Here is a 57671-nt window from a genome sequence, read left to right on the forward strand (position 1 = left end):
GCTGCTAATATAAGGTAACCATGGATAGATTGGCTTGTATCGAAGAGGTCTTTAATAGCCGATAGGGATACTGCCGACGAAAATGTAAGGATACATGATGCACTCATCGACAGAGCGCCGCTTGGTATGGCTTTCACGCTTAACGTTATTGGGAACGCTGCTGACTATTGTCGTTATCTTGGTCGGTGCCTGGACGCGTTTAGTGGACGCGGGGTTAGGTTGCCCAGATTGGCCCGGCTGCTATGGTCGCTTGCTCGTTCCTGATGGTGAGCATGCTGCTCTACGCCATCCTGATGCCCCCCTGGATGTTGCAAAAGCCTGGGTGGAAATGGTCCATCGTTATGTAGCTACTCTTCTCGGAATATTGGTTCTAAGCGTTTTAGTGCTTGGCTGGCCACTTCGCAATACTCGCCATTACCCTTGGTGCATTAGCGTGCTTCTAGTTGCCGCTATCATTATACAAGGGGGCTTTGGTGCATTTACCGTGACCCTCAAGCTTTGGCCTCAAGTGGTTACTTTACATTTGCTGGGCGGGCTAAGCGTATTGCTGCTCTTTTTCTGGCTGCATCTCAGGCTAACCAGTATTTCTGAGAAAAAGGTCATGGGAGCAAACTGCTTTAATGTTTTTTGGGGTTTAGCCGCCGTGCTATTGATTTTGCAGCTTGGTTTGGGGGGTTGGGTAACAAGTAACTATTCAGGTATGGCTTGCCAAGGGTTCCCCGCTTGTAATGGCCAGTGGTGGCCAACCATGGATCTTAGTGAAGGTTTCCATCTGACTCAAACGGTTGGCCCCAATTACCTGCATGGACAGCTGCATGCAGAAGCTCGGGTCGCGATTCACTATATGCATCGGCTAGGGGCGCTGTTGCTGGGTGTGTCACTCCTGATGCTTTGGTATCGATATCGCCACAACCCAAGTGTCGCTCGGGCGCTTGTATTTGTTATTGGGGTCTATGCGCTGCAGGTTGTACTTGGCATAGCCAACGTGTTGATGTGGTTGCCTTTGTGGTTGGCACTTGCGCATACTGCAGGGGCCGTTTTACTCGTGATTGGCATGGTGCGGGCTTGGTGGTGCGTGTGCTTGGGCGAGCGATAGAAGATAAGAGTTCAAATTTAAAATGATGTATAATTCCTGTTTAGTTTTTTGATGTACGACGGAGAGCATTATGAATTCGGTCAGCGCACTGATGGCGCTTACATTAGCGCTTGCTGTCATTGCGGCTTTATCCATGTACGCGCTTAAACTGCGCAAAGAGGTAAAACGCCGTGAAGCATTCCGCTTGGATGAAGATTTAAGGGCCCAGCACAATAGCCTTGAAAATTTGGATTATGTAACAAGTGCATTGGTCCAAGGGCAGGTAGACATTACCGAAGGTTCATGGCGCTGTAAGGTGCTGCTTGAAATTGTTGATGCCAATCTTGCAGAGCATCCTGATTTTCAAGCCTTTTCTGAGGTTTATAACCGGACGCAGCATCTTAGAACGCACTCTGCGCGTGCCAATTTAACGCCCCGTGAACGCATGAGCGAAGATAAGCAGCGTTTGGAAGTTGAGCGTGATATGAAGCCCGCGGTTCTGGCTGCTGCAGAAGCCGTTATAAAATGGCGTGCACAAGGCGGACCTGAGCTGTATAAAGGCGAAAATAAGAAGTAAGTTTGGTTTATTTTAGTGCGGCAATATGTTTTTTTGGTGCCGGATGTGGCAGTTTTGCTATGCTTGATATGTCGATGTTGGCAAGAAGTTGATATGTCGGCATTGTTGCCTTCAATGGTTAAAGCGTAATAATAGGCAGATTGTTCAATTCAGGCAGGGGAACGCCCGCGTGGTTAAAATTGAACAAGCGAAAAATGGATGCTCTCGCAAATAAGAAGCATTGGATAGATTTGGCTATACGGCTAAGTCAGCATTGGATCAAGAAGGAGTCTTGTATGAAAAAGTCAACGACTGGGTTGCTAATCGGTTCCGCCTTGGTAGTGGGCCTTTCAGGCTGTGCCACTTCCGCTAATCAATCTTCTGGCCAAGCTGGTGCTAGCAGCAGTGACCGTAGCTGGTATCAGCACCCTGCTGTTTGCGGTCTGGCGGGAAGTTTGATTGGCGGTAGCATCGGCTATGCCACTAGCAGCTCTTCTGATGAAGATAGCGGTACGGCAACGGGTGCTGTCGCTGGCGCTGCAATCGGTGGCCTGCTGTGTGCTGATCGTACGCCTGAGCCGGTAGCTCCGCAGTGCCCGACATACGGTGAAGTGCCTGCTGGTGTTGCCGTTGATGCGCAAGGTTGTCCGCTGGACTCCGATAATGACGGCGTGCCGGACTATCGTGACCAGTGTCCGGGCACCCCCGCTGGTGTAGAAGTAGACGCAGTAGGTTGCCCGCTAGACTCCGACGGTGACGGCGTGCCGGATTACCGTGACCAGTGCCCCAATACGCCAGCTGGCACCGAAGTAAACGCGCTGGGTTGCCCAGATAGCGTTGTTCTTCAAGACGTTAACTTCGAGTTTGATTCTGCTCAGTTGACCGATAATGCCCGTAACATCCTGAACGGTGTTGCTGAGCGTCTGGTTAATAACCCCGATGTGCGTGTAAGCATCGATGGTTATACCGATTCACGTGGTACAGCTGCTTATAACAAAGGCTTATCTCAGCGTCGTGCTGAATCTGTGACTGCTTATCTTGCTCAGCGTGGCGTAGAAGCTAACCGCATGCGTGCTGTTGGTTACGGTGAAGAGAATCCGATCGCTACGAACGAGACTGATGAAGGTCGCGCACTGAACCGCCGTGTTGAAATTGACGAGTGGAACTAATACGCAGACTGCTTGGGCGCTAAACGTGTAGTGCTTTTGCTGGATGTGCCGCACATTTACTGTGCGTATCGACGGGAGGCGTATGCCTCCCGTTTTTATTTTCTGCGGCGCTCAAGTCTGTTAGGCTACGCGCTTGTATAACGTTGTATCACTTATTAAACGCCACGATCATTGATAGCGAAATGTGATCCTTGGTATGGATCACCACTGCGCTCAAGGAATACTGAATGCCCATTGTGACACTACCTGACGGTAGCCAAAGAACATTTGAAGCACCACTTTCCATTATGCAGCTTGCAGAATCCATTGGCCCTGGTTTGGCTAAGGCCTGCGTTGCAGGGCGGATAGATGGCGTTTTAGTCGATGCTGCAGATGTTATCGAGCACGATGCAAACGTAGCGATTATTACTGCGCGTGACCCAGACGGCGTGGAGATCATTCGTCACTCCTGCGCGCATTTGATTGGTCATGCGGTAAAGCAGCTTTACCCGGACGCTAAAATGGCGATTGGACCGGTCATTGATAACGGCTTTTATTATGATGTCGACTTTGGTCGTTCAATTACGCCAGAAGATTTAGAGGCAATTGAAAAACGTATGCAAGCGCTAATAGAGCGCGAGTACGATGTTGTCCGTGAATATGTTGATCGCGATAAAGCAATGTCGACGTTTTCTCAGCGTGATGAAACGTATAAACAGGAAATTATTCACGATATTCCTGACGGTGCGGATATCCGGCTTTATCATCATGAAGAGTACACGGATATGTGCCGTGGCCCTCATGTGCCTAATACCCGCCATCTAAAAGCGTTTAAGTTGACGAAGCTTGCCGGCGCCTATTGGCGCGGGGATGCTTCAAATCCCATGCTGACGCGTATTTATGGCACTGCCTGGGGCGATAAAAAGCAGCTGAAAGCGTACTTGAAGCGGCTTGAAGAGGCTGAAAAACGCGATCACCGTAAGCTTGCACGCCGTCTTGATCTCTTCCATATGCAGGAAGAGGCGCCAGGAATGGTGTTTTGGCATCCGAACGGTTGGGCGTTATGGCAGCAGATCGAACAGTATATGAGAGGCGTCTATAAAGACGGCGGTTACCAGGAAATTCGCTGTCCGCAAATAATGGACGTATCGTTGTGGAAAAAATCAGGACATTGGGATAATTACGCGGACGGTATGTTCTTTACCGAATCCGAGAAGCGCGAGTATGCTCTCAAACCCATGAATTGCCCTGGCCATGTGCAGGTGTTTAATTCCGGGTTGCGCAGCTACCGTGAGCTTCCGGTTCGCTTTGGTGAGTTTGGCGGCTGCCATCGTAACGAGCCCTCAGGCGCTTTGCATGGCATTATGCGTGTTCGTGCGTTTACTCAAGATGATGGTCATGTGTTTTGCACCGAAGCCCAGGTTGAGCCCGAGGTCACCAGCTTTCATCGCCAGGCGCTTAAGGTCTATACCGATTTTGGGTTTGAAGATATTGCCATTAAAATTGCGCTTCGCCCTGAGAAAAGAATTGGTAGTGATGACGTTTGGGATGAGGCGGAAGATGCGTTGCGTCGCGCGTTAAAAGCGTGTGATGTCGAGTGGCAGGAGCTCCCTGGAGAAGGTGCGTTCTATGGCCCCAAGATTGAATACCATATGAAAGATTGCTTGGGGCGCGAGTGGCAGGTGGGCACCATGCAGGTTGATTTCATGATGCCCGAGCGTTTAGGTGCTCAATATGTGACCGAAGAGGGCGAACGTAAGCCGCCGGTCATGTTGCACCGTGCTATAGTAGGCTCGATGGAGCGCTTCATTGGTATCTTGATTGAACATTATGCGGGCGCTATGCCATTATGGTTGGCACCTCAGCAGGCGGTAGTGATGACAATTACCGATGCGCAGCGTGATTACGCTCTTGAATTAGAGCAACGTCTGCAAAAAAGTGGCTTACGAGCTAAAGCGGACTTGAGGAACGAGAAGATCGGCTTTAAAATCCGTGAGCATACGTTACAGAAAATTCCCTATCTCCTTGTGGTGGGAGATAAGGAAGTCGAAGCTGACTCAGTGGCCGTGCGAACTCGCAGCGGCGAAAACCTCGGCACAATGACAGTCGATACACTTATCGAGCGTCTTGGTGCGGAGCGAGCAGCCCTGGCGACATCGTCAATTGCCTAAGGAGACGGAACGATCAAGCGAAGCAATCAGCGCGGGCGTCCAGCAGACAAACGCCCACCAATGAACGAGCGAATTACCGAAGAAGAAGTGCGTTTAATCGATGCTGAAGGTGAGCAGTTGGGCGTTGTGCCTACCACCGAAGCGATTGAGCGTGCAGAAGCTGCCGGTTTAGACCTCGTGCAAATTTCGAATGCCGATCCCATTGTCTGTAAGATTATGGATTACGGTAAATTCGTTTTTGAGACGAAGAAGCAGAAAGCGGCTCAAAAGAAAAAGCAAAAGCAAATCCAGGTTAAGGAAGTTAAATTCCGTCCTGGCACCGACGAAGGCGATTATCAGGTAAAATTGAAAAACCTGATGCGCTTTTTGGAAGGTGGTGACAAGGGTAAGGTCACTTTGCGCTTCCGTGGTCGTGAAATGGCGCACCAGGACATCGGCCGCAAGCTGATGGAAAGGATCGCGGCAGACTTGGAAGAGATCGGAACGGTGGAGTCCTTCCCGAAAATGGAAGGCCGCCAGATGATCATGATTCTTGCCCCGAAAAAGAAGTGATCCAACGGCGAAACCAACGGGCCATTGCGTAGGCGATGGTCGGCCTTGGGTTTTCTAAAAAATATCGAGCGGAGTTTTCTCATGCCGAAAATCAAAAGCAACAGCGGCGCTGCGAAGCGCTTTAAAAAGACCGCTAATGGCTTCAAGCACAAGCAGTCTCACCGTAGCCACATCCTGACCAAAAAATCGACTAAGCGTAAGCGTCAGCTGCGTGGAATGAAGCAGGTTCACGCTGCTGATAAAGCGCTGATCCAGCGCATGCTGCCAAACCTATAAGTCGTTTTTTTTGCCTGAGTGCTTAAAGCCTCAGCTATAAAGTCAGGAGTGTGTTATGACTCGTGTTAAGCGTGGTGTAGTTGCCCGTCGTCGCCATAAAAAAGTATTGAAGCAGGCTAAAGGTTACTACGGTGCCCGTTCGCGTGTTTTCCGTGTAGCTAAACAGGCCGTTATCAAAGCAGGTCAGTATGCTTATCGTGACCGCCGCAACCGTAAGCGTCAGTTCCGTGCGCTGTGGATTCAGCGTATTAACGCTGCTGCACGCATCAACGGTATGTCTTACAGCCGCTTTGTTGGCGGTTTGAAGAAAGCCGGCATCGAAATTGACCGTAAAGTATTGGCTGATCTGGCTGTACACGAGAAAGCCGCATTTGCTGCTATCGTGGAAAAAGCCAAGGCTGCCCAATAGCGTCATAGCTGTGCAAATGCCAGCGTGAATTGACGAAGGTCATTTCAGTGTGACCCGCAGGGGAAGAGCAGCCGCTCTTCCCCTGTTTTTTTGTCACCTTCAATGTGCGACACCCTCATAAAAGGGAACCGCTTAATTCGGAGTGAAACGGATGGACCACCTTCCTACTCTGGTGTCTGAAGCACGTGATGCCATTCAGGCTTCGCAAGATGTTGCTTCGCTGGATGAGTTGCGAGTTCGCTATTTAGGCAAAAAAGGCGAAGTAACGGCTTTGCTGAAAGGGTTAGGCAAGCTAACAGCCGAAGAGCGCCCGGCTGCTGGCGAACGCATTAACCAGGCAAAGCAAACATTGGCCAATGAAATTGACGCTAAGCGCCAGCAGCTTGAAAATGCAGCATTGAATGCGCGGTTGGCCGCTGAGCGCATCGATGTTACGTTGCCGGGCCGTGGGCAGGCCAGTGGTGGCTTGCACCCGGTTACGCGTACGCTTGAGCGTATCGAAAGCTTATTTACGCGTATTGGTTATGACGTCGCGGTAGGACCAGAAATTGAAGATGACTATCACAATTTCGAAGCGCTCAATATTCCTGCGCATCACCCGGCACGCGGCATGGCGGATACGTTCTATTTTGATGCAACGCGGCTGTTAAGAACGCACACTTCACCCGTTCAAGTGCGCACAATGAAAGAGAGCGAACCGCCCATTCGGATTGTGTGCCCCGGACGCGTTTATCGTAGCGACTCCGACCTGACGCATACGCCTATGTTTCACCAAGTGGAAGGACTGCTGGTGGACGAAGGGGTTAGCTTTGCTGATCTAAAGGGCACGATTGAAGACTTTCTGCAGGCGTTTTTTGAGCGGGACGACCTTTCTGTTCGCTTCCGCCCTTCGTATTTTCCATTTACCGAGCCTTCTGCTGAAGTCGATATCCAATGCGTTATGTGCAGCGGTTCAGGCTGCCGTGTTTGCTCGCATAGTGGTTGGCTGGAAGTAATGGGTTGCGGCATGGTGCATCCTGAAGTTTTCCGCCACTCGGGAATTGATACTGAACGCTATACCGGCTTTGCCTTTGGCATGGGGGCTGAGCGCTTAGCGATGCTGCGTTACGGTGTAAACGACTTGCGCCTGTTCTTTGAAAACGACCTGCGCTTCTTGCGCCAATTCGCTTAAGACCGCTGCCGAACACAGGAACGATCATGAAATTTTCAGAACAGTGGCTGCGCGAATGGGTATCACCGCAGCTGGACACGCAGGCGATTGCTGATCAGATCACGATGGCCGGCTTGGAAGTCGATGCAGTTGAAGCCGTAGCCGCTGCGTTTAGCGGCGTTGTCGTTGCTGAGGTGCTTACCAAAGAAAAGCACCCGGATGCCGACAAATTAAACGTATGTACCGTTAATGATGGCTCGGGTGAGCCGGTGCAGGTAGTGTGCGGTGCAGCAAACGTTGATATCGGCCAGAAGATTCCTTTTGCTCAGGTAGGGGGCGTGCTGCCAGGCGATTTCAAAATCAAGAAGGCCAAGCTGCGCGGTGTAGAGTCACGCGGCATGATTTGTTCAGCATCGGAACTTGGGCTTGAGGAAGAAACCTCGCCCGGTATTCTGGTATTGGCTAATTCTGCGCCTGTTGGCGTCGATTTTCGCGAATATATGCACCTCAATGATATGACCATTGAGGTGGATCTTACGCCTAACCGCGGAGATTGCTTAAGTGTTAAGGGGCTTGCCCGTGAGGTGGGCGTGCTTAACCGGTTAGCCGTAACGCCGCCGGTCATCGAATCTATCCCGGCCGTAATAGATGACACCTTTGCTGTCAGCGTTGAAGCACCTGAGCAGTGTCCCCTATATGTGGGTCGCCTCATCAAGGGCATTAATGTAAAAGCGGAAACACCGCTTTGGATGGTAGAGCGCCTGCGTCGTAGCGGTATCCGTTCCATTGATCCGGTGGTGGACGTTACTAATTACGTCATGCTGGAGCTTGGCCAGCCGATGCATGCGTTTGATCGCGATAATTTGAACGGTCGCATCGTTGTGCGCATGGCGAAAGAGGGGGAGCGGCTAACCTTGCTGGATGGGCAAGACGTTGCCCTGCGCCCCGGAACATTAATGATTACCGATGAGGCGGGTCCGCTTGCCATGGCGGGAGTCATGGGCGGAGAGAATTCTGGGGTTAACGAAACTACCCGGACGATTTTCCTGGAGTCGGCATTTTTTACACCACTGGCGATTGCGGGTAAGGCGCGCTCTTACGGTTTGCACACCGATGCGTCACACCGGTTTGAGCGTGGCGTGGACCCTGAGCTTGCTACAGCGGCCATTGAGCGTGCGACACGCTTACTCTTGGATATTTGTGGCGGCCAGCCTGGCCCTGTCACTGAATGCGTCAGTGAAGAGCATGTGCCTGCTTCTCGCACTATTTTGCTGCGTGAAGCGCGTTTGGAAAGTGCGCTTTCCAAGAAATTGGCCAATGAAGATGTCACCGACATTCTGACGCGTTTGGGTCTTGAGGTGAGTCAGCAGGCTGAGGGCTGGTCGGCTGTTGCGCCTAGCTGGCGTTTCGATGTCGCGATTGAAGAAGACCTGATCGAAGAGATCGCCCGAATTCATGGCTACAATAATCTGCCTGTTCGCCGCCCGGCTGCACGGTTAGCGCTGCGCTCTGCAGATGAAGCAACACTCACCCAAGCGCAGTTGCGTCGCCAAATGGTCGCTCGTGGTTTCCAGGAGGCGATTACTTATAGCTTTGTGGCTCCCGAGCTTCAGGCCGCTATATTGCCTGATGCCGTCTCTCCGGTGCTTGCTAACCCCATTTCAGCGGATCTCTCAGTGATGCGGGCCAGTCTTTTCCCGGGGCTGGTGCGGGCCATGGAGCATAACTTAAACCGTCAGCAACCCCGCGTTCGCCTGTTCGAAACGGGGCTGGTATTTAATGGTGAGCTGGATCAACTGTCCCAGGTTCCCATGATGGGGGCGTTAGTCTGTGGTAGTCGGGAAACGGAAGGCTGGGCAGGTTCTAAAGAGCGTATCGACTTTTACGATCTCAAAGGGGATCTTGAAAGCCTTTTAGCCTTGGGTGGCAATCTTGATGCGTGGCGCTTTGAGCCAGCCGAGCATCCAGCGCTTCACCCCGGCCAGAGTGCTGAAATACAGTACAACGGCGAGCATGCTGGCTGGATTGGAACTTTGCACCCGCAAGTGCGCGCCAAGCTGGGCCTTAAAGTGGATGCGGTACTCTTTGAAGTACGCCTGGATACGTTAAGCCAAGGGCAGATCCCGGCCTTTGAAGCGTTATCACGTTATCCTGAAGTGCGACGCGATCTGGCGTTTATCGTAAAGCAAGCGGTGCCCGTTCAGGCTCTACTGGATTGCGCTAAAGAAAAAGCCGGTGATTACTTAAAAGACATTACGCTATTTGATGTCTATGCTGGTAAAGGCGTGGCGGACGACCATAAGAGTATTGCGTTAGGCTTGACCTGGCAGCATCCTTCACGCACGCTAAACGATGAAGAAATCAACCAGTTGGTAGATTCCATCGTGACACAAGTGCGTGTCCAGTTGGAGGCTGAGCTACGCGGCTGACAATAATATGCCACGACACGGCGCTTATCACGTTCTTGGCAATGCGTTTGCTACAAGGAGGGTCCTATGGGTGCGTTGACCAAAGCAGAGCTGGCAGAGCATTTACATACTGAGCTGGCACTGTCTAAACGAGAAGCAAAAACCATGGTCGAAGCTTTTTTCGAAGAGATTCGAGCCTGCTTACGAGAAAATGAACAGGTTAAGCTGTCTGGGTTTGGTAACTTTGATTTGCGTGATAAGCGTGAACGGCCGGGCCGTAACCCAAAAACCGGTGAAGAAATACCTATTTCTGCCCGCCGTGTTGTGACCTTTCGACCAGGTCAAAAATTAAAGCAGCAAGTCGAGCACTATGTGAAAACCAAGTAGTCCTTGATGTTAATGACCTACCCGTAGCGTCGTTTTCGCTATATAACGGAGTGCCTTTGGGCGCTCCTTTTTTTATGCGCCACGGTGCATACAGCCTTGTCTGTTCATTTGCGAAATGTGCCGTATAAATGAAGTATGTTAATATTCCTGCAAATTCAACGGCTATTTATCAACGCCGTGACACTTAATAGGGGATAGCAACAATGCCTCAACTGAACATATTGGTTGGCACGATGTATGGCGGTGCGTTAGATGTGGCTGAGCAGGTAAAGCCATTATTCGAGCAAGCGGGCTTTGCCGTTAATATTGTTGAGCAGCCGACGCTTGATGATCTAACGAGCAATGAAGATCTCTCATTATTCGTGCTCTCTACCACTGGCAGTGGTGACTTTCCCGGTAATTTTGTGCCCTTTGTGCGCAGCTTAAAAGATACAAGCCCAGCCCTTACGGCATTACGCTACGGCATGATTGCGTTAGGCGACAGCTCCTACGGTGATACATACTGTGGTGCGGGCAGAGCGCTTGATGCGTTACTTGAAGACCATGGGGCACGCCGTTTGGGTGACCGGTTGGAAATTGATGCCATGGAAACATTTATGGCAGATGATGCCGCAGTACCGTGGGTCGAGACGTGGATTGAAGAGCAGCAGCTAAAGGTAGCCTAAGCAATGCAGCCGATGCCTTTTTCAGCAGAGCGCATTAGTGTTGCGCTCGGTTTATGTGTGGTAATGCTGGCATCTTTGCCGCGTTTTATGGCAGGCGGGCACAGTACCCGTCAAACGCTTATTGTGATGGGTGTCGTACTGGTTGCCGGCGCGGCGGTAGCGCAATGGCGTTTATTATCCCGTGACGCGCGCAAGCAATTACCTCGTCTTTGCCTACGGTTGGTGCTCATGCTGTTAGCGGGTGCTTTAGTCATGGGGGCTTGGCACGCGCTTTTTACCACATGGATCAGCTGGGAGGTTTTTATCTCTCACGCCGCTACCTGTGGTCTTTTAATGCATGCGGTAAGTTTATGGTGGCGCCCTAAACGCCATAAATAACCCGTTTAGGTCCAAAACCCTTGGATAAAATCGATAGTATACTCACCCCAGCAGGTCCCATTGCTGCTCCGTTTCAACGCCTTCGGCGACCGCCTTTATACTTGGCTCACGAGGGCTTGCAATCGCCGCAACGATAGCGAGGCTGTTGTGCTCCTGCGGATGCAAGGTCCAAGGTCTCAATAAAACTGCGATCTATTTTAATGCGTGAAATAGGTAAGTCTTGATGAGTAGTCATGAGTATCGTTACGATAGCCAGTAAAGGTTGCTAAGTGGCAGGTAGCCTATCGTAATGAGCACGTAATTCTTTGTCCGAGGTCTAAAAGTAATAAATTAGTCACTTATTCCCTTGTAATTAACCGCAGCGCCCCCATCTTGCGAGCATGGCGCTTGCCACCGTGCGCTAGGGTTCTTAAAATTGCCCCTTGGAATTTATTTAAACACTGTTAATACAACGCCCAGCCGCTAGAGGACAATTCATGCAAGTTTCCGTCGAGACGACCTCCCAGATCGAACGCCGTATTTCTATCCAAGTACCGGCTGCCGAAATCGACGAGGCTGTCAGTGCTCGCCTGATAGACACCGCGAAAAACGTGCGGCTGAATGGTTTTCGCCAAGGCCGGGTACCAATGTCTGTTGTCCGTCAACGCTATAGCGACAGCGTTCGCAGTGAAGTAGTGGGCGAGGTAATGCGTGAGCGTTACGTACGTGCCATCACTGAAGAAGGCCTTAACCCGGCTGGCTACCCTCAGATTGAGCCGCAAATTAATGAAGCCGGTAAAGATCTTGAATTCGTAGCGATCATGGAAATTTATCCGCAGATCGAGTTGACCTCTATCGAAGGCACTGACGTTGAGCGCCCGGTGGTTAGCGTAAGCGATGCTGACGTTGATGAAATGATCGAGACGCTGCGTAAACAAAATGCCGATTGGCAAGATGCGGATACACCGGCAGCAGATGGCGATCAGGTAACGATTGATTTTAAAGGTTTCCTGGGCGATGAGCCGTTTGAAGGCGGTAGTGCTGAAGGTCACGCGCTGGTGATTGGCTCCAACAGCTTTATCCCAGGCTTTGAAGAGCAGTTAATCGGTGCCAAGGCTGGCGAAGAGAAAACCATCAAGGTTACTTTCCCGGAAGATTACCAGGCCGAGCATCTGGCAGGTAAGGAAGCCACCTTCAATGTAACGGTGCATAAAGTCAGCACGCAGAAGCTGCCTGAAATTGACGCTGCTTTCATTGAGCGCTTTGGCGTAGACGATGGCGACCAGGATAAATTCCGCGCTGAAATCAAAAAGAACATGACGCGTGAGGCGACCCAGGCCGTTGATAATCGTGTTAAGCAGCAGGTGCTGGACGCGCTTAAAGAAGCCAACGACATTCTGGTGCCAAGCTCGTTAGTTCAGCAAGAAACGGATGCAATGAAGCGTCAGGCTGCTCAACAGTTTGGCCTTGGCGAAGACTTTGATGTTAGCCAGTTGCCCAATGAGCTTTTTGAAGAGCAGGCCAAGGGCCGCGTTCAAGTAGGTCTTTTGCTGGCTGAAGTGATCAAGGTCAATGAGCTTGACGCTGACGATGCTGCGATTAAAGCAAAAGTTGAAGAGCTGGCCGAGCAGTACCAGGACCCTTCTGAGGTTGTTGAGTACTACATGAGCAACGACCAGCTGAAAACGCAGGTTAAGTCTGCCATTCTCGAAGAGAAAGCGGTCGATAAACTGCTTGAGCAAACGAACGTTAAAGACGTTGAAATGTCTTATCAGCAAGCATTAGCTGCCGCTCAGCAGCAGGCTGCACAAGACGAGGGTGCTGAAGAAGGCGAGAAAGCAGACGCCTAAGCAATCCCATCAGCGCGGCGCACTGTTCTCGGTGCGCCTTTCCCTTATCGGACGCAAGGAATCACCCAAATGAGTGGATTTGATATTCAAAACGCCGGCGGTTTAGTGCCCATGGTGGTTGAGCAGAGCGCCAAAGGGGAGAGAGCCTACGATATTTACTCGCGTCTGCTAAAAGAGCGTGTCATTTTCCTGGTAGGCCCTGTTGAAGACTACATGGCTAACCTTGTGGTCGCTCAGATGTTGTTCCTTGAGTCGGAAAACCCCGACAAGGATATCCATCTTTATATCAACTCGCCGGGTGGCTCGGTAACGGCAGGCATGTCGATTTATGACACCATGCAGTTTATTAAGCCCGATGTATCAACCGTATGTATTGGTCAAGCGGCCAGTATGGGCGCGCTGCTTTTAACAGCAGGCGCAGCCGGTAAGCGTTACTGCTTGCCTAATTCACGGGTCATGATTCATCAGCCGCTGGGGGGTTATCAGGGTCAGGCATCTGACATTGAAATCCATACCCGTGAGATTCTGGGAATCCGCGAAAAGTTGAATCAGATTCTTGCGCATCATACCGGTCAGGATCTGGAAGCGGTTGCCCGTGATACCGACCGTGACAATTTCATGAGCGCCAATAAAGCTCAAGAGTATGGCTTGATTGACGCAGTGCTGGATAAGCGGCCTACATCCTGATAGCGTGATGAGGTTTTGCTTTTCTAACGAGCTTTTATGGCGGTGCAAGCCGCCGCAGTGACAGAGGTACGCTAATGGCCGACGGCAAAGGCAAGGATGAAGGTGGTAAATTACTTTACTGCTCGTTCTGTGGAAAAAACCAGAACGAAGTACGTAAACTGATTGCTGGCCCGTCCGTATATATCTGCGATGAGTGTGTCGACTTGTGTAATGACATCATTCGCGAGGAAGTTCTCGAAGCCGATGCCGAGAGCGATGAGGAGCGTTTACCTACGCCTCGCGAAATACGTCATACCCTGGACGATTACGTCATTGGACAAGACCGCGCCAAAATGGTGCTGTCCGTAGCGGTTTATAACCACTACAAGCGTCTGAGACCGGACGTACGTGAAGGCGATGTTGAATTAGGTAAATCCAATATTCTGCTCATCGGCCCCACTGGTAGTGGTAAAACATTGCTAGCGGAGACCATGGCACGTTTATTAAACGTACCTTTCACCATTGCGGATGCAACAACGCTGACCGAAGCGGGTTATGTGGGTGAAGATGTTGAAAACATCATCCAGAAGCTGCTTCAAAAGTGTGACTACGATGTAGAGAAGGCCGAGCGCGGCATTGTATATATCGATGAAATTGACAAAATTTCTCGTAAGTCCGACAACCCGTCTATCACGCGTGATGTATCGGGTGAAGGTGTGCAGCAGGCGTTGCTCAAACTAATCGAAGGCACGACGGCTTCTGTGCCGCCTCAGGGTGGCCGCAAGCATCCGCAGCAAGAGTTTGTTCAGGTAAATACCGGTAACATACTGTTTATTGTGGGCGGCGCTTTCGCGGGTCTGGACAAGGTTATACGTGACCGGGCTGAAAAGGGCGGAATCGGTTTTAACGCCAGCGTTAAGAGCAAAGAGTCAGCACGTGGTGTCGGTGAACTGCTTGCAGACGTTGAGCCGGAAGACCTGGTGAAGTTCGGTTTGATTCCAGAGTTTGTTGGACGTCTACCGGTCATTGCTACGTTGACGGAGCTTACCGAAGACGCGCTGATCCAGATTTTGACAGAGCCCAAAAACTCGCTCATCAAGCAGTATGGAAAGCTCTTCGAAATGGAAGGCGTGACGCTTGAGTTTAGAGACGAAGCGTTACGAGCGGTTGCTGCGAAGGCGATGGAGCGGAAGACAGGTGCACGCGGCCTGCGCTCTATCCTTGAGTCGGTATTGCTTGACACCATGTATGAAATTCCATCACTGGAAAATGTCAGCAAGGTGGTTATCGATGCATCGGTAATCGCAGGTGAAAGCGAGCCGCTCTTGATGTATTCAAAGCAGGAAGATGCTCGCGTTGATGGCACGGATGGCTAGTAATAGGCCAACGGCGTGACTTCAGCCGCTTGCGCTAAACCAAGGGGTCGCCTAGGCGGCCCCTTGTTGTTCATGGGTGTCACTGCGTAGTTTGCTCTACACTGCGTAGTACTTTTCATACAGTGATGTACTTGCCTTGGTGTTCCATCAAGTACTCTTCCGATTTGTTGAGGAACGTCTGCGATGCAGCAGAACGCCGAACAGACTCAATGTCTACCTTTATTGCCGTTGCGGGACGTCGTCGTGTATCCGCAAATGGTTATCCCTCTGTTTGTAGGGCGTGAAAAGTCGATTCAGGCGCTTGAAGCTGCGATGGAAGCTGATAAGCGCGTATTGCTAGTGGCTCAGCGAGAAGCTGCCCAGGATGAGCCGGACAATGCCGACCTCTACGCCATGGGCACTGTGGCGGACATTATGCAGCTTCTCAAGCTTCCCGATGGCACTGTAAAAGTGTTGATTGAAGGCAGTTTTCGCGCGGATGTACTGGACATCGAAGAGAACGAAGCGGGCTATACGCAAGCCCATCTTTCTCCTCGAGAGAGCGAGCCCTTAACCAGCCGCGAACAGGAAGCGCTGGTACGCGTGCTGCTTAATCAGTTTGAGCAGTACGTTAAACTGTCGAAAAAAGTGCCCAATGAGGTGCTTAACTCGCTTTCCGGGATTGAAGATCCAAGCCGGCTAGTGGACACCATCTGTGCTCATTTATCGCTAAAAATTGGCGATAAACAGGAGCTTTTAGAGATGGACCGGGTGCGCGATCGTATTGAGCACCTGATGGCCTTAATCGAATCTGAAATTGATCTGCTTCAAGTAGAAAAGCGCATCCGCTCACGTGTTAAAGAGCAGATGGAAAAGACCCAGCGCGAGTACTACTTAAACGAGCAGATGAAAGCCATTCAGAAAGAGATGGGCGAGCTCGACAACGTACCAAATGAAGCCGAAAAGTACGAGAAAGCGATCAAAGAGTCGGGCATGCCACAAGAGGCTGCCGATAAAGCGACTCAAGAGCTGAACAAGCTGAAAATGATGGCTGCTAACTCTGCAGAATCGACCGTCGTGCGCTCCTATCTGGATTGGCTGATAGCGGTCCCTTGGAAAAAGCGTACGCGCGTGAAGCATGATCTTGTGAAAGCGCAAGAAGTGCTTGATGAGGACCATTACGGCCTCGAAGAGGTAAAAGCACGTATCCTTGAGTACTTGGCTGTACAAAAGCGCGTACGCAAGATGAAAGGCCCTGTGCTGTGCCTGGTAGGCCCACCTGGGGTGGGTAAGACCTCGCTGGGCCAATCTATCGCGCGGGCGACCAATCGCAAGTATGTACGCTTGGCATTGGGCGGAGTGCGGGATGAGTCGGAGATTCGTGGCCATCGACGCACTTATATTGGTTCATTGCCCGGTAAGCTAATGCAGCGCATGAGCCGTGCAGGTGTCAAGAATCCACTGTTTCTGCTGGATGAAGTGGATAAGCTCGGCATGGATCATCGTGGCGACCCAGCCTCAGCACTTTTGGAAGTATTGGATCCTGAGCAAAACAACAGCTTCAGCGATCACTACCTGGAACTGGATTACGACCTTTCAGAGACGCTGTTCATCTGTACGGCCAATTCGATGAATATTCCTGGCCCGCTTTTGGACCGTATGGAAATTATTCGTCTGCCAGGCTATACCGAAGATGAAAAGCTGGCGATTGCCAAGCGTTATCTGTTGCCGAAGCAGCTCGCTGCCAATGGACTGAAGACAGATGAGCTGGCACTTCAGGATGATGCGCTGCTGGAGCTTATTCGCTACTACTCGCGGGAAGCAGGGGTGCGTGAACTTGAACGCCAGATTGCTAAAGTCTGCCGTAAAGTGCTTCGCGAGCGCTTGGAGCGTAAAGACCTCGAAGAGACGCAAACCCTTTCTGCTGAGCAAATTGAAGCCTATGCCGGCGTACGACGTTACAGCTACGGGCTGGCTGAGCAGGACGACCAGATTGGCCGTGTAACAGGGCTTGCGTGGACATCAGTCGGCGGAGAGCTTCTCAGCATTGAGTCTGTGGTGACGCCAGGTAAAGGACGAATTAACAAAACGGGCTCGCTCGGCGATGTAATGAAAGAGTCCGTTAGTGCCGCACAAACCGTTGTGAAGGCGCGTGCTCACGGGTTCGGTATTGACCCTGCGCGTTTTGAGAATGAAGACCTGCATATCCATGTGCCAGAAGGGGCTACGCCTAAAGATGGACCCAGCGCTGGTGTCGCGATGGTAACGGCTATGGTGTCGGCTTATACGCAGCGTGCAGTGCGCTGTGATGTAGCGATGACCGGTGAAGTTAACCTTCGGGGCGAGGTGTTGCCGATAGGCGGCCTGAAGGAGAAATTGCTGGCAGCCCGTCGCGGTGGTATAAAGACCGTCTTGATTCCTGAAGAAAATCGTCGTGATCTCAAGGAAGTACCGGAAAATATCAAGGGTGCACTTGATATTCGTCCGGTACGCTGGATAGATGATGTATTGGCGGTGGCGCTAGTGAGCGATGAAAACGATGATGGCACGTCTTTAAAAAGTGCTGAAAAGGGTGCTAAAACATCGTTTGCTTCCTCCACCGTAGCCAATACACACTAATATTAAAGCCATTGGTCTTTAATGTTTACTTAAAGAATTTGCCCAAAGCCTTGTGCAGCGGGCATTCCACGGTGTGTTTGCTTGACAGGTGTTTCAAGGCATTGCTATAAAACGCAGCTATGCTTTGAGGTTGTACCTTCTGGTGGCCATGCCGTACAGAGCCATTTTTTTTAAACAGTTAAGGGGTGAAGTGTGAATAAGTCTGAGCTGATTGAAGCCATTGCCGCGTCTGCCGATATTCCTAAAGCAGCGGCAACCCGCGCATTGGATGCCATGGTGGAGTCTGTCACCGATAGCCTCAAAAAAGGTGAAAGCGTTTCACTGGTAGGTTTTGGTACCTTCGCTATTAAAGAGCGTGCTGCACGTACTGGCCGTAACCCGCAGACGGGCCAGCCTATCGAAATTAAAGCGGCGAAAGTACCTGGCTTCAAAGCAGGCAAGGCGCTGAAAGACGCCGTTAATTAATTGTTCTGTGTTTATGTAATCTAATGGGCGCATCGCATCCGCGATGCGCCCATGTTATTTTTTGGCCTGGTATTTAAGGGGTTATCCGAAAACGATTTCGGGCAACGTGAAGGTTTATTTATATGGCTGTGTTTATCTGAGGCTAGCATGCTGCAAAGTATTCGAAATGGCTCCAGAAGCTGGGGCGCCAAAATTATTATCGGTCTCATGGTGGCTGCCATGGCGCTGTTTGGGGTGGAATCACTGTTTAGTGTGTTTGGCAGCGATCCCAATGAAGTCGCAAGTGTCAATGGCCAGCCCATCATGCGTCAGCAGGTTGAGCTGGAGGTGCAACGAGCGCTTCGGTCAGGCCAGGTCCCGCCGGAACAAGAGCGTGCGTTGCGCAATGATATGCTGGACCAGTTGATCACCCAGCAACTGCTTACTCAGTACGCTGATGACGGTGGGTTCTACGTCTCCGATGCACAGTTAGACCAAATTATTGTAGGCCTCCCCGAGTTTCATGATCAAAATGGTCATTTCTCGGCCGACATTTTCCGTAACCGGCTAGCGGGTGCAGGTTATTCACCTGTCTCGTTTCGTCAGGACTTGCGCGTCGACATTAAGCGTCAGCATTTGCAGCAAGGCTTGGCATTCAGCGATTTTAGCCTGCCCAGCGAACAGGCTCGTTTGGCCGAGTTACAAAATCAGCAGCGCAGTTTTCGTTATGTGCTGATGAACAGCGACGACGTAGATGTTGATATCAATGTCACCGACGAGCAGGTACAGGCTTACTATGATGCCCATCAGGAGCGTTTCGAGCGGCCTGAGCAGGTACGCGTTGAGTATGTGCTGATTGATCGCCAAGCCATGGCCGCTGAAAGTGAAATTGATGAAGAGACGCTTCGCCAGGCGTGGCGTGAACAGAATCAAAATGCGGATCGACGCATTTCACATATCATGGTGACCTTTGGTGATGAACGTTCCCGTGAAGAAGCACGCAGCATTGCTGACACTGCTTATGATGACCTGGAAGATGGCGAATCCTTTGCTGATACGGTACTCCGCTACTCTGATGACACAGCAAGTGCCGAGGAAGGAGGCGATCTAGGTACGATTTCGCGCGGTATTTTCGGCAATGAATTTGATGAGGCTGCATTCTCTCTTGCTGAAGGCGAAACGTCGCAGGTCGTTGAAGTTGATGGTGCCTTCCACATTCTGCGAGTGACCGATGTTGATGCCCCCTCGTTTGAAGAGCAGCGCGACACTCTGCGTCAAAACGTGGCGTTAGGAGAAGTTAACGATACGTTTAACGCTAACGTCCAGCAACTGATTGACCAGAGCTTTGCTGCGGACGATTTGCAAAGCGTCGCTGATGATATTGGTTTAACGTTGACGCAAACCGATTGGCTCGCGCGTGGTGAAGGCGAAGGCGTTCTTTCGGAGCCGGGCGTGCTGGATGAAGCCTTCAGCGAAGAGGTGCTGACGGATGGCTATAACAGTGAAGTGATTGAGCTCGACGATGATCGACGCTTGGTCTTGCGTGTGGCCGAACACCGTGAAGCGACGCTGATAAGCCTGGATGACGTTCGCGATGAGGTAGAGCAGTCCGTTGCCGCCCAACAGCGTCAACAAGCCATGCTTGAGCAGGCTCAAGCAATGACAGCTTCGCTTAATGCGGGTGAGACGCTCGACGTCAATTGGCTTGAAGCCACTAACGTTAGTCGTCAGCAGAATAGTTCTTTACCTCAAGGGTTGGTGTCGGAAGTCTTCCGTATGCCGAATCCGGATGAAGGTGAAAGCCAGTACCGGGCTGTTACGCTGTCGCAAGACGTTGCGGTTATCGCGTTGGATGACGTATCGGCAGGCGATGATAATGATCAAATAGCGGGTTTTGTCGCGCAAATGGCTGAGCAGTTAAGAGCCCAGGCGGTGATCCAGGGCTTGATTGACACCCTGTATCAGGAGGCGGATATCAAGCGCTAACGTTGTCAGGTATGAATAAAAAAGCCGATCATCGATTGATCGGCTTTTTTGTGTTTGCTGAAGGCAGTTACGCCGCGGGCGGCGTGGCCAAGGAGAATTGACGCAGCCTGGGTTCAGGGCGGTCAGACTCCTCGATAATCACATCCCAGCCGTGCTGGTCATCCCAGTCACCCAGTACAAAGCGTTTAGCAGGTACGTCTTCCACCGTAAGATCATGAACCTTAGGGCGGTGCGTATGGCCATGGATCATGGTGGCAACGCCATAACGCTCCATCAGTTGTACGACTTCAGCATGGGTCACGTCCATAATCGCTTCTGCCTTGTTGGCGTTGGCATCGCCTGATTGCATGCGTAGGCTTTTGGCAAGCTCCAGGCGCTGCTCAAGAGGCAGCGTTAGAATCTGCGCTTGCCATTCAGGATTGCGCGACTGCTGCCTGAACGCCATATAGGCTTCATCCTGGGTGCACAGGCTGTCGCCATGCAACAGCACAAGCGGCACGCCCTCCAACTCCACTTCCTGCACATCGGAGAGCAGTGTTGCCTGGCAGGCATTAACAAACCGTTCGCCCAGCAGAAAGTCACGGTTGCCATGAGACAGATAAATAGCCGTGCCGTCATCGCTCAGATTGCGTAAGCGTTGGATGACTTCAAGCGCCACGGCGCTAAGGGGATGCTGAGTGTCGAGTAAGTCATCACCCATCCACGCATCAAAAAGATCACCCAAAATATAAAGGGCGTTTGCGCCCTGGGCCGTTTGTTCCAGATAGCGATAAAACCCCTGATTGATCTCAGGGGTGTCGCTGCTTAAGTGCATGTCAGCTACAAGCAGTGTGCGCATGGTGCTCCCGAAGAGTTATTCTGCTTCTTTTACATAAGCACGCTCAATGATCACATCTTCCGCAGGCACATCCGCATGCATGCCACGGCGTGTTGTGCTCACACCCTTAATGGCGTTGACCACGTCCATACCATCAACTACTTCACCAAAAACGGCGTAACCCCAACCTTGAAGGCTTTTTCCGCTGTGATCCAAAAAGCCGTTGTCGCCAACATTAATGAAAAACTGGCCAGTCGCCGAATGGGGGTCTTGCGTTCGAGCCATGGCAAGCGTGCCGATAGTGTTCTTTAAGCCATTATCCGCTTCATTCTCGATCGAATCACGTGTCGGCTTCTGGTTGAAATCCTGATCAAAGCCACCGCCTTGCACCATAAACCCGTCAATGACGCGGTGAAACAGTGTGCCATCGTAAAATCCATCACGAACATACTGCTCGAAGTTAGCCGCTGTTACCGGCGCTTTTTCATGGTTAAGCGCGATAGTGATGTCACCGTGGTTTGTCTGTAATACGATCATGAATAAATTCCTGTTCAATGAAGACGTTCGCCTTGGCGCTGTGCATCGGCGTCACGCTATAATAGCGGTTTTGCTTGGCACCGCGAAGCGCTAACCTAATAGCGTAGGCAGAGGTTGCCTGGCACGCCATCCACCACGAGGTTTTCAACACCACCATGACCAACGAGACCACCCCAGCGCCGAACTTCATTCGCAACCAAGTACGCGACGAGATCGAGGGCGGCCAGGTCACAAAAATCGTGACGCGTTTTCCCCCAGAGCCGAACGGTTTTCTGCACATCGGCCACGCAAAGTCGATCTGCTTAAATTTCGGATTGGCGGAGCAAATGGGTGGTGAGTGTCATCTGCGTTTTGACGACACCAACCCGGCGAAAGAAGAGCAGGCTTATATTGATGCCATCAAAGAAGACGTCAGTTGGTTAGGTTTTAGCTGGGCGGGCCCGGTTCGCTTTGCTTCTGACTACTTTGACCAGCTTTATGCCTGGGCACAGCATTTAATTCGCGAAGGCAAAGCCTACGTGGATGATCTCACGCCCGATGAGATCCGTGAGTATCGCGGTACGCTAACCGCTCCTGGCAAGCCAAGCCCTTACCGCGAACGTAGCGCTGAGGAGAACCTGGATTTACTCGAGCGTATGCGTGTTGGCGAATTCGGTGAAAGTGAAAAAGTGCTACGTGCCAAAATCGATATGGCATCGCCTAACATCAACTTGCGCGATCCCATCTTGTATCGCATTCGTCATGCGAATCATCACCAAACCGGTGATAAATGGAAGATTTATCCTTCCTACGACTTCACTCATGGGCAGTCGGATGCGATCGAAGGTATCACTCACTCAATCTGTACGCTGGAATTTGAAGACCACCGTCCGCTATATGAGTGGTTCCTGAATAATCTCCCGGTTCCCGCCAAACCACGTCAGATTGAGTTTGCGCGCTTAAACCTGGATTACACGCTGACCTCTAAACGCAAATTGAAGCTGTTGGTAGACGAGCAGATCGTAGACGGCTGGGATGACCCACGGATGCCGACGATTTCCGGCATGCGCCGCCGTGGTTATACCGCCGCCTCTATTCGTAAGTTCTGCGAAATGATCGGCGTGACGCGTGCCGATGGCGGGCTTGTCGATATCGCCATGCTGACCCACGCTATTCGCTCGGACCTTGAAGATAACGCGCCGCGTGCCATGTGCGTGTTGAAACCGCTCAAGGTCGTACTGACTAATGTGGCAGAAGACCACGAGGAAGTGTACGACGTGCCGGGACACCCCGCGCGTGACGACATGCCGATGCGTAAGGTACCGTTTGGTCGCGAGCTGTACATTGACCAGGATGACTTCATGGAAGATGCACCCAAGAAGTTCTTTCGCTTGGCGCCAGGCAAGGAAGTTCGCTTGCGCAACAGCTACATCATCCGTTGTGACGAGGTGATCAAGAACGACGCCGGTGACGTGGTTGAGCTGCTCTGTTCGGTGGACTTCGACACGCTCGGCAAAAACCCGGAAGGGCGCAAGGTGAAAGGCGTGGTTCACTGGGTCAGCGCCACTCACGGTGTGCCCATGGAAGTGCGTCTGTATGACAACCTGTTCATGGTCGAGCAACCGGACCGTGACAAGGATGTTGATTTCCTTGAACACCTGAACCCAGAATCATTGGTCATCTGCCAAGCAATCGGCGAGCCAAGTCTGGCCGAAGCCGTGCCGGAAGATCGTTTCCAGTTTGAACGCATGGGTTACTTCTGCGCTGACCGTCACCTCTCCAAGCCGGGGCAACTGGTGTTTAACCGTACCGTAGGGTTGAAAGATAGCTGGGCGAAAATCAAACAGAAAGGTTAAGGATCGTCATATGCAAATTTACAATACGCTGACGCGTCGCAAGGAGCCATTTACGCCGCTGGACGCGGGTAAGGTAAGCATGTATGTCTGCGGCATGACGGTGTATGACTATTGTCACCTTGGCCACGCCCGCGTCATGGTCGCATTTGATGTCATTACTCGCTATTTGCGCCACCGTGGCTATGACGTTACCTACGTGCGTAACATCACCGATATCGACGATAAAATCCTTAAGCGTGCTGAGGAGAATGGTGAAAGCATTACGGCGCTAACCGAGCGCATGATTGATGCCATGCATGAAGACGAAGCGCGGCTGAACGTGCTGCCACCCAGCCAAGAGCCCCGTGCAACGGGGCATGTTGGGGATATCGTCGGCATGATCGAAACGTTGATCGAAAAAGGTTTTGCCTATCCTGCCGGAAATGGCGATGTGTATTACCGGGTGCGCAAATTCGCCACGTACGGCAAGCTCAATAACCGTCAGCTAGACGATATGCGTTCAGGTGCGCGGGTTGATGTGGATGTTCATAAAGAAGATCCGCTTGATTTTGTGCTTTGGAAAGCGGCAAAACCGGGTGAGGCGCACTGGTCATCACCCTGGGGCGATGGCCGTCCTGGCTGGCATATTGAGTGTTCGGCCATGTCGACCTGCTGTTTGGGTGATACCTTTGATATTCACGGTGGCGGGCCCGATTTGACCTTCCCGCACCACGAAAATGAAATTGCTCAGTCAGAAGCCGCGACGGGGAAAACCTACGTTAACACCTGGATGCATGCGGGTGCTGTCCGTGTGGATCAGGAAAAAATGTCGAAGTCGCTAGGCAACTTCTTCACTATCCGAGACGTATTGGCCGAACATGATCCGGAAGTGGTGCGTTACCTGTTGGTTGCCAGCCACTACCGGAGTGCGATTAACTACTCGGTTGATTCCCTCGTAGAGGCGCGTAAATCGTTAACGCGTCTTTATACCGCGCTGGATGGCGTCGACACTGCGGCTCAAATGGATGAAGCCGCTAGCCCTTATCGGGACCGCTTCACCCAGGTCATGGACGATGACTTCAATACCCCGGAAGCGCTCGCTGTGTTATTTGAGTTGGCGCGAGAAGTTAATCGTGCCAAAAGCGATACACCTGAAAAGGCCGTGGGGCTGGCTGGTGAATTAAAACAGCTCGCTGGTGTGTTAGGGCTTCTCACGCAAACGCCCGCCGCGTTTTTAAAAGGCTCCCAGTCGCAAGGGGTAGCGCTTAGCGAAACGGCTATCCAGGAAAAAATTGCCCAGCGTCAGGCAGCGAAAGCGAATAAGGATTTTGCTCAGGCAGATGCCGTTCGTGATGAGTTGGCGGCGCTAGGTATCGTGTTAAAAGACTCACGTGAAGGAACTACGTGGGTCATTGAATCTCCTTAGCAAGAGCCGGTGTGCCAGGCGTCGCTATAGCGGCGTCTGGCAGCCACTCAAATGCCACTTATACTAGTAATGCCTCCCCTCACTAAAAGACGTCTACTAAAGGATTGCCAAGATGCGCTTTACTATCAAATCTCTGCTATCTGTCGCTGCCCTGTCGTTGACAACATTAAGCCAAGCGAATGCCAATGAGCCCGTTGTCGTTGCCTCCAAAATCGACACGGAAGGGGCGGTGCTGGGTGAGTTAATCATTCAGACGCTAGAGCGCAACGGCATACCAACGCAAGACCGCCTTCAACTGGGTGCTACGAATGTGGTGCGTACCGCGCTAACTGCTGGAGAAATTGATCTATATCCTGAATACACCGGAAACGGTGCTTTCTTTTTCGATATGGCGGATAGCGATGTATGGAAAGATGCTGACCAGGCACATCAAACCGTACGTGAGTTGGATGCGCAAAATGGGTTGGTATGGCTAACGCCCGCGAGCGCGAATAATACCTGGGCCATGAGTATTCGTCAGGATGTTGCAGATGAGCATAATTTGAAAACACTGGATGATCTTACTGCTTATATTGCTGATGGCGGCGATTTCAAATTTGCGGCCAGTGCAGAGTTCGTTGAATCCGCTCAGGCATTACCCGCTTTTCAAGATGCGTACGGATTTGAGTTAACGGATGAACAGCTGCTGGTGCTTTCAGGCGGTAATACAGCGGCTACAATGCGTGCCGCGGCTCAACAAACCAGTGGCGTTAACGCAGCGATGACCTATGGAACGGATGGCGGCTTAAGTGCCTTGGGCCTGGTGGTATTGGAAGATTCGAAAGGCGTTCAACCTGTCTATCAGCCCGCACCGGTCGTACGAGAAAGTATTCTTGAAGCCTATCCGGATATCGAGCCGCTGCTTCATGATGTATTTACAACCCTGGACGAGGTAACGCTGCAAGCGCTTAACGCGGATGTAGCCGTTAACGGTTTATCGGCAAGTCAGGTCGCTAACGACTATCTCGACCGTTTGGATAACTAATAAATGTCGCTTTTGGATGCGCTGCCCACGCCTCGTTTGGGGCGTGGTGGTTACCCTAATGCTGTTTTAATCAGTTTAAGTGTGGTGATGCTGGCAGCGGTTTGGGGGGTGGATACCGTCAGCGTTGCACCTAACCGAATTGTGCAAGGAGAGAGTGTTAACGTTCAGGGCGCCTTCGGCTGGCCCGGTGCTGTGCTTGTCTCATTACTGGTCATTGCGTTGGGAAGCCTGGCGTATCAGCCCAGCCGTACCCACTATTGGGCGGCCTTGGGCGTAGTGGTATTACTACTGACGCTGATGCCGTTTGGATTAATGGTCGCCAGCCACTTTTTAATAGACCCAGAGCTTCCTCAAGCGCGATTAGGCATCGGGGGCGGTTATTGGGTTGTCTTGTTTATCTCATTGTTAGGTATCGTTGAACTACGCCTGCGGCTTGGTTTAAAACGTTTATGGCCGGTTCTCATATTGTCAGGCGTTGGACTGATTTGGTGGCTTTGCGCGTGGCTCTGGTTAAGCGACTTGGCTCTGGTTCAGGAATTTAAAGCGCGGGATCATCAATTTATACAGGCGATCAGGCAGCATATTTTCCTGGTGAGCACCGCTGTGAGTATGAGTGTGGTAATGGGCACGCTGCTTGCCCTGTTGATGCGTCGCTTTGCCAGGCTGCAAAAGGTTGCTTTTGCGCTGCTTAATTTCCTCCAAACCATCCCTAGCCTGGCACTCTTTGGCCTTTTGCTGGCGCCGCTGGCGTGGCTTGCCGCCAATGTGCCTTTCCTAGCTAAGGTTGGGGTGAGTGGAATTGGTAATACGCTCGCGCTTATTGCGCTGGTGGCTTATAGCCTGCTGCCGATGGTGCGCAATACCTACACTGCCTTGGAAGAGGTCAGTCCGGATACTCTGGAAGCCGCAAGCGCCATGGGCATGCACCGTATTCAGCGGTTTTGGCAGGTTCGCCTACCCTTGGCGCTGCCTGTGCTGTTGGAGGGTGTACGCATTACGACGGTTCAAGCCATTGGGCTTACGGCAGTAGCGGCTTTGATTGGCGCAGGGGGCTTAGGTACCTTCATCTTTCAGGGGCTAGGCCAGGCCGCCATGGACATGGTGCTGCTGGGTGCACTGCCCATTTTGATATTAGCTTTGTTAGTGGATGCGGGCCTGGGTGCCTTGGCAGAAGCACTGCGCCCAGGAGGCGTCCAATGATCGAACTTTCACACGTCTCAAAGCGTTTCGGTGCTGAAACGGCAGTTGATGCCATTAATCTAAAGGTGGAAAAAGGCCAGTTTTGTGCCCTGGTAGGTACCTCTGGCTGTGGCAAGTCGACTACGTTGCGCATGATCAATCGCTTAATCGAAAAAAGTGATGGTGAAATTACTCTGGATGGCCAGGCCATTGAAGTGTATGACCCGGTCAAGCTGCGCCGCCGGATCGGATATGTGATTCAAAGCACGGGGCTATTCCCTCACTGGACGGTTGCTCGCAATATTGGGCTGGTACCACGCCTACTGAAATGGCCTGCGAAAGATATTCAGGCGCGGGTTGAGGAGCTAATGGGCTTGCTTGGCTTGCCGGTTGCTGAGTTCGCACATAAATATCCGCATCAGCTTTCTGGTGGGCAGGCTCAGCGCGTAGGTGTTGCTCGCGCCTTGGCGGCTGATCCGGATATTTTATTAATGGATGAGCCTTTTGGCGCGCTGGATCCTATCACGCGCGTCAAGTTGCAGGATGAGCTGGCAGGCCTTCAGGCGCGGTTACATAAAACCGTTGTGTTTGTCACACATGATATGGATGAAGCGCTTAAGCTGGCTAATCATCTTGTCGTTATGCGCGATGGCCATATCGTGCAGCAGGGGACACCGCTTTCACTATTACAGCACCCCAAGGACCCTTTTGTTGAATCGCTTTTGGGTGGGCTTGAGCGTGGTTTAAAGCAAGCGGCCTTAACGCGAGTCAAGGACCACATGTCTTCGATGGGGCCAACATTACCCTCGCAATTTCGTATACCCGCTGACTTTTCGTTGCGCCAAGCGCTTTCCATGATGCTGCGCGACCATACGGATCGTCTTGCTGTCGTCGATCAGGCGGATGTTCCAATTGGCGAGCTGTCTCTGCGCAAGATAGTAAAAGAGGCCCAGTTGGAAAAAGGAAGCATGCGTGAAGCCTGATGTGAAGCGTGTGATGCGTTCGACCCAAGCCACCGCAAAGACGGTCTGGTTGTGGCCATTCTTATGGGGCACGCTGTTGGCTGTCTGTATCGTGGGAATACCGCACGCCCAAGGTATCTTTCAATGGATAGAGCCGGATGTTCGGCAGGTTATCTATCAACGTACACCTTTTTATGTGTTGCTTGAGCGCCATGTGCTGGTCGTTGGAGTTGCCGCGGTTGTTACCATAAGCTTGGGTGTTGGCGCAGGCATTGCGGTAACGCGTCGAAAAGGGCAGGATTTTTTGCCGTTAGTGTCACAACTTGCATCACTTGGACAAACGTTTCCCCCCGTGGCGGTATTGGCATTGGCCGTGCCGGTACTGGGTTTTGGCACCTTGCCCATTATTGTAGCGTTGATGCTTTATGGCCTGCTGCCGATTGTACGCAATACCCTGGCAGGGCTTCAGGATGTTGATAAGGATATTAAAACCGCAGCCCGTGCAGTGGGGCTAACGCCCCTCCAGGTGCTTTACCAGGTAGAGCTGCCTTTGGCTGCGCCCGTCATATTGGCAGGTATTCGTACCTCAGTGACTATCAATATTGCGACCACTGCACTCGGTGCCACGGTGGGCGCCAGTAACCTCGGGGACCCGATCATTGCCGGCATTATTAATAACAATATGGCTTACGTCCTTCAGGGGGCCTTGGTGATCGCGCTTCTGGCGCTTACGGTTGATAGCATGTTTGATGCACTTCAAACCAGGCTGCGCTTACGACTCTCTTCTTCCTAACGCCTTGCTTCTAGGGTCTGTCTGAAAAGTCGACGAGCGAAGACAAGACAAGGCAAAAATTGGCGAAAAAACGGAGTTTACATGTGTAAATGAGTATTTTGAGCCAATTTTTAACGCCGTATTGTCGAGCGCAGACACTTTTCAGACAGAGCCTAAACCGCCATCTCCTTGAACCGTTCCAGATTATCTTGTCGTCGTTGGTCTCTTCGTCTTAAGTGGTATGCCTAAAGTCCTTGTGCTGCGTTACTGTCGTAGTCGTTGCGTTGACTGAAACCAGATAAATCCACTGGCATAAACAGTCATCTCCGACAATACTGCCTTCAAAAGAGGCATAACAAGGACAATAATGATGATTCGCTACGTACACCAGCCGACGTTTCTGACGGGCGATGAGCTTTCCATCTCCACCTTCAGCTTGCTCGACCCTGAAGGCGAACTTTATAGCGGTGCCGAAGCGCCTGCGCTAGAGCGTGAACATGCACGCAGGCTCTACCAGGCCATGCTATCCACTCGTATTCTTGACGAACGTATGATGGCCGCACAGCGCCAGGGGCGGCTTAGCTTCTACATGCAGTGCGTAGGAGAAGAAGCGGCGGTGGTGGGCGCCACCGCCGCCCTGGACGATGCGGATATGATCATGGCGCAATACCGTGAGCAGGGTGCGCTGATGTATCGCGGTTTTTCTATTGATGAGTTTATGAACCAGCTATTCGGCAATGAGCTGGATTATGGCAAGGGCCGCCAAATGCCGGTTCACTACGGTTCACGTAAACTTCACTACATGACGATTTCGTCACCCTTGGCTACCCAAATCCCCCAGGCAACCGGCTATGCCTACGGTCAAAAACTTGCAGGCGATGGGCAGTGTACGTTGACCTTTTTTGGCGAAGGCGCAGCGTCAGAGGGCGACTTTCATGCGGCGCTTAATATGGCCTCTGTCCATAAAGTGCCCGTCATCTTTTTCTGCCGTAATAATGGCTATGCCATTTCCACTCCCGCCGTTGAGCAGTTTGCCGCGGATGGCATTGCACCGCGCGCGTTTGGTTATCACATGCACGTTATTCGTGTAGATGGCAACGATGTACTTGCCGTATACGAAGCCACTCGGCAGGCACGCAAGCTGGCGGTTGAGCATAATCACCCGGTGCTGATTGAGGCGATGACGTATCGCCTTGCCGCTCACTCATCCTCTGATGATCCTTCTGGCTATCGCTTAAAAAGCGAAGAAGAGACATGGCGCCTCAAGGACCCCGTGCTGCGAATGCAAAAATGGATGTTGAAGAAAGGTTGGTGGAGCGAAGAGGAGGAAACCCAGCAGCAGGAATCACTGCGCCGTGATGTGCTTGAAACCATGAAGCGTGCTGAAAAGCGGCCTCCACCCTCATTGGATAGCCTGGTAAGTGATGTTTATGCCGATGTAACCCCAGCGCTTCAACGTCAATTCGACCAACTTAAAAGCCATATTCGTCGCTACCCTGAGGCGTACCCCCAAGGCGCTCGGTCGTTAGACTTGACCGTGCAGACGCCCACTGATTCTAAAGGGGAGGCGTAACATGCCCACAATGAATATGTTGCAGGCCATTAACAATGCGCTGGATATCGCCATGGCGGAGGATGAAAAGGTCATTTGCTTTGGTGAGGACGTCGGCATTTTCGGTGGTGTGTTTCGCGCCACCAGCCATCTACAGGAAAAATACGGTAAAGCGCGGTGTTTTAATACGCCCCTGGTAGAGCAAGGCATTATTGGTTTTGCCAACGGTTTGGCAGCACAGGGTTCGGTGCCTGTTGCCGAGATCCAGTTTGCCGACTATATCTTTCCCGCGTTTGACCAGATTGTTAACGAAACGGCCAAGTATCGTTATCGTTCAGGCGACTTGTTTAACGTCGGCGGACTAACGATCCGTACCCCGTACGGTGGGGGGATATCCGGTGGGCTTTATCACTCTCAGTCTCCGGAAGCCTACTTTACCCATACGCCTGGGATAAAAGTGGTGGTGCCGCGTAATCCCTACCAGGCAAAAGGCCTGTTGCTGGCTTCCATCCGAGATCCAGATCCGGTACTTTTTTTAGAACCCAAGCGTCTTTACCGCGCTTCAGTGGGCGAGGTGCCGGAAGAGGATTATCAGCTGCAGATAGGTGAAGCAGACATCATCAAAGAGGGCAGCGATATTACCCTGGTAGGATGGGGAGCCCAGATGGAGGTAATTGAAAAAGCAGTAGAGCTTGCTGAAGCGCAAGGCATTGCCTGCGAAGTGATTGATCTGCGCTCCCTGCTTCCCTGGGATGCCGATACCGTTGCTGAGTCTGTACTAAAAACAGGTCGGCTTGTCATCAGCCATGAGGCACCGCTAACCGGAGGTTTTGCCGGCGAAATAGCAGCGACCATTCAAGAGCGTTGTTTTCTCTATCTCGAATCGCCGATAAAGCGGGTGACCGGGCTGGATACTCCTTTCCCCTTGGTGCTGGAAAAAGAGTATTTTCCCGATCATTTGAAGATTTTTGAAGCGATTCGTGAAAGCGTTAATTTCTAGCGCCCAAGGAGAAGAGCAATGAGCGATTTTAAATTGCCAGATATTGGCGAAGGCATCGTTGAGTGTGAAGTCGTGGAGTGGCGGGTTGCGGAAGGTGATCATATCGAGGAAGACCAGCCCATCGTTGAGGTCATGACCGACAAGGCGCTGGTGGAAATCACCGCCCCTGAAGCGGGTGTGGTAACACGGCTTTATGTGCCACAAGGGCAAATTGCCAAAGTGCATGCTCCACTCTACGCCTACCAAGGCTTGGATGAGAACGAAGGAGAAGGAGGCAGCTCTGTTTCGCATCATGCATCGTCAATAAGCGAGCTACCGGATGTGCCGGATGACGCTGCTGAGTTACCCGTCGCTACGCCGCCTAGTAACCCAACTGCACAGGGAGCTTATGGAAAAGTGCCCGCGAGCCCGGCGGTAAGGCGGCTAGTACGAGAGCATGGGTTAACAATTACCGAGGTGGCTGGCAGCGGCAAAGAGGGCCGAGTGCTTAAAGAAGACGTGCTGGCGCATATTCACCACAACGAGGAAGAGCCGTCGATAGCCAAGCCAGTGCCTACTATCGGTGAGACGCACAACCCAGAGCAGGACGCGCCACGTATAGAGCCCTTACGCGGCGTGCGTGCCGTGATGGCAAAACGCATGGTTGCCTCTGCAACGACTATTCCGCATTTTCACTATGGCGAAGAGCTTGATGTTACTGAGCTATTGGCGCTACGCGAGCGGCTAAAGCCTCAGGCAGATGCTCAAGGGCAGCGCCTTACGCTGATGCCCTTTTTTATGAAGGCGTTAGCACTCGCCTTGGCCGAAACGCCGATACTTAATGCGCAACTCAATGAAGCCGGTGACGAGCTTCACTACTATCCTCAGTGCAATATAGGTATGGCGGTAGATAGCAAAACCGGATTATTAGTGCCCAATGTTAAAGGCGTTGAGCGTTTAACGTTGCTTGATATCGCTCGTGAAGTGGGCCGCTTGACCGTTGCTGCACGTGAAGGCCGTGTCGACCAGGCTGATCTAAAGGGAGGGACGATCAGTATTTCCAATATCGGTGCCTTGGGGGGGACTTATGCCACGCCTATTATTAATGCCCCCGAAGCGGCTATTGTTGCGATAGGCAAAACGCAGTGGCTGCCGCGTTTTGATGAGCAAGGCGCCGTTCAGCGCCGCGCCATTATGACAATTACCTGGGCAGGAGATCATCGGTTCATTGATGGCGGCACCATTGCGCGCTTTTGTAATACATGGAAAGGCTTTTTGGAAGCGCCTGAAACCATGCTGCTTTATTTGGGATAAATGCACGCTTAGGACACAAGATGCCGCAGGCGCCGTTACAGCAATTTTATATACCTGAAGAGCAGTCGGTCTATCTGCTGAGCCATAATGATGCGCAAAAGCTTAAAGACTGGGTAGCGCTCTGCCAGGCCCAGCTTAGTCAGCTTGGGTATCAGGGGATTGAGCTGATTGGCAAAGGCGCCTACGGTTTTGTGTTTTCTGGCAGCGTGCCCAGTGGCGATACGCTGGCGCACTACGTGTTCAAATTTTCTCGCATTACGCTGCCTACACACTTACAGGAACGTCTCGAAGAAGAGGCGTTTATGCTGGATCAAGTGTCTCATGCTCGCATTCCCAAGTTAATCACCTACCAGCGCGCAAGAGGTCAGTCGATTTTAGTCATGGAGCGCGCACCCGGTTGGAACCTAGAGCAGATATCCCTCAAAAGAGGACGTTTGTCACCACGCTTGATTATGCGTATAGCGCGTCAGCTTGTTGATATTTTAATCGCGCTTCGCCGCGATGCTGGGCCCCATGGCCGGCCAGTAGTACATGGCGATATCAAACCCTCCAATCTGGTCTTCGACCCTGACACAGAGTCTATTGCACTGATTGATTGGGGATCGTCTGTTTTTGCTCAACTGGATGCTCAACTACAGTTCGTTGGGGCGAATGTGATGGAGCTGATGTCCGATAACCTGCAGCAAACCAATGCACGTTTGGGTGACGTCTATTTTATTGGTGAAGAGCAGCTAAACGGTGCGCTCTCTTCGCCACGTTTTGATGAACAGGGCGTGGCGGGCACGTTGTATGCGCTGGCATCAGCACAGTCGTGCCGGTTTGGCCATCGCGCTATTCCTGCAAGCTCCCTGGGGTTGCCTATGGAATTTGCCCGTACATTGGATGGTATGCTGGACCCCGACCCGCAGGTTCGCCTTACTGCAGGCAGTTACTTTATCGACACAATGACGCGCATGGCAAACGTGGTAATGATTGACTTCCCCACCAGCCCCGAGGCGCCTCTTGTGCCCGTATGGGTTCGCCCTGTGCAGCAGGAAATTGATACCGTGGTGTATAGCTCTCGCAAGGCGTTTCTGCGAGAAGCCAGCGTTGAGGAAACGCTCAACGAGGTTAACGATGTACAGTTGGACCGTTACTATAAACAGTTTATGCAGGGGATGGGGGAGACAGAAAAAGCGTTTTTAGCCTCGGTAAGTCGGCTGGGTAAATATCCGGTAGTAGGAGGGCTGGCCGTACGTTGGGAGCGCGAAGGGGTATATATTGATTCTTCCCTCAACTTGCATGACCCAAACGTGAAGCCCGCCTTTATTGAAGCTGTTAATAATACGGTTCACTTGGCGCGCGCCATTCATCGCCAAGGCGTTTTCAAAAGCTGCTTATTTAATGCGCGCCAAACGCTGCATATAGAGCGGGAAACGGAGCATGAGCCGTTTTACTGCCAGCCTGATATGGTGATTAACTACGAAATGAACGCGGTACCAGAGCTGGAGGATCGGAGCCGCCAGCATAGTTATTTTGAAGATGGGCCCGATCCGGAAGAGCTGTTGATATTGCCCGCCGAGATTATGACGATCCTGCAGCAACTTAACGATATTCATCATACCGGAATGATTATCTTCGAGGCGCTCCCTCAGCATCTTAAAATACACAGTTATTACCGGCTGCTTGACCCCGCAAGGGAGCGCGAGTTTCAAACATTGCTTACCCATATTTTAGGCGCGGTTAACCAGATCCAGGGGTTGGGCGTTTCTGGTTTTATGAAGATGCCCTATAAAGACACCCGCTTTTTTACCCATCTGGAGCGGCAGCCCGAGCGCTACTACCCACACAATCCACGAGAACACGTTAAAAACATAAAAGCCTGCTGATCTCTTACGGATAGACATCAGCAGGCTAAAAGTGACGTCAAACAGTGGTCTAAAAAGAAGACCTGTTAGCTTGCAGCCATGTGATCAGCTGTTCAACCAGTGTGTCGCTTGCGCGGCCAAAGGCGTCGACCACTGAAGATATATCAACATCGGTTGCCTGGCTGGTCGTGGTAAACGTGCGGTAAGCAATAGGAGCTCGGTCATGGGCGTTTACAAGCTGGACATCGAGCTGAATAACGGCATTAGGGCGCCCATTTTCATACTCACTTTGAAAACTACGCAGTGAGCTAAGTAGCTGCAGTTGCGAGGGCAGTTGATCGGTTCCGACATTGCCAAAGAGCTGACTTTGCTGCAAGCCTTCTATTAACCGTGATTGAACGAGAGCGGGGGTATCTTCATACCAGCGAGCGCCTTCATACACATTAACGATATTTTTTTCCGGATAGACCACTATGCGATTACCGCTTAGCAGGTATCCGGCTTCTGGCGTAGCAATGCCCAATGTTTCAGTCGCTGCATTGGAGGACATGTTTATGTCAGGCACGTTAGTGGAGGGGAGGCGATAAAGCGTCGCCGGGTCGTTTTTAGGGACGATGGAGCACCCAGCGCTCAACAAGAGTACGGATACAGTGAGTACGGCAAAAACAGGGCGTAAGTTCATGGGCTAAATTCCTTTATCTGGTCCCGGCCCAACAAGAATTCAATTGGGTTTTCATCCAGCTCACGGGCGATACGATCCAATGAGTTAAGCGTTGAACGCAAGGAAGAAAGCGCAGGACCAATATCGCGGGTGCCTTGCAAGGTGCTATCAACTGCGTCAGCATTTTGCTCTATCAGTTGCTCCATCCGCTGCGCTGCGCGGGCGATATCCTGGCTGGCATTGGCAGCATTTTGCATAACGTTTTGTCCATCTTGTTCGAGCAGCTGGGTAACTTGCTCACTCAATACGTTAATACTGGCCATCGTGGTGGTCGCTTGGCGTGATGCAGTGCCTAATAGGGCTAAATTCTCTTCAAACGCTTCACGCTGTGACGCTATCATTTCGGTAATTTGGTCTATATTCGTCAGGACGTTACTTGCATTCTGACGATTACTATCATCGAAGAGGTTATTCACATTAGCCAAAATTGAGTTAATGTTATCAACCACTTCTTTACCTTCTTCTAAAAAAGTGGAGAGCGGGGAGGGGTCTGCATGAATAACGGGTATTTCATCACCCGCATGATCAATTAACGCAGGACTATCCGGTGTTCCACCGTAGAGCTGTATCGACATGCTGCCAGTAATACTCGCAAACGCTAGCTGCGCGTGGGTATCTTCTTTGACGGGGGTATCTTTTTCGACACGAATTTTGGCAATAACCTGACGAGGATCTGCAGGGTTGAGATTCAGCGTTGTTACATCGCCTACTCTGATGCCGTTATATTGCACTGCACTTCCTACTGTCAGCCCGCTAACGCTGCGTTCAAACAAGACACGGTACGTTTGATAGTCGCGCTGACCCGCTGCATGGCTGATCCAGAGCGTAAATAGCAGAGCCGCTGCCGCCGTTATTACCGTAAATAAACCAATTAGAACGTGATGAGCGCGTGTTTCCATGTGCTACTCACTCCTTAGCTGACGATCATTTGAGTGGGCGGTCTTGTTGGCGGCTCTGCCACGAGGCCCGTTAAAGTAGTTCTGGACCCATTCATTATCCGTCCGGGCAACATTTTGAATGGTATCCGTTACTAAAACACGTTTCTGAGAAAGTACGGCCACTCTATCGCAAGCTGCATAAAGTGTATCCAAGTCGTGTGTTACCAGGAAAACGCTAAAGCCGAGCGCATTACGCAACGTGACCAGCAATTGGTCAAACGCAGCGGCGCCAATAGGGTCCAAGCCTGCAGTAGGTTCATCAAGAAACAGAATGTCAGGGTCTAATGCCAGTGCGCGAGCCAAGGCGGCACGCTTAATCATGCCCCCAGAGAGCGACTCTGGATACTGCAATGCAGCTTCGGGCTCAAGCCCCACCAGCGAGAGTTTTACCCGCGCCAGATATTCCGCATCTTCTCGTGGTAATTTGGCATGCTCAATAATGGGCAGCGCCACATTCTCTTGTAAGCTAAGCGAGCTAAACAGGGCGCCTTGTTGAAAAAGCACGCCAAAGCGTCGCTCAACCTGGCTGCGCTCCTTACTGCTTAACTGGTTAAGATCATTACCCAACACATTAATTTTGCCTGCATTGGGGCGTTTTAGCCCCACGATACTGCGCAAAAGAACAGATTTCCCCGTACCTGATCCGCCCACGATTCCGAGAATCTCGCCGTCGAGTAGATCAAGGTCCAGCGATTCATGTACGACGTGGTTACCAAAGCGGTTTTCCAGACCGCGAACTTCAATCACCGGTCGTCCAGACGAGTGGCTGGGTGATTGGTTTGAGGAGTCAGTAGATTCGCTCACCAGCCCATCTCCATAAAGAACAGAGCGGCAAGTGCATCAATCAAAATAACCATGAAAATGCATTGCACGACACTGGATGTGGTATGAGAACCTACTGATTGTGCACTACCACTAACCTTGAAGCCTTCCAGACAGCCAATGACGGCAATAACAAAGGCGAATATGGGGGCCTTGCTCATCCCTACCAGGAAATTATTCAACGCAACATCTTTTTGCAGTATGTAAAGAAATTGCCCCGTTGATATATCCAAAGAGAGCACAGCGACAAGCGCACCTCCCATTAAGCCACACATCATTCCTATAAAGGTAAGTAGAGGCAGACTAACGAGAAGCGCTATGATCCGGGGCAGCACTAATAACTCAATAGGGTCTAGCCCCTGCGTCTGTAGCGCGTCAATTTCTTCATTGGATTTCATCGACCCCAACTGAGCCGTAAATGCACTGGCAGTTCGGCCTGCCAATAAAATTGCTGCCAACAAAACGCCAAATTCACGTAGAAATGAAAATGCCACCAGGTCAATGGTGTAAACAGTCGCGCCAAATTGTTCGAGAACAGTGGCGCCCAGAAACGCAACGACCGCACCCACCATGAAGGTTAACAAAGCAACAATGGGAACGGCATTAAGGCCGCTTTGCTGTATTTGGGCGACGGTGGCAGTTATTCGCCAGCGTTTTGGTTTAAAAGCGACCTGTACCAGTGTCGCGATGACGAGCCCGATGAAGGCCAGCAACTGGCGTTGCTGCGACCATAACCCCGCCATGTGCTCCCCAATACTTGCCAGCGCATCCGTGAGACGGTTGGAACTATGCTGCACGGCTTCGATCGGGGCATCCATTGCTTCAGCGATACGCTTTAAAAGCGCTTGTTGTTCCTGGGGGAGCTCGCCTGCCCAATCGCTTATTGCGCGAGACTTTTCAATACCGATCATGCCAACAATGACAGCGGCACCTGCGGTATCCAGTCGCTCAATACCGGTAAGGGATATATCGTTTGGTTGGGAATAGTTTTGAGCCGCATTTTTTAGCTGCTTGTAATTAGAAAGCGTCCATTCGCCCTGTAATACTAATTTTTCGTCCCGCTTTATAATCCACTCACTTGGCATTTTTGCTCCTAAACGCCGTTGGCTCGCTAAAATATTCACATTACTTTAATCGAACCATCTAGAGAAGCCCTCTCAAAACAACGTATTACTTACTCCTTCGTAATTATACTGTAGCTTATTAATCGCCGTTTAGAGTAGCCAGTTATACGCATGTTATCCATCTTATTTAGGAAAACTCTCGCCAGGCCGCGTAGGTACTCAAAAAAACCCGACCTGTTAGAGCGTCCAGAAAGTCGCTCTTTTTAAGCTTGTCCATGACAGGACCTTTCACTTCCGACAAATGAAGTTTGACGTTGGAATCTTTGAGTCGCGCATTGATGGCATCAAGGCTTTCCAGCGCAGAGGCGTCAATCAGGTTAACCGCTGAACAAATCAGTACCACATGCTCAAGTTCAGGATGACTGGCCACCAGGTTATAAACAGTATCTTCCAGGTAGCGAGCATTGGCAAAGTAGAGGCTTTCATCGATACGCAGCAGTGCCACATGGCTAATGGTTTCTACATTATGGCGGTGGGTATTACGAAAATGTTCGGTATACGGTACCCGGCCAACCAGTGCACTGTGTGGGCGACTGGTACGGTAAAGAAATAGCGCTATCGATAATGCAACACCGCTCATAATACCGGCTTCAACCCCCTCGGTCAGCGTCAATAAAATGGTCACGGCCATTGCGGCAAAATCGCTGCGCGAATAACACCAGGTTTGACGCAGCATGGAAATATCCACCAGCGTTAAAATAGCCACCGTAATGGTGGCGGCCAAGGTGGCAATCGGTAGGTAATAAAGCCAGCCGGTAAATGATAAGGTGATAAGTGCAATGCCCAGAGCCGCAAACGCCCCGGCCGCTGGGGTTTGGGCTCCGGCGTCATAGTTGATCACCGTCCTTGAAAGCCCCCCCGTTACCGGCATTCCGCTGGTAACACCCGCTGCCAGATTGGCGGCTCCCAAGCCGATCAGTTCCTGGTTTGGTGAGATGCGCTGGCGCCGTTTTGCCGCCAGCATTTGGCCCATGGACACGGACTCGACAAAACCTACCAAGCTAATCAGCAGCGCCGGAATTAACAATGCTCGCCATAAAGAGGCGTCCTCCCACGGAAAGCTAAGCGCTGGCAAGCCGCTTGGAATAGCGCCTACGACCTTAACGCCTGCCTCTGTGAGTTGCCAATGCCAGGTAATAAACGTAGTTGTAACGACGGCAAAAACAGGCCCCGCCTTGGTGATTAAGTCAGCAAGCGCGGCAGGAAGGCCCAGTGCGCTAAGCGTTTGCTTCCCATAGCGACGCATGGCAATAAGAAATACCAACGTGCCTGCGCCAATCGCAAATGTGTAGGGGTTAAATTGAGGCAGGTTGGGGAGTAGCGTCATCACACGCTCAGTTAGCGTGAAGCCGCTACTGGAGACGCCTAAGAGACTCCCTAACTGGCTTGCTGCAATGAGTATTCCTGAAGCGGTTAAAAAGCCAGAAATGACCGGATGACTTAAAAAGTTACTTAAAAAGCCCATCCGTAGCGCGCCCATCGCGACTAATATAGCGCCAGAAAGTAATGAAAGTACCAAGGCTGCCTGTAAATAGGCATCAGTGCCTGGCTGCGCTACGGAAGCGAGCGCTGCGCCAGTCATCAGCGCGATAATGGCAACGGGGCCTACGGCGAGCGTACGGCTTGTCCCCATTAGGGTGTATAGAAGCTGCGGCAGGATACTGGCATATAATCCGACAACGGCTGGCAGTCCCGCTAGTAATGCATAAGCAAGCGATTGCGGAATGACCATGATGGTCACAATGATCCCAGCAAGCACATCAGCACCCAGCAGGCGTCTATGATAGTGCGGCAGCCAAGTGAGAATAGGTAAATAACGCTTAAACATGGGCTCCGGGCCATCAGGCATCAATGGTTTTTAAGAACCGTTGGTTCTTTTATTAATCCTTATATTAACGCGTTATGCCAGTAATTACGGCTAAGGTTCTTAAATAAGCCACCTCTCTTCCCCCAAAGTGTTACTTATTTCATCAGCATAACCCGCTTTGCGCCGCTCAGTGTTTTTATGGCCGACCAGCAGCATCTGGATAGAGCGGATGCGTAATGTCACCGAAATGATTGAAGGCATTGCTAGGCAAGCCTATTTGTTATCACTTAATGCGTCGATTGGAGCGGCCCGAGCGGATGAACATGGCAGCGCGTTTGCCGTGGTGGCCGAAGAGGTACGGAGCTTGGCGCTCAAGATCTCAACCGCGACCCAAAACGTAGAAACGCTGGTTAAGGAGCATCAAAGCGGCCAAGGAGTTGTCTCTACGATGGGGGCAATAATGGTGCGTATTCGAGAGCGTTCCGAGGGGGGACAACAGGTAGGCAAGCGTACAAGAGCCGCTGCTGACGGAGTATAGCTTGAGCTATGCGATTGCCTGTAATCGTGATGGCTACGTGTCTACTCACGATGAGGCGGTTTCCGGGTTGGCTATCAGCCAGAGGGGGTAGAAGAGGCGAGCTCTGCCCTGACATTATCGCATTCAGGGCAAGAAGCGTTAGCGGATAGCGGCCTGATGCGGGCGTGATTGCCAGGATGACCAGGAATAGAGCGCAAGCCCAAACCAGATCATAATAAAAGTGGCAAGCTGTATGGTACCCAGCGGTTCACCAAAAATGGTTAAGGCGATCAAAAACTGAATTGTAGGGTTGATGTACATCAAAAAACCCAACGTCGAGAGCCGTAAGCGTTGAGCCGCACCCGCGAAAGCCATCAGCGGTAAAGCGGTTATTACGCCGCTTACCGCCAGTAAAACACTCGTTGGTACATCAATCATGAAGTGTGAATTACCCTGCCAGCTAAGCCATGTCAGGGCGAGCAGTGCCAGAGGGAACAGCAGGAGGGTTTCTACAAACAGTCCCGATAAACCGTCCAGTGGCACCTGCTTTCGAAAAAGCCCGTAGCTACCAAAGCTGAGTGCTAGCATCAGGCTGATCCAGGGCAGTTCACCCAGCAGTGCAAATTGGATGGCAATGGCCAAGCCTGCAAGGCCTAACGCCACTAACTGAAGACGTGCCATCACTTCACGCAGCACCAGCACGCCCAGTGCCACGTTAACGAGTGGCGTTAAAAAATAGCCAAGGCTTGCTTGCAACACCTGATTGCTTTCCACCGCGTAAATATAAAGCCCCCAATTGAAGCCGATTAACACGGCGCAAATCAGTACACGGCCTAAACGGCGAGGCTGGCTCAACGCCGTTATCACGGGGGACCAACGGCTTAACATCGTGATGAGTACCACAAGAAAAACACACGACCACACTATTCGGTGGATAAGAATTTCAAACGCTGGAATACCGTCAAACAGCGCGAAAAAAAGCGGGAAACACCCCCACATTATATAGGCTGCTAACCCAAATGTGACGCCTTTGATAGCCTGTGGATCACGCGCTGGAGGGGAAAGCATAGCAGCCTCATTATTTAAAAATGCTAATCTACCACATAATTGCGAAAACATACTGGCAAAGGAGACGTGACATGAGTCAGCTAAGAACGAGCCTGGTACAGTGCGATTTGCGCTGGGAAGACCCACAGGCCAACCATGATCATTTAGTCCGTTTGCTGGGCGATCTGGACAGCCGTGACACCGATCTCATCGTATTACCCGAGATGTTTGCAACGGGTTTTACCATGAACTCGCGCGAAATGGCCCAGCCCATGGCGCAAAGTCAAAGCGTCGCCTGGCTGCAAGCGCAAGCTAAAGCGCGTAACTGTGTCATCACCGGGAGTGTGGCCATCGTTGATGACGGCCAGTATTACAACCGTATGATATGGGCCACGCCCGAGGGTGATATCCGCCATTACGATAAACGCCACTTGTTTCGTATGGCGGGTGAGCATGAACGCTATGGTATGGGCAGCCAGCGTGAAATAGTCGAGCTCAAGGGGTTTAAGCTACTGTTAAGCGTTTGCTATGACCTGCGTTTTCCTGTTTGGTTGCGTCAACAGCCAGCAGCGCAAGAGCACTTCGAGTATGATGCGCTACTGTGTGTTGCCAACTGGCCAGCACCGCGTCGGCAGCCTTGGCGAACACTGCTTCAGGCTCGGGCGGTGGAAAACCTTGCGTATGTCGTGGGGGTTAATCGCGTTGGTGAAGATGCCAAGGGCCTTGCTTACAGTGGCGACTCCATGCTGGTCGATTTCAAGGGCGAACCGCTCATCGACCACCCTGAAAATACGCCGTTTATTGAAACGGGGACGCTTGATAAAACGGAGTTAAATGCTTTTCGTGAAAAATTTCCAGCCTGGCAAGATGCCGACCACTTTTCGTTACTGCCAGGAGTGGGCCAATAATGCGCCTTGATCGATTTTTAAGTGAAACCACACCGCTAACGCGTAGTTTGGCAAAACGAGCGCTTAAAAATGGCGAGGTAACGCTTAATGGTGAGCCTATTAAGCAGTCGGCCACCCAGATTGATACCGAGCAGGATGAGGTGAAATTCAACGGCGAAACGCTTTCGCTGGTCGGGCTTCGCTATGTAATCATGCACAAGCCAACGGATGTTGAGTGCACTGCCAGGCGCGGGCTGTATCCACGGGTAATTGATTTGATTGATTTGCCCAAAGTAGAGCGTCTTCAACCAGTAGGGCGGCTGGATGTTGATACCACTGGCCTTTTACTGATGACTGATGATGGCCAGTGGTCTCATCGTGTTACTTCACCGCGTCATCGTTGCGCCAAGGTCTATATCGCCGACTTGGCTGAGCCTATGGAAGGCAACGATGCGGAGTGGGCAATCAATCAGGTAGCCCAGGGCATTCTGCTGGATGATGAAGAGACACCAACGCAGCCTGCGTTACTCCGGTTTATAACGCCTCTACAAGCGGAACTTACCCTGACTGAAGGGCGCTATCACCAGGTTAAGCGTATGTTTGCCGCGCTGGGTAACCATGTTAATGCGCTGCACCGTCAATCTATTGGTGATGTTGTATTAACGGATGATTTGGGCCCCGGGGAGTGGCGCGAGTTAACGCAGGAAGAAATCGACAGCTTCTAAATTCAGCCGCTAAGCGCACTTGGCCAAACGGCAGTAGGTCAAGTGCGTATTCAATACTCGGCTTATACCGTTATCTTGCTTCTTTAAACAACGCCTCTGCTTACATTTTTCAAAGAAACGCTAGGCAGAAAAACGTGGCAAATGGGCGGCGGCAATCAGCGACTGAGTATATGCATGCTGAGGCGAGGACAGCACGTCAAGGCAGGGGCCCTGTTCGACCACTTCACCATCCTTTAGCACCATAATACGGTGCGCCATGGCACGTACTACGGCTAAGTCGTGGCTGATAAATAGGTAGCTAAGCTGACGACGTTCCTGTAACTGACGAAGTAGCGTCACAAGCTGCTTTTGTACGGTACGGTCCAGCGCTGAGGTAGGCTCGTCCAACACGAGAAGTTCAGGCTCTAAAATAATGGCTCGGGCCACGGCTATTCGCTGGCGCTGTCCGCCGGAGAACTCATGGGGATAGCGTGCCGCACAGCCTTCCGGTAACCCCACCTCAAGCAGCGTTTGTTGCACACGGCGGGTAACTTCATCGAGTGAAAGCGCAGGATAGTGAAAACGTAGCCCCTCACTCACGATATCAAACACCGGCATACGCGGTGAAAGCGCACCGTATGGGTCCTGAAATACCATTTGTAAGCGATGACGCTGGTGCCGTAGTGCATTGCCCGTAAGCTGGCTCAAGGTCGCATCACCTAAGATAACGTCTCCCTGACTGTGCACCAGGCGCATAATCGCGGATGCCAGCGTCGTTTTACCTGAGCCTGATTCGCCGACAATGCCCAACGTTTCACCGGGCGAAATACTCAAGTCGGTTGCTTTAAGCGCTTCAAAGGGAGGAGGCTGGCGTTTGAATAGCCCTGTTTTGGGGCGCTTAAAACTAACGCTTAGCTGGCGAGCGGTTAATAAGGGCGCCGCATTGGCAGGCGCTGCCGGGCGGCCTTCCGGCTCCGCTGCTAACAGTGCTTTGGTGTAATCGCTTTGTGGGTTTTGAAAAACCTCTTCAACTGGCCCCATTTCCTGAATCTTACCGCGATACATCACACAAACCCGCTCGGCATAGCGGCTTACAAGATTCAAGTCGTGGCTGATAAACAGCATGCCCATGCCATGCTGATCGCGAAGCTCTTTTAAAAGGCCGAGTATGTCTTGCTGGACGGTGACATCCAGCGCGGTCGTCGGCTCATCGGCGATTAGTAGTGCTGGGTTATTGGCAATGGCCATGGCAATCATGACGCGCTGACGCTGACCACCGGAGAGTTGATGAGGCCAGGCATCCAACAGCTCATCAACGCGGGGCAGTTTCACTTGTTCAAGCAGTTCTCTGGCCCGCGCTCGCGCCGCTTGCCCACTTAACCCTTGATGCAGGCGCAGGGTTTCACCAATCTGCTTACTGATACGGTGTAAAGGGTTGAGTGATGTCATGGGTTCTTGAAACACAAACCCTACGCGGTTGCCACGCACGCTGTTCCAATCGCGCTTACCAAGTTGATTGAGGTCAGTCTCCTCTAGCCAGCGCTCGCCGCTTATCATGGCATTGCGGGGTAAAAGATTAATAGCCCCTAGTGCTGAAACGGACTTGCCCGAGCCGGACTCACCCACAATCGCCAGCGTTTCGCCTGCATTGACCGTTAATGAAAGCGCATCTACCACTACATTATCATCAAAGGCAATCGTGAAATCCGTTAGCCGAAGTAGTGGTTTAGGCATGTTGGGTGTCCTGCGCAGGCGTTTGGCGCTGATTAATGTGGCGTGGGTCGAAGGCATCGCGCAGCCCTTCACCGATAAAGACAAGCAAGGAGAGCATCACGGCAAGCGTCATGAAGGCGGTAATACCCAGCCATGGCGCGTGCAGATTATTTTTACCCTGAGCGGCAAGCTCCCCCAGGGATGGGGAACCGGGCGGCAGGCCAAAGCCCAAAAAGTCGAGCGCTGTTAACGTACCAATCGCCCCGGTAAACAGAAAGGGGATAAACGTTAGGGTAGCCACCATGGCATTCGGCAGGACATGGCGCCACATAATCAGCCGAGACGGCAACCCCATGGCTTTTGCTGCGCGTACGTATTCCAAATTGCGTGCTCGTAAAAACTCGGCCCGCACAATATCGACCAGGCCTAGCCATGAAAAGAGCAGCATAATGCCCAGCAGCCACCAAAAACCGGGTTGCACGAAGCTTGCTAAAATAATCAGCAAAAACAGTACCGGTAGCCCCGACCATATTTCAGTGACCCGTTGGCCTATAAGGTCCACCTTGCCGCCAAAATACCCCTGCACACCGCCCGCTAGAACGCCTAACGCCAGCGAGCCTGTCGTAAGCACTAACGCAAAAAAGACAGAGAGCCGAAAACCGTAGATCACGCGGGCCAGCACATCGCGCCCTTGGTCATCCGTGCCCAGCCAGTGGCGGCTATCCGGGGGGGCTGGTGAGGGTTGTTGCATCTGCATGTCCAGCGTTTGATAGGAGAACGGAATAAGCGGCCATATGGCCCAGCCGTTGTCGCTAATTTGCTGTTGAATAAACGGGTCCAAATAGTCAGTACGGGTGGGAAGAAAGCCCCCGAAATCTGTTTCCGGATAATCCACCAGTAAAGGTGTATACCACTGCCCGTCGTAGTTCAGAATAAGCGGCTTGTCATTGGCAATCAGCTCGGCAAACAGGCTGATAATGAACAGCACGCCAAACAACCAAAGCGATATCCGCGCGCGACGATTTGCTTTAAAGGCGGCTAAACGGCGCTGCGTAATGGGGGATAGCCGTGATGTAAAACCGCTCATTTTCACGACTCCCTCGCTGCAAAGTCGATGCGTGGATCCACCCACACGTAGGTCAAATCGGATATCAGCTTTAGCATAAGCCCGATGACCGTGTACAAAAACAGGGTGCCGAAGATGACCGGATAATCCCGCTGCATAACGGCTTCAAATCCTAGAAGGCCCAGCCCATCAAGCGAGAAAATCACCTCAATCAGCAGGGCGCCGGTAAAGAAAATCCCAATCATCGCGGCCGGCAATCCCGCAATAATGATGAGCATGGCGTTACGAAAAACATGACCGTACAAAATGCGCTGTTCGTTAGCACCTTTGGCGCGAGCGGTGAGCACGTACTGTTTATGAATTTCGTCTAAAAAGCTGTTCTTGGTCAGCATGGTAAGGGTGGCAAAGCTGCCGATAGCGGCCGCTGTGACGGGCAACGTGATATGCCAGAAGTAGTCTTTTACTTTGCCGCCTAGCGAAAGGTCCGCAAAATCTGGAGAGGTTAGCCCTCTGAGGGGAAACCAGTCCCAATAGGTGCCGCCCGCAAACAGCACAATCAACAGGATGGCGAATAGAAAGCCCGGTATCGCATAGCCGACAACCACCAGCCCTGAGGTCCACACATCAAAACGTGAGCCGTGGCGCAAGGCTTTACGAATACCTAGTGGAATGGAAATCACATAGACCAGCAAGGTGGTCCATAAGCCCAGAGAAATGGATACCGGCAGGCGCTCAATTATCAGCTCGATCACCGGGCGGTCGCGGAAAAAACTGGTCCCGAAGTCGAGCGTAAGATAATCGGTCATCATGCCGATAAAGCGTTCATGGGCTGGCTTGTCGAACCCAAACTGCTGTTCCAGCTGTTCGATAAAGCGGGGGTCAATACCCCGTGCGCCCCGCGAATCATCGCTTACTTGAACATCTGCTCCGCCCATGTCTAAACGTGTGCTGGCCATGGCGTTGGCGCCTTCAAAACGCGCTAGCATCTGATCAATGGGGCCGCCGGGCGCGGCTTGAACGATCATGAAGTTAAGCAGCATGATGCCGAGTAGCGTCGGTATCATCAGTAGCAGTCGGCGTAGGGTGTAACGTGCCACAGAGTGCACTCCAGTCGTTATTATTTAGCCCTTCAGCGACGCCGGTGACGGCGCTGTAATTCTGCTTCACGGTCGGTATCGACCCACCAGGCATCTAAATCCATTGCGTATTCCGGGAAAGGCTCTTGATAGCCGAACTTGTCCCATACTGCAATACGCGTTTCGCCGGAGTGATAGTGGGGGATGGTGTAAAAACCCCAGCGCAGCACCCGGTCGAGCGCGCGCGTCGCTGTATCCAGTTTCTCCCGGCTCTCTGCGCTAATAATGTCCTCGATTAATGCATCCACTGCCGGGTGAGCAAGCGCCATTCGGTTACGGCTTTGCGGCGCTTTGGCGGCCTCACTACTCCAGAAGTCGCGCTGTTCGTTACCGGGGTTATTGGATTGGGGGAAATGGCTGATCACAATATCGTAATCGTAACTACGCTGGCGATTAAGATATTGGTTAATGTCCACGATCCGCATGGTGGTCTGTACACCGAGACGCGCCATATTGCGCAGCATAGGCTGTACCACACGCTCAAGACTCGCATCGTAAAGCAGCACTTCTAACTGTAAGGGCTTGCCTGTTTCAGTATGAACCAGTACGCCGTCTTCCACCTGGTAGCCCGCTTCGTTCAGCAATTCGAGCGCCCGGCGTAAGCGTTCGCGCAGGTCCGTCGGCTGGTCGATAGGGAGTGCATCGGTAAATATTCGCTCAGAGCGATGAGAGGCTAAAAGCTCCTCTCGATAAGGCTCAAGCAGGGCGAGTTCTTCCTCTGACGGCAGGCCATCAGCTTGCATCTCTGAGTTCTGGAAATAACTTTCGGTACGCTGATAGGCGTTATAAAAAATATTGGTATTCAGCCAGGGAAAGTCGAACGCCAGGCTGAGCGCTTCGCGTACGCGCGGGTCCTGGAACTTCTCCTTACGAAGATTGAATACGAATGCCTGCATGAGCGAAGGATTTACATCAGGCACCGTGATGCGTTTCACCAACCCTTCGCGATACGCCGGGAAATCGTAGCCAATGGCCCAGGTCGCCGTACGGGCATCGGTCCTGAAGTCGGTTAAGCCCGCCTTGAATGCCTCCCAGGCAATATCCCTGTCTCGGTAATAGTCGTAAACCACACGATCAATATTGTAGCGGCCGACATTAACAGGCAGGTCTTTACCCCAGTAGTCGTCGTCCCGCTGATATACGATGCGCCGGCCTGGGTCGACGTCACTGATGCGATAAGGGCCGGAGCCTGGGTGTGCTGTCAGTGTCGGGGCGGCAAAGTCACGGGGTTCCCAGTAGTGGCGGGGGAGGATCGGTAACTGTGTGACGATTAATGGTAATTCACGAGACTCCGTACTGCTAAATTCGAAGCGAACCTGGTGTTCATTTAGCGCAATGGCGTTATCAACATCGGCATAGTAACTGGCGTAAAAAGGATTACCCTCTTCACGCAGCAGGTTAAAGGAGAACACCACATCGTACGCGGTTACCGGCTCGCCATCTTGAAAACGTGCTTCGGGGCGGAGGTCAAACTCAATCCACTCCCGGTCAGGGTCCAAGCGGACGCCTTCCGCCAGTAATCCATACACGCTGAAGGGTTCGCCTGGATTGCTGGTCATTAACGTATCGTATATCTGGCCTACGCCGGTGGCCGGCGTGCCACGAATGATAAAGGGGTTGGTGGAATCAAAGCTGCTGCCCACGGCGGTGTGGGTGATGGTGCCGCCCTTGGGAGCCAGTGGATTAACATGAGGGAAATAGGCAAAGTCGGCAGGTAACTCAGGGCTATCGTAAAGTGACAGCCCATGCACCGTTTGAATCGATGTATTGTTGCTTGCGACGCTATCTGCAGGCGTTAGGCTATTGCCAGCCATGATCTGCGGTTGAGGTTCAGCCTCTGTCGGTTCTGCAAAGGCTGACATACTCATGATGAGGCAGCTAACGATTAGCAGCGTCTTTACAAACACACCACGTGGCATTGGTTACGTCCCATGTGAGCAGATCTTGTCAACTCATTGCCCTGAAAGTGTCAGGAGTTGGCCTGGTTGTAAAGCATTAGGTCGATCAAGCGCATTCCAGCGTATCAAGTCATTTTGGTTAACCTGGTAGCGGCTGGCAATGGCGGATAGATTGTCTCCACGTTCAACACGATGAACGTTGGGCGCTTGTGTCGAGGCAAGTTCGCTAGACGTGGTTTGCGAAAGCTGAGCTAATACCTGTGTATCGGCTTCCTCAGGTACTAAAAGCGTTTGTACATTGCGGGGGTCGATGCTGCCGTTGAGCAGCCCTGGGTTTAGCTCGGCTAGCGCTGATTGGCTGACATCTAAAAGCTGTGAGGCTTGAGCGATACTTAAGGGTTGCTCCAGTTTTACTTTGGCAAAGGCTGGGTCCATGTGAATGTCTGGCAGGCTAATATCAAAGCGTTCCGGATCATTAATGATGGTCGCGATCGCTTTTAGTTTGGGAATGTACTGCATGGTTTCATGCGGTAACGATAGATCCCAATAGTCACCCGCCAGCCCCTGATTTTGTGCCTTGCGTAGAGCGCGATTAACGGTGCCCGCTCCGGCGTTGTAAGCCGCCAACGAAAGCATGATGCCGCCCTCGTACCACTGATCCGCCTGCATCTCAAGGTAATCAAGCGCCGCTGCGGTGGAAGTGAGTACGTCCAGGCGCCCGTCATAATTGCCGTTACGAACCAGACCCAACGCATCACCTGTGTTGGGCATGAACTGCCAGAGCCCCGCTGCGCCACGATGGCTGCGCGCACTGGGGTCGAAGGAGCTTTCGACAAACGGAATCAAGGCGATTTCGCCGGGTAGGCCGCGATCACTCACTTGTTGAGTGATCCAGGCAAGCCAGGGCGTGGCGCGCTCAGTAATTGTGGCTATGTTTTCGGGGCTGGCGCGATAATATTCGATCCACTCATCCACGCGGGCCTGAGCGCTGGGGGGCAGTGTTAGCTCCTGCCACTGAAACGTTTGACGCAGCGCTGTCCAGGCATCCTGATGCTGAAGCTCTAGGTCTTCCCAAAAACTGGTGTGGAAAGAAGTCGAAGCCGCCTGCGTTGAAGGCGTGTGCTCTGTGTAGGAAGTAGCACTATTAGAAGGGCTATATGAGAGTGCTGAGGCTTGTGAGTTAGCGGCAGCGGCCAATAACAAGCCCATAATTACCGTACTGCCAGCGCTTAATACCAAGCGCTGTCGCATCGTTCGATAGGTCATAGTTTAATTCATTTGGTTTCTGGAGCGTTCTTAAAATCGGTTCTTCCACTCACGTAGAGTGGCGAACGTCGCGAGGTCGTTGTCATTAGCTCCCTGTTCTCCTGCCGCTTGGCGTACGCTTTGCGTACCGACGCGCAGGTAGGGATTAATTTTCAGCTCGCGTCCTATTGTGCTGGGTAAGGTGGGGCGATTTAATGCCCGAGCCTTTTCACACTCACTTAAGGCATAAGTCACATCGTCATTCTCTGGGTCAGCTGCGTGGGCAAATACAAGATTCGCCTGTGTGTATTCATGAGCAGCAAAGACCAGTGTATCGGCAGGTAGTTCCGCGAGTTTGTTCAATGACGTGTGCATTTGTTCGGGTGTGCCTTCAAATAAACGGCCACAGCCTGCACAAAACAGCGTATCTCCACAAAACAGTAGTGCCGGAATACCCGGCGTATAAAAGCTAATGTGATCAAGCGTGTGCCCAGGGGTTGCCATGACATCAAATTGGCGTCCCATCACACGCACGGTGTCGCCGTCACCGACATGCTGATTAATACCCTGAATATCCGGATTCGCTGGACCAATGACATGGGGAGAGTAGCGCTTGATGAGCGTTGCCAAGCCTCCCGTATGATCATGGTGATGATGGGTAATCAGAATGGTGTCCAGCGTCAGCGACTCACGCTCTAACAGCTTGATGACAGGATCGGCCTCACCAGGGTCCACCACGCAAACGCTTTGACTGGTATCTTGTCTCAATAGCCAAATATAGTTGTCGCTAAGGGCGGGAATCGGTGTCACGCTCATCATGGGCGAGATCCTTTTAAGGGTTGCAAACCTGCTGTCATTACGCTGATAAGTACGTTGAAAAGACACATAGAAAGCGTTAAAAAGCCGTTACTTTGGAGGGAAGCGCTGTCCATGTCAAATTCGACAACGGCCGATAAGGCGATGACCAGCCGCTTGGTAAATAGCCAGGCCTACTGGAAAACGGATGCTGGTCGATCACTTTGGGACGTGCAACGTGCTTGCCTGGGGCCCGTGGTTGAAAGCCGGGCGGGTAGGCATAGCCTGGAGATAAGCATGGGGCCTTCTTTGATGACCATGTCGTCGATACCGCACGCGGTCCGCTGGGTTCCAACGCTTGAATTCGCCACCAGCCCATCAACGCTGGTTTGCCCACCTGACCGTTTGGCGTTGCCTGATCGTTGTATGGATGTGGTTATCATCCACCACTGGCTAGAGCAATTGGAAAACCCTCACCACACCCTACAAGAAGCGGCACGAGTGACGGCGGACAACGGAATGCTGGTGCTCTTTGGTTTTAATCCTCTGAGCGTTAAAGGCCTGGCACATCAGTGGCGTAAACGCCGGCCCGAATTCCCTTGGAACGGGCAGTGGCACAAGCTTGGGCGACTGCGTGACTGGCTAGCATTTGTCGATTTTGAGGTCGAACGCGTAGACTATTGCTGTTTTAGAGGCTTGCTGAATGCGTCTTGCCCTGAAGGGCGAGAGGCGCTGGGGCGTCGGCATAATTTGCCTTGGGGGGAAAGTTACATGATCCAGGCACATCGCCGCCAGCAGTCGGCTTACGTCAAACGCATTAAGTTTGCGCTACAACGCCCTGTTTCCTCTTCATCGCTCGGTGCTACACGCAGAGGTAAACCGGCGCATAACCAGTCTCATCAGGATACGTAGCGCCAATACCTGTTAATAAAGGATGGAAAGATTGAGTAATCAAGCGGCCGAGCAGCTACCGCAGGTCACGGTATATACCGACGGTGCATGCCGGGGAAATCCTGGCCCTGGCGGTTGGGGGGTGGTGCTGTCTAGCGGCGAGCATGAAAAGACCTTAAAAGGTTATGAAGCTGACACCACCAATAATCGGATGGAATTAATGGCCGCCATTATGGCGCTGCGCACGCTCAATAAGCCGTGTGAAATCGCGCTATGGACCGACTCTCAGTATGTTCGCCAAGGCATTACTCAGTGGATTCACAACTGGGTTAAACGCGGCTGGAAAACCGCCGCCAAGCAGCCAGTCAAAAACGCCGAGCTGTGGAAAGCGCTGCACGAAGAGACCCATCGACACAAGGTAGAGTGGCACTGGGTAAAAGGGCATAGCGGGCACCCTGGTAATGAGCGCGCTGATGCGCTCGCCAATGAAGCCATTGATGAGCACCAGCAGAGGAGAGCGTGATGCGCCAAATTATCATGGATACCGAAACGACCGGTATCGACCCCAAGGATGGCCATCGCATTGTAGAGATTGGCGCCGTTGAAATGGTGAATCGCCGTTTTACTGGGCGTACCTATCATCAATACATCAATCCTGAGCGGCATATCGACGCAGAAGTCGTGGCAATTCACGGTATTGACGATGAAAAGGTCGCAAACGAGCCAGTGTTTGCTCAAATAGCGGACGAATTCTGGGCTTTTATCGAAGGCGCAGAGCTGGTTATTCATAATGCCCCCTTCGATGTGGGCTTTATGGATCATGAGTTTGGCCGGTTAAATAAGCAGCGCAGTGGAGCGCCATTAGGTCCGGTGCGTGAGCACTGCCGCGTTCTGGATACGCTCACAATGGCCCGGGAGCTGCATCCAGGACAGCGTAATAGCCTGGATGCCCTGTGTAAGCGTTATGACATTGATAACGGCCACCGTGTGCTCCACGGGGCGTTGCTCGACTCCGAGATTCTGGCCGACGTTTATCTGGCTATGACGGGAGGGCAAACGGCATTGACGCTGGATGCTGCCACGTCTTCAGAAGAGCAGCAGGCCGATTCGTCAAATGAAGGCCTATCGGTTCAGCGGCTAACGCTTACACCCGGTCAGTTGCGTGTCATGCGTCCAAGCGCACAAGAGCACGCCGCTCATCAGGCAAAATGCCAGGCACATAAGCTGAATTGGTTTGAGGAACGTGATCACAATGCTTAGGCGTGAGATTCCCCACCATGTACGTGAAGGGCGCGTTGTTCGTCTATCGCGCAGCCAGCTGGCGCCAGCCCCTCTATCGGGCGACCAGGAGCTGACGCCGCTTCAGCCTTATCAGCCTTGGACTGAACAGATGCAGCCGTTGTGTTACTGGAATGACGAGCCAGTAGCGCTATGGGTTGATAAAGAGCCAGGTGATGACTGGATTGATGGGCGCCAATGGATGGCAGACCTGCCCAGCGGGTGGTTTAGCTTGATTTCTACCGCGCTTCAGGTTGGCGCATGGCTTGAGAATCACCGCTTTTGCGGACGTTGTGGTGCTGCGGCCACGAGGCTTGAAGCTGAATTCGCCATGCACTGTAATGCGTGTGGGCATCGCAACTACCCACGCATTTCACCGTGTATTATCACTCTAGTCACCAGTGGTGAAGCGATGCTGTTAGCACGAAGCCCACGTTTCCCGCCAGGACGTTACTCGACCCTGGCAGGTTTTATTGAACCGGGTGAGTCAGCCGAAGAGGCTGTCCATCGTGAAGTGTTTGAGGAAGTGGGTGTACATGTTGATAAGCTACGCTACCACCAAAGTCAGGCATGGCCATTCCCCCATTCACTGATGTTTGGTTTTTTTGCTGAAGCGACCACGCGGCGTATTAATATCGATGGGGTAGAGATTAGTGATGCGGCCTGGTTTTCGCCGCGGCAACTACCTTCGTTGCCGCCGCCGTACTCCATTTCACGTGAACTGATTGAAACGCATTTGGCTAAATGGCGTGAGTAAGCCACTAACACCCTGGCTTAAAAAGTTCACGGCGAGCGTTTAGTTGGGAAACAGGCTGGTGAGTTTGGTGGCCAGCATTACGTTGCCGGTTGCTTTTAACTTGCCAGTCATAAAGGCGGTCATGCCATTGATATCACCGGTCATAATACCCTTGAGGGTATCTGTGCCCATGCTCAAGCTGACCGAAGGGTCATCATGTTCGCCTTCCTGAACATCCAGAGCGCGATCCTTGATAACAAGGTAGTGATCACCCGCATCTTCAAAGTGAAATTGAAATACTTCGTCCATACCCTCAGCCGCATCCGGATTAAAGCGTGCTTTCAACTTATCAAGCGTGCTGTTTGACATAACTATCTCTCCAAAGGCGGTAAAATATATAAATGGATCATCAATGACCCGATGAATGTGAATGAGAGTATTTTAAACAATCGTTTAGTTCAAGCCGTGCGAACGGATATTGAACGATAGTGCTAAACCTTGGCAGGAGCGTATACGTGAGTGAATGGATAGCAGGAATGGGCACCTTTCTGGTGCAAGCGACGATGGTTGTTGGATTGCTGGGAGGCGTCGCCTTGCTGATCTTGCGCAGCAAAGCAACTCAAGAAAGTGATCTTCGGTTGCATATTGAGCCACTCAATGAGCAGCGTCAGTCGCGTAATCGCCGTCTTCGCATGGCTGCCACTGAGCAGGGCGCGCGTAAAAAGATGCTTAAGGGGTTTCGCCAGGAAGACAAGAATCGTCAAAAAACAGCGAAACGCAAAGAGGCTACTCCATCAAAGAACAGAGTATGGGTGCTGGATTTTCACGGTGATATCAAAGCTTCTCAAACGGAGCTTTTCGCTCAGGAAGTATCGGCCATTATTGATGTCGCTGAGCCCAATGACGAAGTAGTGGTACGTTTGGAGTCTGCTGGGGGGCTTGTGCATGCCTATGGATTGGCTGCCGCACAACTGGATAGGCTGCAAAGCGCAGGTCTTACCACCACCGTGTGTATCGATAAGGTGGCGGCCAGCGGCGGATATATGATGGCCTGTACGGCTCAGCATATTAAAGCTGCGCCGTTTGCGGTAATTGGCTCAATTGGTGTGGTCGCTCAGGTGCCGAACATTCACCGCCTTCTTAAACGTCATGATATTGACGTTGAGTTACTTACGGCGGGTAAGTACAAGCGCACGCTAACGGTGATTGGTGAGAATACCCAGGAAGGCCGTGAAAAATTTGTAGAAGACCTGGAAAATACTCATCGCCTGTTTAAGGGCTACGTGAGTAGCCACCGCCCTGAAATGGATATCGATACTCTGGCAACAGGGGAAATTTGGTACGGCAGCGAAGCCGTTGCCAATCAGTTGATCGATAGTCTGGGCACCAGTGAGGCGTATCTGGTTGAACGAATGGCCGACGCCAATGTATACCATGTGCGCCTTGAAGCGCCGAAAACTATCAGCCGCAAAATAGGCTTGGCGGTCTCGGCGGGTGTAGAAAACGCCGCGCTAAAAGCTCTCAGCATGCTGGAGGCCTCCGGCTGGCAGCGTCGGTAGTCCCTAAAAAAACAGTGCGCTTTTACGTTGTATAGTGCTGCGCCAGGGTGTCTAAAATTGCCTTGGCGCTGTCGCTACGCAAGGAGTAATAAATGGTTTGTGACTCACGTCGTGTATTGACCAGCTCATCCCTGCGTAAAATAGCCAGATGCTGCGAAAGCGCCGACTGGCTCAGTGAAAGCTGCTGATTAATCTGCGTGACCGAAAGCTCCTCCTCGGCCAGTAAACAGAGTATTTGTAGGCGTTTTTCATTCGCCAAGGCTTTTAATAAATTCGTAGCTGATACAAGGTTTTGGCAGTTATTTTCGAGCAGACATGCAGCGGCGCTTGAGGACGCAGACATCATAATCTCCTTGCCTACACTGGACGGGAAGCGGTTATTTTTAGTGTTTATACATGCATTTTTATCAATTGTTATGCCATCGCCGCAGTGCAACGATGATTAATTTAATAATCGGTAATTTAGTGAGTTTTGTCCAAATCTTCATTTAACGGTTAATCAATGATAACGCTGGCTCTTTAACGTCTTCCCTGGCCCATTGTCCGTCTTTAGCCGATAGTATGAGGGTGAGTACGGCAATTACTTTATAGAGTAGAAGCTATTCAATGCTACTTCGATAATACAATAAAGACAGGGTCATTATGAGCCGCTACCAAGAATCCTACCTGCAAGCGAACAGTCAGCCCGAACACTTCTGGGCTGAGCAGGCCAAACGCCTGCCCTGGTTTACGCCACCTACACGGATTCTTACCTATGATGACCAGCAGCATGCTCGCTGGTTTAGCGATGGTGAGATCAACATCTGCTATGCCGCGCTCGACCACCATGTTGAGCAGGGCCGAGCGGAACAGCCTGCTATTTACTGGGATTCACCTGTAACGCATGCCAAGGCAACGTTAACCTACCGGCAACTGCGTGATCAGGTAGCCTACTTTGCCGGTGCGCTTTCCGAACTTGGCGTAAAAAAAGGGGATCGCGTGGTGATTTATATGCCCATGATTCCTGAAGCCTTGGTCGCGATGTATGCCTGTGCGCGGCTTGGGGCCGTCCATTCCGTCGTTTTTGGCGGCTTTGCGCCTCACGAGCTTGCGGCAAGAATCGAGGATGCTGAACCCAGCGTGGTGGTTGCTGCCTCCTGTGGTGTTGAGGTGGATAAGGTCATTCCCTATAAGCCAATCATTGACCAGGCGCTGGCATTAAGTACTCACCAGCCGAATGCCTGTGTGATTTATCAGCGTGACATAGCACCGGCTACCTTGGGCGAACGTGATTATAACTGGAAGGATTTAGTGACCAGCGCCGCCTTTGCCGAATGTGTTCCCGTAAAAGGGACCGATCCCCTGTATATCTTGTACACCTCAGGCACGACGGGAAAACCCAAAGGTGTGGTACGAGATACTGGTGGTTATGCGGTGGCGCTTGAGTACTCGATGGAGGCAATTTACGCCCTGGAGCCAGGCGACGTATTTTTTACTGCCTCAGATGTGGGGTGGGTGGTAGGCCACTCCTATATTGTTTACGCCCCGCTACTGCGAGGCTGTACCAGTGTTGTTTATGAAGGCAAACCGGTCAATACACCCGATGCGGGTAGCTTCTGGCGCATTATTGAGGAATACAACGTCAAAAGCTTCTTTACCGCGCCCACGGCTTTTCGGGCAATTAAAAAAGCGGATCCGGATGCCGCGCTGTTTTCCCGGTACGATATCAGTAGCTTGAAGTACGTGTTTGTAGCGGGTGAGCGACTTGACCCGCCTACATTTCATTGGCTGGATGATCTATTGGATGTGCCGGTGATTGATCACTGGTGGCAAACCGAGACAGGCTGGCCGATTGCTGCTAACCAACCAGGCCTGGCAACCATGCCTATCAAAGCGGGGTCGGCGACCTTGCCGGTGCCTGGATTTAATGTGCAGGTGTTAGGCCGCGACGGCGAACCCGCAGCACCCATGGAACAGGGGAGTGTGGTTATCAAGCAACCGATGCCGCCTGGGTGCCTGGTGGGCATTTGGCATGACCCCCAGCGTTTTCATAGCGCTTATATGGCGGCGTTTCCGGGTTACTACTTAACCGGCGACGGCGGCTACTTCGATGAAGAGGGTTATCTGTTCATTATGGGGCGCACCGATGACGTGATCAATGTGGCAGGGCATCGGCTCTCTACCGGAGAAATGGAGGAAGTGGTGGGCGCGCATCCTGCAGTGGCTGAATGTGCGGTGATTGGCATCCACGATATGCTGAAAGGACAAATCCCCCTTGGCCTGGTGATTCCCAAGGATGGATTTAACGGCGATGAAATGGCGCTTGAAAATGAGCTGATCGCGCGTGTCCGTGAGTATATTGGTCCTATCGCATGTTTTAAGCAGGTGCTGGTGGTCAACCGTTTGCCGAAAACCCGCTCTGGAAAAATATTGCGAAAGCTATTGCGCACGATTGCAGATGGGAAGGCGTTTGGGATCCCCTCCACCATTGATGACCCGGCAAGCCTGGAG

The 57671-nt window shown here is 51.9% G+C and carries 53 protein-coding genes (1 of these 53 running past the window's edge); 37 read left to right on the top strand and 16 right to left on the bottom strand.

Going from position 1 to position 57671, the window contains the following annotated elements; genetic code table 11:
• The first annotated feature begins 97 nt into the window (after positions 1-97).
• The 18 genes from ACT3RQ_RS03580 (at position 98) to ACT3RQ_RS03665 (ending at position 20074) form a co-directional block, all read left to right on the top strand.
• The gene (locus ACT3RQ_RS03580) at positions 98-1096 is read left to right on the top strand and encodes a COX15/CtaA family protein (protein WP_172118811.1); all 999 of its coding nucleotides are present in this window, start codon (positions 98-100) and stop codon (positions 1094-1096) included.
• A 70-nt stretch (positions 1097-1166) separates the two neighbouring features.
• Complete coding sequence (locus tag ACT3RQ_RS03585; RefSeq protein WP_444680000.1) at positions 1167-1652, top strand: DUF2489 domain-containing protein; 486 nt, start codon at positions 1167-1169, stop codon at positions 1650-1652.
• A gap of 275 nt (positions 1653-1927) precedes the next feature.
• A complete protein-coding gene (locus ACT3RQ_RS03590) occupies positions 1928-2800 on the top strand; it encodes an OmpA family protein (RefSeq protein ID WP_444680001.1) in 873 nt (290 codons plus the stop codon).
• 227 nt (positions 2801-3027) lie between these two features.
• Positions 3028-4950, top strand: coding sequence for a threonine--tRNA ligase (thrS, locus tag ACT3RQ_RS03595; protein ID WP_444680002.1), 1923 nt, complete (start codon positions 3028-3030; stop codon positions 4948-4950).
• A gap of 60 nt (positions 4951-5010) precedes the next feature.
• A complete protein-coding gene (gene infC, locus ACT3RQ_RS03600) occupies positions 5011-5502 on the top strand; it encodes a translation initiation factor IF-3 (protein WP_172118807.1) in 492 nt (163 codons plus the stop codon).
• Between the two features lie 81 nt (positions 5503-5583).
• Positions 5584-5778: a 50S ribosomal protein L35 gene (gene rpmI / locus ACT3RQ_RS03605; RefSeq protein ID WP_087111489.1), complete on the top strand. Its 195-nt coding sequence runs from the start codon at positions 5584-5586 to the stop codon at positions 5776-5778.
• Between the two features lie 55 nt (positions 5779-5833).
• The gene (gene rplT, locus ACT3RQ_RS03610) at positions 5834-6187 is read left to right on the top strand and encodes a 50S ribosomal protein L20 (protein WP_018916261.1); all 354 of its coding nucleotides are present in this window, start codon (positions 5834-5836) and stop codon (positions 6185-6187) included.
• Between the two features lie 151 nt (positions 6188-6338).
• A complete protein-coding gene (gene pheS, locus ACT3RQ_RS03615) occupies positions 6339-7358 on the top strand; it encodes a phenylalanine--tRNA ligase subunit alpha (RefSeq protein WP_192527091.1) in 1020 nt (339 codons plus the stop codon).
• Positions 7359-7384: 26 nt separating this feature from the next.
• Positions 7385-9766, top strand: coding sequence for a phenylalanine--tRNA ligase subunit beta (pheT, locus tag ACT3RQ_RS03620; RefSeq protein ID WP_444680003.1), 2382 nt, complete (start codon positions 7385-7387; stop codon positions 9764-9766).
• Between the two features lie 66 nt (positions 9767-9832).
• Entirely contained in the window at positions 9833-10132 is a 300-nt protein-coding gene (locus tag ACT3RQ_RS03625) for an integration host factor subunit alpha (protein WP_087111483.1), read from the top strand.
• A 203-nt stretch (positions 10133-10335) separates the two neighbouring features.
• On the top strand, positions 10336-10797 hold the full coding sequence (locus ACT3RQ_RS03630; protein ID WP_444630006.1) for a flavodoxin: 462 nt from the start codon (positions 10336-10338) through the stop codon (positions 10795-10797).
• Between the two features lie 3 nt (positions 10798-10800).
• Positions 10801-11175 (top strand): hypothetical protein, encoded by a 375-nt coding sequence (locus ACT3RQ_RS03635; RefSeq protein ID WP_172118803.1) that lies wholly within the window; start codon positions 10801-10803, stop codon positions 11173-11175.
• A 476-nt stretch (positions 11176-11651) separates the two neighbouring features.
• Positions 11652-13004, top strand: coding sequence for a trigger factor (tig, locus tag ACT3RQ_RS03640; protein ID WP_193057204.1), 1353 nt, complete (start codon positions 11652-11654; stop codon positions 13002-13004).
• A gap of 69 nt (positions 13005-13073) precedes the next feature.
• Positions 13074-13691, top strand: a complete 618-nt coding sequence (gene clpP / locus ACT3RQ_RS03645; protein WP_193057203.1) for an ATP-dependent Clp endopeptidase proteolytic subunit ClpP — start codon at positions 13074-13076, stop codon at positions 13689-13691.
• 74 nt (positions 13692-13765) lie between these two features.
• Positions 13766-15046, top strand: a complete 1281-nt coding sequence (clpX, locus tag ACT3RQ_RS03650; RefSeq protein ID WP_172118799.1) for an ATP-dependent Clp protease ATP-binding subunit ClpX — start codon at positions 13766-13768, stop codon at positions 15044-15046.
• A gap of 183 nt (positions 15047-15229) precedes the next feature.
• Positions 15230-17644, top strand: a complete 2415-nt coding sequence (gene lon / locus ACT3RQ_RS03655) for an endopeptidase La (RefSeq protein WP_444680004.1) — start codon at positions 15230-15232, stop codon at positions 17642-17644.
• Between the two features lie 192 nt (positions 17645-17836).
• Positions 17837-18109 carry an HU family DNA-binding protein gene (locus ACT3RQ_RS03660; protein WP_087111465.1) on the top strand — a complete coding sequence of 91 codons (273 nt, stop codon included), beginning with the start codon at positions 17837-17839 and terminating at the stop codon, positions 18107-18109.
• Positions 18110-18256: 147 nt separating this feature from the next.
• Positions 18257-20074: a SurA N-terminal domain-containing protein gene (locus ACT3RQ_RS03665; protein ID WP_444680005.1), complete on the top strand. Its 1818-nt coding sequence runs from the start codon at positions 18257-18259 to the stop codon at positions 20072-20074.
• A gap of 67 nt (positions 20075-20141) precedes the next feature.
• On the opposite strand, the gene ACT3RQ_RS03670 is transcribed toward ACT3RQ_RS03665, so the two are convergent.
• Both ACT3RQ_RS03670 and ACT3RQ_RS03675 read right to left on the bottom strand, forming a co-directional pair.
• Positions 20142-20912 carry a UDP-2,3-diacylglucosamine diphosphatase gene (locus ACT3RQ_RS03670; protein ID WP_444680006.1) on the bottom strand — a complete coding sequence of 257 codons (771 nt, stop codon included), beginning with the start codon at positions 20910-20912 and terminating at the stop codon, positions 20142-20144.
• 15 nt (positions 20913-20927) lie between these two features.
• On the bottom strand, positions 20928-21428 hold the full coding sequence (locus ACT3RQ_RS03675) for a peptidylprolyl isomerase (protein ID WP_087111461.1): 501 nt from the start codon (positions 21426-21428) through the stop codon (positions 20928-20930).
• A gap of 155 nt (positions 21429-21583) precedes the next feature.
• On the opposite strand from ACT3RQ_RS03675, the gene ACT3RQ_RS03680 reads away from it, so the two are divergent.
• From ACT3RQ_RS03680 to ACT3RQ_RS03725, 10 genes are all read left to right on the top strand, one after another.
• Positions 21584-23263 (top strand): glutamine--tRNA ligase/YqeY domain fusion protein, encoded by a 1680-nt coding sequence (locus tag ACT3RQ_RS03680; RefSeq protein WP_444680007.1) that lies wholly within the window; start codon positions 21584-21586, stop codon positions 23261-23263.
• A gap of 10 nt (positions 23264-23273) precedes the next feature.
• Entirely contained in the window at positions 23274-24668 is a 1395-nt protein-coding gene (gene cysS, locus ACT3RQ_RS03685) for a cysteine--tRNA ligase (RefSeq protein ID WP_444680008.1), read from the top strand.
• 112 nt (positions 24669-24780) lie between these two features.
• Positions 24781-25692, top strand: coding sequence for a glycine betaine ABC transporter substrate-binding protein OsmF (osmF, locus tag ACT3RQ_RS03690; protein ID WP_444628417.1), 912 nt, complete (start codon positions 24781-24783; stop codon positions 25690-25692).
• Between the two features lie 3 nt (positions 25693-25695).
• Positions 25696-26892, top strand: a complete 1197-nt coding sequence (locus ACT3RQ_RS03695) for an ABC transporter permease (protein ID WP_444680009.1) — start codon at positions 25696-25698, stop codon at positions 26890-26892.
• Positions 26889-27854, top strand: a complete 966-nt coding sequence (locus ACT3RQ_RS03700; RefSeq protein WP_444680010.1) for an ABC transporter ATP-binding protein — start codon at positions 26889-26891, stop codon at positions 27852-27854. The genes ACT3RQ_RS03695 and ACT3RQ_RS03700 overlap by 4 nt, the downstream gene beginning before the upstream one ends.
• Before the next feature lie 13 nt (positions 27855-27867).
• Entirely contained in the window at positions 27868-28626 is a 759-nt protein-coding gene (locus tag ACT3RQ_RS03705) for an ABC transporter permease (RefSeq protein WP_444680091.1), read from the top strand.
• A 349-nt stretch (positions 28627-28975) separates the two neighbouring features.
• Positions 28976-30178: a thiamine pyrophosphate-dependent dehydrogenase E1 component subunit alpha gene (locus ACT3RQ_RS03710; protein WP_172118813.1), complete on the top strand. Its 1203-nt coding sequence runs from the start codon at positions 28976-28978 to the stop codon at positions 30176-30178.
• A 1-nt stretch (position 30179) separates the two neighbouring features.
• Positions 30180-31157 carry an alpha-ketoacid dehydrogenase subunit beta gene (locus tag ACT3RQ_RS03715; protein WP_444680011.1) on the top strand — a complete coding sequence of 326 codons (978 nt, stop codon included), beginning with the start codon at positions 30180-30182 and terminating at the stop codon, positions 31155-31157.
• 18 nt (positions 31158-31175) lie between these two features.
• Entirely contained in the window at positions 31176-32450 is a 1275-nt protein-coding gene (locus ACT3RQ_RS03720; RefSeq protein ID WP_444680012.1) for a 2-oxo acid dehydrogenase subunit E2, read from the top strand.
• A gap of 20 nt (positions 32451-32470) precedes the next feature.
• Entirely contained in the window at positions 32471-34318 is a 1848-nt protein-coding gene (locus ACT3RQ_RS03725; RefSeq protein WP_444680013.1) for a protein kinase domain-containing protein, read from the top strand.
• A gap of 49 nt (positions 34319-34367) precedes the next feature.
• Here ACT3RQ_RS03725 and ACT3RQ_RS03730 read toward each other — a convergent pair whose 3' ends face one another.
• The 5 genes from ACT3RQ_RS03730 to ACT3RQ_RS03750 all read right to left on the bottom strand — a co-directional run bounded on the left by ACT3RQ_RS03730 (position 34368) and on the right by ACT3RQ_RS03750 (position 39730).
• The gene (locus tag ACT3RQ_RS03730; RefSeq protein WP_444680014.1) at positions 34368-34979 is read right to left on the bottom strand and encodes an ABC-type transport auxiliary lipoprotein family protein; all 612 of its coding nucleotides are present in this window, start codon (positions 34977-34979) and stop codon (positions 34368-34370) included.
• Positions 34976-35917 carry an MlaD family protein gene (locus ACT3RQ_RS03735; RefSeq protein WP_172118784.1) on the bottom strand — a complete coding sequence of 314 codons (942 nt, stop codon included), beginning with the start codon at positions 35915-35917 and terminating at the stop codon, positions 34976-34978. The genes ACT3RQ_RS03730 and ACT3RQ_RS03735 overlap by 4 nt, the downstream gene beginning before the upstream one ends.
• A 3-nt stretch (positions 35918-35920) precedes the next feature.
• Positions 35921-36760, bottom strand: a complete 840-nt coding sequence (locus ACT3RQ_RS03740) for an ABC transporter ATP-binding protein (protein ID WP_444680015.1) — start codon at positions 36758-36760, stop codon at positions 35921-35923.
• Positions 36757-37863: an MlaE family ABC transporter permease gene (locus ACT3RQ_RS03745; RefSeq protein WP_172118782.1), complete on the bottom strand. Its 1107-nt coding sequence runs from the start codon at positions 37861-37863 to the stop codon at positions 36757-36759. Before ACT3RQ_RS03745 ends, ACT3RQ_RS03740 begins: the two co-directional genes overlap by 4 nt.
• Positions 37864-38029: 166 nt before the next feature.
• The gene (locus ACT3RQ_RS03750) at positions 38030-39730 is read right to left on the bottom strand and encodes a SulP family inorganic anion transporter (protein ID WP_444680016.1); all 1701 of its coding nucleotides are present in this window, start codon (positions 39728-39730) and stop codon (positions 38030-38032) included.
• Positions 39731-39938: 208 nt separating this feature from the next.
• Here ACT3RQ_RS03750 and ACT3RQ_RS03755 point away from each other — a divergent pair, with 208 nt between their 5' ends.
• The gene (locus ACT3RQ_RS03755; RefSeq protein ID WP_444680017.1) at positions 39939-40247 is read left to right on the top strand and encodes a methyl-accepting chemotaxis protein; all 309 of its coding nucleotides are present in this window, start codon (positions 39939-39941) and stop codon (positions 40245-40247) included.
• 138 nt (positions 40248-40385) lie between these two features.
• Here the strand turns inward: ACT3RQ_RS03755 and rarD are convergent, their stop codons facing one another.
• On the bottom strand, positions 40386-41294 hold the full coding sequence (rarD, locus tag ACT3RQ_RS03760; RefSeq protein ID WP_444680018.1) for an EamA family transporter RarD: 909 nt from the start codon (positions 41292-41294) through the stop codon (positions 40386-40388).
• Positions 41295-41365: 71 nt separating this feature from the next.
• Here rarD and ACT3RQ_RS03765 point away from each other — a divergent pair, with 71 nt between their 5' ends.
• Entirely contained in the window at positions 41366-42181 is an 816-nt protein-coding gene (locus ACT3RQ_RS03765; protein WP_193057194.1) for an amidohydrolase, read from the top strand.
• Positions 42181-42885, top strand: a complete 705-nt coding sequence (locus ACT3RQ_RS03770; RefSeq protein ID WP_444628431.1) for a pseudouridine synthase — start codon at positions 42181-42183, stop codon at positions 42883-42885. The genes ACT3RQ_RS03765 and ACT3RQ_RS03770 overlap by 1 nt, the downstream gene beginning before the upstream one ends.
• Before the next feature lie 120 nt (positions 42886-43005).
• Here ACT3RQ_RS03770 and ACT3RQ_RS03775 read toward each other — a convergent pair whose 3' ends face one another.
• Genes ACT3RQ_RS03775 through gloB form a run of 6 tightly spaced genes read right to left on the bottom strand, consistent with a single transcriptional unit; the run spans position 43006 to position 50741 of the window.
• Entirely contained in the window at positions 43006-44598 is a 1593-nt protein-coding gene (locus tag ACT3RQ_RS03775) for an ABC transporter ATP-binding protein (protein WP_444680019.1), read from the bottom strand.
• The gene (locus ACT3RQ_RS03780; protein ID WP_172118775.1) at positions 44591-45664 is read right to left on the bottom strand and encodes an ABC transporter permease; all 1074 of its coding nucleotides are present in this window, start codon (positions 45662-45664) and stop codon (positions 44591-44593) included. Before ACT3RQ_RS03780 ends, ACT3RQ_RS03775 begins: the two co-directional genes overlap by 8 nt.
• A gap of 2 nt (positions 45665-45666) precedes the next feature.
• Positions 45667-46740: a microcin C ABC transporter permease YejB gene (locus tag ACT3RQ_RS03785; RefSeq protein ID WP_444680020.1), complete on the bottom strand. Its 1074-nt coding sequence runs from the start codon at positions 46738-46740 to the stop codon at positions 45667-45669.
• Positions 46741-46772: 32 nt separating this feature from the next.
• On the bottom strand, positions 46773-48698 hold the full coding sequence (locus tag ACT3RQ_RS03790; RefSeq protein WP_444680021.1) for an extracellular solute-binding protein: 1926 nt from the start codon (positions 48696-48698) through the stop codon (positions 46773-46775).
• Between the two features lie 33 nt (positions 48699-48731).
• Positions 48732-49943 carry a transglycosylase SLT domain-containing protein gene (locus tag ACT3RQ_RS03795; RefSeq protein ID WP_193054593.1) on the bottom strand — a complete coding sequence of 404 codons (1212 nt, stop codon included), beginning with the start codon at positions 49941-49943 and terminating at the stop codon, positions 48732-48734.
• Positions 49944-49973: 30 nt separating this feature from the next.
• Complete coding sequence (gloB, locus tag ACT3RQ_RS03800) at positions 49974-50741, bottom strand: hydroxyacylglutathione hydrolase (protein WP_193054592.1); 768 nt, start codon at positions 50739-50741, stop codon at positions 49974-49976.
• A 111-nt stretch (positions 50742-50852) separates the two neighbouring features.
• Here gloB and ACT3RQ_RS03805 point away from each other — a divergent pair, with 111 nt between their 5' ends.
• The 4 genes from ACT3RQ_RS03805 to nudC are packed head-to-tail and all read left to right on the top strand — an operon-like array spanning position 50853 to position 53643.
• Positions 50853-51629, top strand: coding sequence for a class I SAM-dependent methyltransferase (locus ACT3RQ_RS03805; protein WP_444622348.1), 777 nt, complete (start codon positions 50853-50855; stop codon positions 51627-51629).
• Positions 51630-51651: 22 nt separating this feature from the next.
• A complete protein-coding gene (gene rnhA, locus ACT3RQ_RS03810) occupies positions 51652-52131 on the top strand; it encodes a ribonuclease HI (RefSeq protein WP_406565437.1) in 480 nt (159 codons plus the stop codon).
• Entirely contained in the window at positions 52131-52868 is a 738-nt protein-coding gene (gene dnaQ / locus ACT3RQ_RS03815; RefSeq protein ID WP_444680022.1) for a DNA polymerase III subunit epsilon, read from the top strand. The genes rnhA and dnaQ overlap by 1 nt, the downstream gene beginning before the upstream one ends.
• The gene (nudC, locus tag ACT3RQ_RS03820; protein ID WP_172118768.1) at positions 52861-53643 is read left to right on the top strand and encodes an NAD(+) diphosphatase; all 783 of its coding nucleotides are present in this window, start codon (positions 52861-52863) and stop codon (positions 53641-53643) included. The genes dnaQ and nudC overlap by 8 nt, the downstream gene beginning before the upstream one ends.
• Before the next feature lie 39 nt (positions 53644-53682).
• On the opposite strand, the gene ACT3RQ_RS03825 is transcribed toward nudC, so the two are convergent.
• The gene (locus ACT3RQ_RS03825) at positions 53683-53991 is read right to left on the bottom strand and encodes an SCP2 sterol-binding domain-containing protein (RefSeq protein ID WP_172118767.1); all 309 of its coding nucleotides are present in this window, start codon (positions 53989-53991) and stop codon (positions 53683-53685) included.
• A 146-nt stretch (positions 53992-54137) separates the two neighbouring features.
• Between ACT3RQ_RS03825 and sohB the strand changes: the two genes are divergently transcribed.
• Positions 54138-55181, top strand: a complete 1044-nt coding sequence (gene sohB / locus ACT3RQ_RS03830) for a protease SohB (RefSeq protein WP_444680023.1) — start codon at positions 54138-54140, stop codon at positions 55179-55181.
• Between the two features lie 22 nt (positions 55182-55203).
• Here the strand turns inward: sohB and ACT3RQ_RS03835 are convergent, their stop codons facing one another.
• A complete protein-coding gene (locus ACT3RQ_RS03835; RefSeq protein ID WP_087111368.1) occupies positions 55204-55524 on the bottom strand; it encodes an ArsR/SmtB family transcription factor in 321 nt (106 codons plus the stop codon).
• Between the two features lie 299 nt (positions 55525-55823).
• On the opposite strand from ACT3RQ_RS03835, the gene ACT3RQ_RS03840 reads away from it, so the two are divergent.
• A protein-coding gene (locus ACT3RQ_RS03840) for a propionyl-CoA synthetase (protein WP_444680024.1) crosses the window boundary here: on the top strand, positions 55824-57671 show its 5' portion. It continues 66 nt past the right edge of the window; only the first 1848 of its 1914 coding nucleotides appear in the window; its start codon is at positions 55824-55826; its stop codon lies beyond the right edge, outside the window.

This window comes from Halomonas sp. AOP43-D1-4, assembly GCF_052446175.1.
In the GTDB taxonomy this organism is placed as follows: Bacteria; Pseudomonadota; Gammaproteobacteria; order Pseudomonadales; family Halomonadaceae; genus Vreelandella; species Vreelandella citrativorans.

Bases quoted from the DNA above. Each gene is read 5' to 3' on its own strand.
- ACT3RQ_RS03710 (WP_172118813.1), top strand. From the start codon at position 28,976: ATGATTCGCTACGTACACCAGCCGACGTTTCTGACGGGCGATGAGCTT.
- tig (WP_193057204.1), top strand. From the start codon at position 11,652: ATGCAAGTTTCCGTCGAGACGACCTCCCAGATCGAACGCCGTATTTCT.
- ACT3RQ_RS03670 (WP_444680006.1), bottom strand. From the start codon at position 20,912: ATGCGCACACTGCTTGTAGCTGACATGCACTTAAGCAGCGACACCCCT.
- ACT3RQ_RS03825 (WP_172118767.1), bottom strand. From the start codon at position 53,991: ATGTCAAACAGCACGCTTGATAAGTTGAAAGCACGCTTTAATCCGGAT.
- pheS (WP_192527091.1), top strand. From the start codon at position 6,339: ATGGACCACCTTCCTACTCTGGTGTCTGAAGCACGTGATGCCATTCAG.
- ACT3RQ_RS03730 (WP_444680014.1), bottom strand. From the start codon at position 34,979: ATGAACTTACGCCCTGTTTTTGCCGTACTCACTGTATCCGTACTCTTG.
- infC (WP_172118807.1), top strand. From the start codon at position 5,011: ATGAACGAGCGAATTACCGAAGAAGAAGTGCGTTTAATCGATGCTGAA.
- ACT3RQ_RS03705 (WP_444680091.1), top strand. From the start codon at position 27,868: ATGCGTTCGACCCAAGCCACCGCAAAGACGGTCTGGTTGTGGCCATTC.
- ACT3RQ_RS03665 (WP_444680005.1), top strand. From the start codon at position 18,257: ATGCTGCAAAGTATTCGAAATGGCTCCAGAAGCTGGGGCGCCAAAATT.
- ACT3RQ_RS03805 (WP_444622348.1), top strand. From the start codon at position 50,853: ATGTCAAATTCGACAACGGCCGATAAGGCGATGACCAGCCGCTTGGTA.
- ACT3RQ_RS03580 (WP_172118811.1), top strand. From the start codon at position 98: ATGCACTCATCGACAGAGCGCCGCTTGGTATGGCTTTCACGCTTAACG.
- ACT3RQ_RS03630 (WP_444630006.1), top strand. From the start codon at position 10,336: ATGCCTCAACTGAACATATTGGTTGGCACGATGTATGGCGGTGCGTTA.
- rplT (WP_018916261.1), top strand. From the start codon at position 5,834: ATGACTCGTGTTAAGCGTGGTGTAGTTGCCCGTCGTCGCCATAAAAAA.
- gloB (WP_193054592.1), bottom strand. From the start codon at position 50,741: ATGATGAGCGTGACACCGATTCCCGCCCTTAGCGACAACTATATTTGG.
- ACT3RQ_RS03775 (WP_444680019.1), bottom strand. From the start codon at position 44,598: ATGCCTAAACCACTACTTCGGCTAACGGATTTCACGATTGCCTTTGAT.
- ACT3RQ_RS03720 (WP_444680012.1), top strand. From the start codon at position 31,176: ATGAGCGATTTTAAATTGCCAGATATTGGCGAAGGCATCGTTGAGTGT.
- ACT3RQ_RS03765 (WP_193057194.1), top strand. From the start codon at position 41,366: ATGAGTCAGCTAAGAACGAGCCTGGTACAGTGCGATTTGCGCTGGGAA.
- clpP (WP_193057203.1), top strand. From the start codon at position 13,074: ATGAGTGGATTTGATATTCAAAACGCCGGCGGTTTAGTGCCCATGGTG.
- ACT3RQ_RS03700 (WP_444680010.1), top strand. From the start codon at position 26,889: ATGATCGAACTTTCACACGTCTCAAAGCGTTTCGGTGCTGAAACGGCA.
- dnaQ (WP_444680022.1), top strand. From the start codon at position 52,131: ATGCGCCAAATTATCATGGATACCGAAACGACCGGTATCGACCCCAAG.
- ACT3RQ_RS03795 (WP_193054593.1), bottom strand. From the start codon at position 49,943: ATGACCTATCGAACGATGCGACAGCGCTTGGTATTAAGCGCTGGCAGT.
- rnhA (WP_406565437.1), top strand. From the start codon at position 51,652: ATGGAAAGATTGAGTAATCAAGCGGCCGAGCAGCTACCGCAGGTCACG.
- ACT3RQ_RS03625 (WP_087111483.1), top strand. From the start codon at position 9,833: ATGGGTGCGTTGACCAAAGCAGAGCTGGCAGAGCATTTACATACTGAG.
- ACT3RQ_RS03680 (WP_444680007.1), top strand. From the start codon at position 21,584: ATGACCAACGAGACCACCCCAGCGCCGAACTTCATTCGCAACCAAGTA.
- ACT3RQ_RS03745 (WP_172118782.1), bottom strand. From the start codon at position 37,863: ATGCCAAGTGAGTGGATTATAAAGCGGGACGAAAAATTAGTATTACAG.
- nudC (WP_172118768.1), top strand. From the start codon at position 52,861: ATGCTTAGGCGTGAGATTCCCCACCATGTACGTGAAGGGCGCGTTGTT.
- rpmI (WP_087111489.1), top strand. From the start codon at position 5,584: ATGCCGAAAATCAAAAGCAACAGCGGCGCTGCGAAGCGCTTTAAAAAG.
- ACT3RQ_RS03675 (WP_087111461.1), bottom strand. From the start codon at position 21,428: ATGATCGTATTACAGACAAACCACGGTGACATCACTATCGCGCTTAAC.
- ACT3RQ_RS03590 (WP_444680001.1), top strand. From the start codon at position 1,928: ATGAAAAAGTCAACGACTGGGTTGCTAATCGGTTCCGCCTTGGTAGTG.
- ACT3RQ_RS03780 (WP_172118775.1), bottom strand. From the start codon at position 45,664: ATGAGCGGTTTTACATCACGGCTATCCCCCATTACGCAGCGCCGTTTA.
- thrS (WP_444680002.1), top strand. From the start codon at position 3,028: ATGCCCATTGTGACACTACCTGACGGTAGCCAAAGAACATTTGAAGCA.
- ACT3RQ_RS03755 (WP_444680017.1), top strand. From the start codon at position 39,939: ATGCGTAATGTCACCGAAATGATTGAAGGCATTGCTAGGCAAGCCTAT.
- ACT3RQ_RS03715 (WP_444680011.1), top strand. From the start codon at position 30,180: ATGCCCACAATGAATATGTTGCAGGCCATTAACAATGCGCTGGATATC.
- osmF (WP_444628417.1), top strand. From the start codon at position 24,781: ATGCGCTTTACTATCAAATCTCTGCTATCTGTCGCTGCCCTGTCGTTG.
- ACT3RQ_RS03770 (WP_444628431.1), top strand. From the start codon at position 42,181: ATGCGCCTTGATCGATTTTTAAGTGAAACCACACCGCTAACGCGTAGT.
- rarD (WP_444680018.1), bottom strand. From the start codon at position 41,294: ATGCTTTCCCCTCCAGCGCGTGATCCACAGGCTATCAAAGGCGTCACA.
- lon (WP_444680004.1), top strand. From the start codon at position 15,230: ATGCAGCAGAACGCCGAACAGACTCAATGTCTACCTTTATTGCCGTTG.
- ACT3RQ_RS03750 (WP_444680016.1), bottom strand. From the start codon at position 39,730: ATGTTTAAGCGTTATTTACCTATTCTCACTTGGCTGCCGCACTATCAT.
- ACT3RQ_RS03735 (WP_172118784.1), bottom strand. From the start codon at position 35,917: ATGGAAACACGCGCTCATCACGTTCTAATTGGTTTATTTACGGTAATA.
- cysS (WP_444680008.1), top strand. From the start codon at position 23,274: ATGCAAATTTACAATACGCTGACGCGTCGCAAGGAGCCATTTACGCCG.
- ACT3RQ_RS03635 (WP_172118803.1), top strand. From the start codon at position 10,801: ATGCAGCCGATGCCTTTTTCAGCAGAGCGCATTAGTGTTGCGCTCGGT.
- ACT3RQ_RS03695 (WP_444680009.1), top strand. From the start codon at position 25,696: ATGTCGCTTTTGGATGCGCTGCCCACGCCTCGTTTGGGGCGTGGTGGT.
- ACT3RQ_RS03585 (WP_444680000.1), top strand. From the start codon at position 1,167: ATGAATTCGGTCAGCGCACTGATGGCGCTTACATTAGCGCTTGCTGTC.
- ACT3RQ_RS03835 (WP_087111368.1), bottom strand. From the start codon at position 55,524: ATGTCTGCGTCCTCAAGCGCCGCTGCATGTCTGCTCGAAAATAACTGC.
- ACT3RQ_RS03725 (WP_444680013.1), top strand. From the start codon at position 32,471: ATGCCGCAGGCGCCGTTACAGCAATTTTATATACCTGAAGAGCAGTCG.
- pheT (WP_444680003.1), top strand. From the start codon at position 7,385: ATGAAATTTTCAGAACAGTGGCTGCGCGAATGGGTATCACCGCAGCTG.
- ACT3RQ_RS03790 (WP_444680021.1), bottom strand. From the start codon at position 48,698: ATGCCACGTGGTGTGTTTGTAAAGACGCTGCTAATCGTTAGCTGCCTC.
- clpX (WP_172118799.1), top strand. From the start codon at position 13,766: ATGGCCGACGGCAAAGGCAAGGATGAAGGTGGTAAATTACTTTACTGC.